The organism is Dactylosporangium sp. NPDC051484, from assembly GCF_040689395.1.
Taxonomy (GTDB): Bacteria; Actinomycetota; Actinomycetes; order Mycobacteriales; family Micromonosporaceae; genus Dactylosporangium.
In genome coordinates this window covers 125,901-183,571 of the sequence record NZ_JBFAZX010000010.1, presented here as the reverse complement: position 1 = coordinate 183,571, position 57,671 = coordinate 125,901, and the positions used below count along the sequence as shown (strand labels likewise).

The following is a 57,671-nucleotide window of genomic DNA, read 5'->3' as shown; positions in this document are numbered from 1 at the left end:
GATCCGTCGGCAATTCCGTCGCGCCGCAATGCGCCGACGCTGGCGCCGCCGGCTGCACCTGCGGCCCGAGCCCGCATGCCGGACCACCGATGATTCACCCGGCTTGGTCATACCGCTGCTGATCATGTCGATCGCCGTCATCGCGACGCTGGTGAGCCTGTTCGCCGTGGCCTGGCCCGGGCGCGCCCCCAAGACCACGCCCCGCGTCGGCTCACGCTCCGCACCCGCGGTGGCCGCCTCCCTGACCGGCATCAGCCTGCAAGACCCCGACGGCACGCCGGTGGCGCTGAAGGACCTCACCCCGGCGGTGATCCTGCTCGTCGAGGGCTGCACGTGCGAGAAGCTCATCAGCAGCACCACGGATGCGGTCGCCGGGTCGGTGAGCACGGCGAAGGTCCTCGTCGTGGCGCTGCACGCCCCCACCCTGCCGAGCGGGCTCAACGACAAGGCGACCGTGCGCGCCCTCGCCGACCCCGACAACTCGGTGCGCACCGCGGTGCCCGCCCTGACGAACGACCACACCAGCTCCGTCGTGCTGGTCGCCGCCGACGGCCGGGTGATCAGGGCGACCCGCTCGGTGACCTCGCCGGACGAATTCCGAGCCGAACTGTCACAGCTGTAGCAGCACCCCGTAGAGGGTCAGGCCGGGACCGAACGCCAGCGCCACCGTCGTGCGCGGTGCGCCCGCGGCCCGCCGCCGCAGCGCATCGATGATCAGCAGTACCGTCGGCGATGAACAGTTGCCGTGCTCCGCCAGCGTGCCGCGCGACTCGGCCAGCGCCGACTCCGGCAGTGCGAGCTGATCGCGCACGACGTCGAGGATCCGCGGCCCACCCGGATGCACGGCCCACCCGTCCACGTCGGCCGGGGTGAGCCCGCGCGGCGCGAGCAGCCGCCCGACCAGGTCGGCGACATAGATCGACAACACGTCGGGCACCTTCGGCGACAGCCCCATGCGAAACCCGAGGTCGGTGACGTCCCAGGTCATGTGGTCTGCGGTCGCCGTGTCCGTGACGGCCGCGATGTCGGCGACGCCGGCGCCGGTCCCGTCCGGGACCAGCACGACCGCCGCCGCGGCGTCGGAGAACAGGGCGTGCGCCACGATCTGCTGCGGATCGTCGGTCGGCGGCTGGACGTGCAGGCTGGTCAGCTCCAGGCAGAGCAGCACGGCCGGCCGGCCCCGCGAGACCACGTAGTCCGATGCCGCGCCGAGCCCCGGCAGCGCGGCGTAGCAGCCCATGTGCCCGATGAACAGCCGCTGCGTGTCGGCCGCCATACCGAGGTCGCGGGCCAGCAGGACATCGAGGCCGGGCGTGGCGTATCCGGTGCACGAGCACACCACGAAGAGCCCGATCTCGGCCGGCCGCAGACCCGCGGCGTCCAGGGCACCGGCGACGGCGTCCTTGCCCAGAGGGAGGGCCTCGGTGAGATACCGGCTCATCCTCCTGGCGGTCGACCACGACGAGGCGTCCTCCACCATGGGGTTGACCGCCCCGTGCCGGGTGACCACGCCCGAATTGGCGAAGATCCGCTTCGCCAGCCCCCGGCGGGGCCCGTCGTAGTGCCGCTGGAAGAAACCGTCCCACACCTCGTCCTGGCGCATCAGCCCGGGAAACGTCACATGCATCCCCGCGATGGCGGCACCCGTCACTGGCTCCCCTTCCTGCCGCGCCCCTGGTAGAGGATCGCGGTCGAGAACGTCGGCACGATCGGCACGGCATCGCGGCGGGTCACCAGCCAGCGGGCCAGGGCGGGCAGGGTCGGGCGGATGCCCCGCACATCCAGCGGCACCCCGTGACGCGCGCACTCGGCCTGCAGACGCCGCGGATCGACGAACAGCGCGGGGTCGTGGATGCCGCGCACCGCGGGCATCACCGCCTCGGCGAGATGGACCGCGACGAGCCGGCACAGCGCCGTGTCGGCGAGGGTGTCAAGCACCAGCCAGCCACCCGGGCGCAGGATCCGGCACGCCTCGGCGACCACCCGCGGCAGGTCAGGCACGTGCTCGAGCAGCTCACCCGCGCTCACCACATCGGCGCTGCCGTCGGCGAACGGCAGATGCCGCACGTCGGCGAGCACCGGCGCGACGCCGTGCGCGGCCGACTGCTCCAGGCCGGACACGATCAGGTCGACGCCGACGTGGGTATACCCCTTGCCGGCCACGTGCGGTGCGAGCAGCCCACCGCCGCAGCCCAGGTCGACCAGCACCGCCCCGGCCCGCTCAGCCGGCGGGATCAGCCGCGCACGGGCGCCCGCCAGCCAATACAGCATCGACAGCGGGCTGCCGGGACGCCACCACTCGCCGGCCAGATCGTCGTACTGACCGGGATCGTTACGAGCGCGCCGCCGCGAAGGCATGAGACGAGCCTGACATGGAACCCCTCCGGCGGGCCACACTTGGCGAATGTCGGTTGCGATCTCGCTGATTCGGGCGAGTCACCCGGAGCCCGCGGCCGGTGTCACGGCGGTGGCCGCGCTGCTGTCGATCGGCCTCGGACGACCGGCGACCGGCGTGGTCGCCGCGGCCGCGACGGTCCTGGCCAGCCAGCTGTCCATCGGTTGGGTCAACGACGCCCTCGACGCGCCCCGCGACGCCGTCAACGGCCGGACGGACAAGCCGGTCGCGGCCGGGAAGGTGTCGCGCCGGCTGGTGTTCACCCTGGGCGCGCTCGCCGCGGCGGCATGCGTGCCGCTGGGCTTCCTGTCCGGACCGCGCGCCGGCCTGGTCGCCGCGCTCGCGCTCGTCTGCGCTCTGCTCTACGACTGGCCGCTCAAATCGACACCCGTCTCCGTGCTGCCCTACGCCGTGTCGTTCACCTGCTTGCCCGCGTTCGTGGTGCTCGGGGCGGGCCGGACGCCGCCGCTGTGGCTGCTGGCCGCCGGCGGCCTGCTCGGCGCGGGCGCCCACTTCGTCAACACGCTGCCCGACCTGGACGACGACGCACGGACCGGGGTTCGCGGCCTGCCACACCTGCTGGGCCGGCGGGGGTCGCTCGCGGCCGCTGCGGTGCTACTGCTCGCCGCCACCGCGGCGCTCGCGTTCGGGCCGCCGGGTCCGCCGCCGGTGCTGTTCTGGCCGGCCCTCGCGGCCGCGCTCATCGCCCTTTCCTGGGGTTGGTACCGCATGAGCCGCGATCCGTCCTCCCGCGCACCCTTCCTGTCCGTCATCGCGGTGGCGTTGATCGATGTGGTCTTTCTGCTGATCAGTGGACTCAACCTGGCTTAGGTCACCCAGCTCAAGGGTGGTCGTGATCGGCCGACCAACGGCATCTAGTCTGTAATGCGGCCACCCCTTGATTTGGAGGAACCAAGGTGACGCGTTCGAATCCGGCCTCTGCGCTGGCCCGCCGCACCCTGCTGCGCGCCGGGCTCTTGGCAACGGCCGCCCTCGGCGTCGGCCTGCTCTCCGCCTGCGGTGCGGGCCAGATCACGCAGACCGACACCCAGGTCCCCGCCGTGCCGGGCATCAACGTGAACAGCACCGACGGGAACATCGCGCTGCGCGACGGCGTCGTGGCCTACGCCGCCGAGTACAAGACCGGCTCCACCGTCCCGATCAACGTCCGGCTGTTCAACAACAGCACGCAGACCGTCAAGCTGACCGGCGTGACCAGCGACAGCGGCTCGGTCGTCCTCGTCGGCGGCGCCAAGCCGGCGGCCGCAGCAGCCGCCGCGGCCCCGTCCGCCTCCGGCTCGAAGAAGCCGTCCGGCCACGCTTCGTCGTCGTCCGAGGCCGAGGCCCCCGAGGCCCTGGCGCCGACCTCGGCCGGCTCGTCGAACATCGCCGTCACGATCCCGGTCAACGGCATCGCGGTGCTCACCCGGGAAAGCGGCACGTATCTCGCCGTCGACAAGCTCACCGGCCAGCCGCTGCGGTCCGGCGACTCGCTGAAGAACGTGGTGTTCACCTTCACCTACGCCGACGGCAAGACCACCACGATCACCGTGCCCAACCTGCCGATGACCACGCCACTCACCCCGCTGCCGAAGCCCAGCTCCGTCGTGCACCACGAGTGAGCGCGTTTCTATCGGCGCCTTCTGTCAGCGCTTTTTTGTCAGACCCATCCGCTAGTTTCGGGGTGTGACGAAGACCAAGGGCGCGATCTATCAGTGCGACGTCTGCGGGCACCGGCCGGCGAAGTGGATGGGCCGGTGTCCCGAGTGCGGTGAGTGGGGCGCGATCCTCGAGCTCGCCGGCACCGCCGTCACCGGCCCGGCGGCCCTGCGCGCCGTGCCGTCCCGCGCCCCACTCGAGCCGGCCCGCCCGATCGCCGAGATCAGCGCCGCGCCCGCCAAGGCCCGCCCGACCGGCGTCGGCGAGTTCGACCGGGTCCTCGGCGGCGGCATCGTCCCCGGCGGCGTGGTCCTGCTCGCCGGGGAGCCCGGCGTCGGCAAGTCGACCCTGCTGCTCGACGTGGCCCAGCAGTGGGCGATGCAGGGCGAAAGCCCATCCCTGATGATCAGCGGCGAGGAGTCGACGAGCCAGGTCCGGCTGCGCGCCGAGCGCATCGGCGCCCTGCACGAGCGGCTCTATCTCGCCTCCGAGACCGACCTCTCCGCGGTCCTGGGCCACCTCGACGCGGTCAAGCCCGGCCTGCTGATCCTCGACTCGGTGCAGACCGTCTCCGCGCCCGGCGTCGACGGCGTGGCCGGGGGTGTCACGCAGGTCCGCGCGGTCACCGCCGCCCTCGTCGCCATCGCCAAGGAGCGCGGCCTGGCCACCGTCCTCGTGGGCCACGTCACCAAAGACGGCAACGTCGCCGGCCCGCGCGTGCTGGAGCACCTCGTCGATGTGGTCCTCAACTTCGAGGGCGACAAGCACTCCTCGCTGCGGATGGTGCGCGGCCTGAAGAACCGCTTCGGCGCCGCCGATGAGGTCGGCTGCTTCGAGATGCACGAGGGCGGCATCACCAGCCTGCCCGATCCGAGCGGCCTGTTCCTCACCCGCTACGCCGACGCCGTCTCCGGCACATGCGTCTGCGTGGCCATGGAGGGCCGCCGGGCGCTCGTCACCGAGGTGCAGACCCTCATCGGCGCCCAGATGCCGGGCTCGCCGCGGCGCACGGTGAGCGGCCTCGACTCGGCGCGGCTCGCGATGGTGCTCGCGGTGCTGCAACGGCGGGCCGGGATCCAGCTGCACGACCGGGAGGTCTACGCGGCGACCGTCGGCGGGCTGCGGGTCACGGAGCCGGCCGCGGACCTCGCACTGGCCCTGGCGGCGGCCTCGGCCGCGCACGAACTGCCGATGCCGCCGGATCTCGTGGCGCTCGGGGAGGTAGGTCTGACCGGGGAGGTGCGGCGGGTGGGCGCCGTGCCGCGGCGACTGGCGGAGGCGGCCCGGCTGGGGTTCCGATTCGCGCTGGTGCCACCGGGCTGCGGACCGGCGGCCACCGGCGTCACTCCCCCGGGGATGCGAGTGCTGGAGGTCAACGACGTCCGGACCGCGTTGCACTATGCGGTGAAGGCGACTGCCGAGGAGGTCTGAAACCCGGGACCGGCGCGGGGTGAACCCCTTAGACGTAGCGCTCCAGGATTGAGGCCTCCGCCAGCCTCGACAGGCCCTCCCGCACGCCCCGTGCCCTCACGTCGCCCACGCCCTCCACGGCCAGCAGGTCCTCCACCGTGGCGCCCAGCAGGCGCTGCAGGCTGCCGAAATGCTCCACCAGGCGGTCGACCACCAAGGTCGGGAGCCTCGGGACCTTGGCCAGCAGGCGGAAGCCCCGCGGGGAGACGCCGGCGTCCAGGGCGTCGCTCGCGCCGGGGTAGCCCAACGACTTCGCCACGGCCACCAGGTCGATCAGTTCTGTGGCCGAGAGGGCGTCGAGCTCTTCCAGGGCGTCGTCCGACGAGCGGGTGCGGCGGCCCGTGGGCAGGTAGTCGCGGATGACCAGGGTGCGGTCGGCCTCGACGCCGGCCATCAGCTCCTCGAGCTGGAGGGCCAGCAGGCGGCCGTCCGTGCCGAGTTCTACCACGTAGCCGGCGATCTCGTCAGCGATGCGGCGGACCATCTCCAGGCGCTGGACCACGGCCACGGCGTCGCGGACCGTCACCAGGTCCTCGATCTCCAGCGCCGACAGGGTGCCGCTGACCTCGTCCAGGCGCAGCTTGTAGCGCTCCAGCGTGGCCAGGGCCTGATTGGCCTTGGACAGGATCGCGGCCGAGTCGTCCAGGACGTGGCGCTGGCCGTTGACGTAGAGGCCGATGATCCGCATCGACTGGCTGACCGAGATCACCGGATAGCCGGTCTGCTTCGCGACGCGCTCGGCGGTGCGGTGGCGGGTGCCGGATTCCTCGGACGGGATGGTCGAGTCGGGCATGAGGTGAACCGCCGCGCGGACGATTCTGGTGCCGTCGCTCGACAGGACGACCGCGCCGTCCATCTTGCACAGCTCGCGCAGGCGCGTCGCGGAGAACTCGACGTCGAGGGGGAAGCCGCCGGTGCAGATCTGCTCGACGACGCGGTCGTGGCCGAGCACGATCAGGGCGCCGGTCCGGCCACGCAGGATGCGCTCCAAGCCCTCGCGCAGCACGGTGCCCGGGGCCATCAGGGCAAGGGTGGCGCGCATGGGGTCGGCGCCGGGCAGGGCAGCGGCCCAGCCCCCGATGAGGCCGGTGTTGGCGCCGCCCCTGCCGGGCTCGCGGTCAATCGGCACCTGCACAGTCTACGGACGATCGGACATCCGGCGCTGGCGCGGTATCGGCCCGGCCCGCAGAGGGGCCGGACGCCGTCCACGATGGGCGGTGGTTGATTTCGAGGGTTTCCGCCGGTGGCCGGGCCGGAGCGGATCGAGTGGCGGCGAAATCCGGACGCTCGGCTCGCGTGCCGACGGCCAGCTCGCCGCACCGGCCGCGTTCGCGCCCGACCGGACCCTGGCCCCCGGCAACCCGGGGAAGCCCTCAGGTCAGCTGCACCTGGACCGGCTGGCTGAGCTTGGTGTCGAGGCGGCCCACGAGCTCGTACTTGCCGGCCGGCGGCGCCTCCCGGTTGGCGCAGCCGTTGTTCGTGGCCTTGCCGTTCCAGTTACTGGTGTACGACATCTCGATGTTCGGCTTCAGCACCGCCATCTGGCTGCCGTGCGGGGCGTCGCAGGCGTCGGAGGACCACACCTTGACGGTGCCGGCCTGCAGGTACAACTCCTGGGCATCGGCGCCGATGTCCCTGGCGCAGTCGTGCGACGTGATGTTCTTGATCTTGAGCGTGAACCTCAGGTAGGCGCCGCGGAACTGCACCGCCTGCTCGGGCGAGGCGACGAGCGACAGGTCGGCGTCAGTGCACGCGGGCACGGCGGGCTGCGGCGCGGACGAGGAGGCCGCGACCGCCGACGCTGAGGACGCCGGGGGCGCCGCCGAGGACGCCGGCGGCTCGCCGGTCGTCGGGACCTGGATGGTGATCGTCGGCTCCGCCGTGGAGGACGTCGCCGGTTCGCCCGACGCCGGCGCCGAGGTCTTCTTGTCGTTGGGATCGCCGCCGCCGCCGCAGGAGACCCACAGGACGAGCGAGGCGACGACGATCACCCCGCCGATGATCGCTCGGCGCCGCCAGTAGACGCCGGCAGGCAGCGGGCCAACGGTCAGCTTCATGATGCCGTCACCGTATCGGGTGAACGGCTCGTGATCGTGGCGGCACGCCGTGAGGAGCGCTCAAAGGTAGACCTTGCGGGCGTAGACGGCGTGCGCCCCGGCGACACGATCGAGGAACAACAACCCCGCGCAATGGTCGATCTCGTGCTGCAGGGCCCTGGCCTCGAACGCGTCGGTGACGATCTCGATCTCCTCGGTACCGCCCGGCTCGTATCCCGCCACCACGAGCCGGTTGGCCCGCTTCACGTCGCCGGTGAGGTCGGGCACCGACATACAGCCCTCCCGCCCCTTCTGCCACTGCGAGGCCTCCACGATCCGCGCGTTGCACAGCACGAACGCGCCGCGCACCGTGCGCGCCTTCGGGTGGCCGGTGACGTCCACGGCGAAGACCTGCGCGCTCACGCCGACCTGCGGCGCGGCCAGCCCGACGCAACCCGGCGACACCCGCATGGTCGCCAGCAGGTCCTCGGCGAGCTGAAGGATCTCCGGTGCGGTCGGGTCGACCGGCTCGCCCGGGTTGCCCAGGACCGCGGCGGGCGCCCGTAACACCGGCAGGACGACCCCCGTCACAGCAGATCCGCGTCGGCCGGGCGCAGCGTCACCTCGACACCGAGGTGCTGCGCGGCCGCGCTCAGGGCGACCTCCAACGCGGCCGGGTCGGCGGCGTCGACCTCGGCGACAACCACATACAGCGCCCCAGACAGCCGCGTGGTCAGGTCGGTGATGTTGCCGCCGGCCTCGGCGACGGTGCGAGCGAGCGTGGCCACGATGCCGAGCTGGTCCGCGCCGTGCAGCGTGATGATGTGGTGGCTACCGGTCGGCTCGTGCACCGGCTCCTCCATGACCCCACGCACCGTCACGAGCAGCGTGCGGTCCGCGGTCAGCGGCTCCAGCGCCACCTCGATCTCCTCGGCGACCGGCGGGCCGGAGCACACCAGCGTCATCGCGAAGTGGCCGCGCAGCCTGGTCATGGTCGAGTCGGTGACGTTGAGGCCCAGCCGGGCGAGGATCTCGGCAACGTCGGCGATGATGCCGGGCCGGTCGTGGCCGATGACCGTGACAGCGTACTCGTTCACCGTCCTATCCTTGCGTATCGCCTCCAACCGGAACACACAGACCACCATCGCGTCCACGGTCACGCGGTGGTACGACGAACATGCCCGCGACCTGGCCTGGCGCCAGCAAGGCACCTCCCCGTGGGGCGTGCTCGTCTCCGAAGTCATGCTCCAGCAGACCCAGGTGTCGCGGGTCGAGCCGGCGTGGCAGCGGTGGATGGAGCGCTGGCCGACGCCGGCGCACCTGGCCGCCGACCCGCCCGGCGAGGCGATCCGCGCATGGGACCGGCTCGGCTACCCGCGCCGCGCCCTGCGCCTGCACGCGTGCGCCACCGCAATCGTCGAACGGCACGACGGCGAGGTCCCCCAGGACGTGGAGGCGCTGCTGGCGCTGCCCGGCATCGGCACATACACGGCCCGTGCCGTCGCTGCGTTCGCGTTTCGCCGCCGCCACCCCGTCGTGGACACCAACGTGCGCCGGGTCGTCGCGCGCGCCGTCGCCGGAACGGCCGACGGCGGCGCCGCCACGACCCCGGCCGACCTGCGCGCCGTCGAGGCGCTGTTGCCGGAGGACGATGAGGCGGCGGCCCGCGCCTCGGTAGCCTTCATGGAGCTCGGCGCCGTCGTCTGCACGGCCCGGGCGCCCCGGTGCGACGAGTGCCCCGTGACCGCGGTCTGCGCGTGGCGCCTGGCCGGGTCGCCGCCGCCGGACGGCCCCGCTCGGCGCTCGCAGCGGTACCACGGGACGGACCGATACGTTCGCGGCCTGCTCATGGCCGTGCTGCGGGCCAGCGACGACCCGGTCCCGGCGCCGCGCCTCGACGCCGTCTGGCCGGACGCGCAGCAGCGGCGCCGGGCGCTCGACGGCCTGCTCGCCGACGGCCTGGTCAGGCAGCGTGAGGAGACGTTCACCCTGCCCGGTTAGGTTGCCGCCCGGACGGGTGGCCTTATTCATCAGGACGCATACCCTGATCGGGTACTCAAATCCCGGCACGTTCTCGCTACGCTCACTTTCGTGCTTGTTTCCGCCAGAAATCGCCGGATCGTGGCGATGATCGGCGCGTGCGTCGCGCTGGCCGTCGCGGTCGCCGCCTGCGACGACAAGGTCTCCAGCCGCAGCCAGTCCAACGGCGCCGCCCCAGCGGTCTCGGCCCACGGCACGGCCACCCCGTCGACCGGCGGCGACGACCCCCGCGACCCAGGTGGCTCCGGCGATCCCGGCGGATCCCGGTCGCCGCAGCCGTCCCGCAGCGGCTCCCCGGCGGGCAAGCCCACACCGTCCGAGCCCGGCACCTCCACACCGCCGACCGGCAACGCCTACGCGGACCGCCTGCCCAAGTTCGGCCAGCCGCCGGTGCCGCAGCGCATCGACCTCCCCGAGGAGGCCAGCGCCGCGTACTACGCCCGCATCCCGACCGACCAGCCGGTGGCGTTCCTCACCATTGACGACGGCTGGGTCAAGCGCCCCGAGGCCCTCGAGCTGCTGCGGGAATCCGGCGTGAAGGTGACGCTGTTCCTCACCATCAACGCCATCAAGGACAACCCGGGCTATTTCCAGCAGCTGCGCGACGCCGGCGCCGACATCCAGGCCCACACCGTCACGCACCCCGAGCTCAAGGGCAAGTCGTATGCCTTCCAGAAGCGCGAGATCTGCGGCTCGGCCGACCAGCTCGCCACCCTGTACGGCAAGCGCCCGACCCTGTTCCGCCCGCCCTTCGGCGACAAGGACGCGACCACGCTGAAGGTCGCGCACGACTGCGGCCTGCGGGCGGGCTTCTTCTGGAAGGAGACCGTCGACAAAGGCACCGTGCGCTACCAGGAGGGTCACACCATCCAGAAGGGCGACATCATCCTGATGCACTTCCGCACCCGCTTCGTCGACGACTTCATCGCCGCGCTCCAGGCGATCTCCGCCGCCGGCCTGACCCCGGCGCTGCTGACCGACTACATGCCGGCCGCGTAGTCGGGTGCTACATGGCGGCTGTGTAGGCCGAGCGCAGCGCCGCGACCTCGGCCACCGGCAACGGCATCTCGCTCGCGATCGCGGCCCGCCACCCGTCCGGCACCGCGAACCACCCCGGCCTGCGCGCCAGCTCCTGCACGAACGGCGGCACCGCCCTGAGGTCCTCGGTGATGTCGAGCTGATCGGCGAGCCGCGCGTCCAGGGCGGGCAGCCGCGTGAGCCGCCGCACGACCTCCCGGTCGCCGCCGCCGAGCCCGGCGAGCACGGCCGGCACGAGGTACTCGGCGAGTCCCCGCTCGACCCGGGCCAGCGTCCGCAGCCACTGCTGCCGCTCCCCGTCCGGATGCTGCGCCAACCACGCCCCCGCCAGCGCGACGAGCCCCGGCCACCCATTGGTCAGCAGATGGAGATCGGGTGCGAGCGCATCGGCCGCCTCGGCATCCCCGAACGCCCCTGCCAGCACCTGGTACGTCTCGTCCTCGGCAAACGCCAGCTCCCGCGCCGAGATCCGCTCAACCCCATCGATCCCCGGATCCTCCTCGGCGGCAACGACGACCCCGCGCCGCCCGGCCAGCCACTCCAGCCCCGGTCCGTCCGCCGCGGTGACCCCGTCGATGGCGAGCACCCCGCCGGTTTCCCATTCGGCCGGGCTCTCCTCGCCGAACTCCCATTCGCCCTGATCGCCGCCGGCGAGGTCGACCATCGCCCCGCCCCGGGCGGCCACCCAGGCGTCCAGCAGAGTGCTCTTCCCGGCACCCACCCCGCCGACGAGGACGATCATGCCGTCCGCGGCGTCGAGCCGGCCCATCAGCGCGGGCCGCGGGATCGGCCGCGCACCGGACCGCCGCCCGAATCGTCCGGACCCGAACGAGGGGCGATCCTTACTCACCCGCGCAACATACCCGCCACTCACTCGGCAAACGCACCCCGCGTACCCTCGCCCCCTCCCTCGTCACACCGCACGGGCAATGCGGCGACCACGAAGACGACACGGAACACGACACGAAAAGGCCCCCGTCCCGATGTGGGACGAGGGCCTGTCGTGAGCCGTGCGGCGGGGAATGACCCGCCGCACGGCTCGTCAGTCGCTACGCGGCCGGCTCGTCGGCGGAGCCGCCGCCGGCCAGCTCGGCCGGGACCGCGTCGGGCACCGCGCCCGGGCGTTCGGCGCCGTTGAAGACCAGCTTGGCCTTCTCGAACTGGGCCGGGTCGCCCTCGCAGTCGATGACCACGATCTGGCCCGGACGCAGCTCGTTGAACAGGATGCGCTCGGACAGGGAGTCCTCGATCTCGCGCTGGATCGTGCGGCGCAGCGGCCGCGCGCCCAGCACCGGGTCGTAGCCCTTGTTGGCCAGGAACTTCTTGGCGTTGTCCGTCAGCTCCAGACCCATGTCCTTGTTGCGGAGCTGGGTCTCGATCCGGGCGATCATCAGGTCGACGATGCCGAGGATCTGGTCCTGGTTGAGCTGGTGGAAGACGATCGTGTCGTCGATACGGTTGAGGAACTCCGGGCGGAAGTGCTGCTTCAGCTCGTCGTTGACCTTCTGCTTCATCCGCTCGTAGTTGGACTCGGTGTCCTCCGACGCCTGGAAGCCCAGGGACACGGCCTTGGCCACGTCGCGGGTGCCCAGGTTGGTGGTCAGGATGATCACCGTGTTCTTGAAGTCCACGATGCGACCCTGACCGTCGGTGAGCCGACCGTCCTCGAGGATCTGCAGCAGGGTGTTGAACACGTCCGGGTGGGCCTTCTCGATCTCGTCGAAGAGGACCACCGAGAACGGCCGGCGGCGGACCTTCTCGGTCAGCTGGCCGCCCTCGTCGTAGCCGACGTAACCGGGAGGCGCGCCAACGAGGCGGGACACCGTGTACCGGTCGTGGAACTCGGACATGTCGAGCTGGATGAGCGCGTCCTCGGACCCGAAGAGGAACTCGGCGAGTGCCTTGGACAGCTCCGTCTTCCCGACGCCGGACGGGCCGGCGAAGATGAACGAGCCGGACGGGCGCTTCGGGTCCTTCAGGCCGGCCCGGGTGCGCCGGATCGCCTTCGAGACCGCCCTGACCGCGTCCTCCTGGCCGACGAGGCGCTTGTGCAGCTCGTCCTCCATGCGCAGGAGGCGGGCCGTCTCCTCCTCGGTCAGCTTGTACACCGGGATGCCGGTCCAGTTGGCCAGCACCTCGGCGATCTGCTCGTCGTCGACCTCGGAGACGACGTCGAGGTCGCCGGCCTTCCACTCCTTCTCGCGCTGCGCCTTCTGGCCGAGCAGCTGCTTCTCCTTGTCGCGCAGCTGTGCGGCGCGCTCGAAGTCCTGCGCGTCGATGGCGGACTCCTTGTCGCGGCGCACCTGAGCGATGCGCTCGTCGAAGTCACGCAGGTCTGGCGGAGCGGTCATGCGGCGGATGCGCATCCGCGCGCCGGCCTCGTCGATCAGGTCGATCGCCTTGTCCGGCAGGTAGCGGTCGGAGATGTAGCGGTCGGCAAGGGTCGCCGCGGCCACCAGGGCGGCGTCGGTGATCGTCACCCGGTGGTGTGCCTCGTAGCGGTCCCGCAGGCCCTTGAGGATCTCGATGGTGTGCGCCAGCGACGGCTCACCCACCTGGATCGGCTGGAAGCGCCGCTCCAGCGCCGCGTCCTTCTCGAGGTGCTTGCGGTATTCGTCCAGCGTGGTCGCGCCGATGGTCTGCAGCTCGCCACGGGCCAGCATCGGCTTGAGGATGCTCGCCGCGTCGATCGCGCCCTCTGCGGCACCCGCACCGACGAGCGTGTGGATCTCGTCGATGAACAGGATGATGTCGCCGCGGGTGCGGATCTCCTTGAGGACCTTCTTCAGCCGCTCCTCGAAGTCGCCGCGGTAGCGGGAGCCGGCGACCAGGGCGCCCAGGTCCAGCGTGTAGAGCTGCTTGTCCTTGAGCGTCTCAGGCACCTCGCCCTTGACGATCCGCTGGGACAGCCCCTCGACCACGGCGGTCTTACCCACGCCGGGCTCGCCGATGAGGACCGGGTTGTTCTTGGTGCGGCGGGACAGCACCTGCATGACCCGCTCGATCTCCTTCTCCCGGCCGATGACCGGGTCGAGCTTGCCCTCGCGCGCCGCCTGGGTGAGGTTTCGACCGAACTGGTCGAGCACCAGGCTCGTCGACGGGGCAGCCTCGCCGGGAGCACCGGTGCCGGCGGCGGCCGGCTCCTTGCCCTGGTAGCCGGAGAGCAGCTGGATGACCTGCTGGCGGACCCGGTTGAGGTCAGCGCCCAGCTTGACCAGCACCTGGGCGGCGACGCCCTCACCCTCCCGGATCAGGCCGAGCAGGATGTGTTCGGTGCCGATGTAGTTGTGCCCGAGCTGCAGCGCCTCCCGCAACGACAGCTCCAGCACCTTCTTGGCGCGTGGCGTGAACGGAATGTGTCCGCTCGGCGCCTGCTGGCCCTGGCCGATGATCTCCTCGACCTGCTGGCGGACACCCTCCAGCGAAATGCCGAGGCTCTCGAGCGCCTTGGCCGCCACGCCCTCACCCTCGTGGATGAGGCCGAGCAGGATGTGCTCGGTGCCGATGTAGTTGTGGTTGAGCATCCGGGCTTCTTCCTGCGCCAGGACGACAACCCTTCGTGCTCGGTCGGTGAACCGCTCGAACATCCCTGCTCCTCACGTGCCGTGTCCGTCGCCGCCGCTTCTACGCGGGACCCCCGTCGACCGGGGTCGCCACGCCGAAGCTCTGTCGGACGCCAACGTGACCGTGCCATCACTCTATCGCCGCGGGCCGACACATTGCGGGGTGTGCGACGTCGCCGCACCCCGCATTCGGGCGCCGGAACCCACGACCTCTGGTTGCCTACCCTCCGGGAACCGCGTGTACCCGGTGCTTCTGCCCAACGTTGGCATCTCCTGGGCTGTTCCAGCGCTGCGGCCGGTACGCCAAGAGCGAAATCGGGTGCCGAACGCCGGACACCCACCGTAACCGACTCGCTACGGTGGGTGTCTGAGATCTCTGAAATCGTACAGCTTAGCCTAAACGTCCACTTAGCAGACCGCTTCGGACGAAACGGTCAACGGGGGCTATCGGCCCGCTTCGGCGTTAAAACGGTCCACGATTTCCTGCTTGATGCGACCCCGGTCGGACACCTTGATGCCCTTGTTCTGAGCCCATTCCCGAATCGCCTTGTTCTGCTCGCGATCCGCGGCGGCACCACCCCGGCCGCGCGCGCTGGCCGCGCGCCCGCCGACAACGACGCCACCCCGCCCCACCTTGGTCCCAGCGGTCAGGAACGGTCCGAACGCATCGCGCAGCTTCGTTGCGTTCTTCTTGGACAGGTCGATCTCGTACTGCACGCCGTCGAGCGCGAACTTCACCGTCTCGTCGGCTTCTCCGCCGTCGAGGTCGTCGACCAGCACGTGGATGGTCCGCTTGGCCACTGTCGTATTCCTTTCGAGGAAGCCCGCCCCCCGCGATGTGCGAAAGCAAAGATAACGCAGTATGGCCGCGCTCCGTCAACGGTACGCCGAAACTACCCCGCCCGCACCAGAAGAAAACGGACCGTTTCCGGCGCGCGAAGGCGATCGCGATCGATTCCGTGCCATGCCGCCGCCGACCACCGCCACGGATGCACGGAATGCCACCCGGCAGGTCAGCGCGTCGGAAATAGCCCGCAAGCAATGCGCTCGTACAGATCCGTGTCTGCCACATTGCTATGTGTGACGAAGTGCAGTGTCATCTAGCAACCGCAACACGGGACGAGCAAAATTCGGCTCGCACGTACGGTTGGGCCGTGGACTTCGCAAAACACGCGTCCTCGTTCGGCGCGGCCGCCGCCCTGTACGACCGAATCCGCCCGCGCTATCCGGAGGCGGCGCTGCGCTGGGCGCTCGGCGACGAGCCGCGCGCCATTGTCGACCTGGGCGCCGGCACCGGCATTCTGACCCCCAGCTGGCCGAACTGGGCCACCGCGTCATCGCGGTCGAGCCGGACGACGAAATGCGCCGGCAGATCGGCGGCGATGCCCGGGCCGGCAACGCCACCACAATTCCGGTCGGCGATGTGACGCAGAACGCCATCACCGCCGGGCAGGCATATCACTGGTTCGCCGGCGAACCCGCCCACACCGAGATCGCCCGCGTGCTGCGCCCCGGCGGCTTCTTCGTGCCGATCTGGAACGTGCGCGACGAGTCGGTGCCGTGGGTGGCCGAGCTGTCCGAGGTGTTCGACGGCCACCGGGCCCGCTCGGTCATCGACGAGCGCCATCTGACCCCGGACCAGTTCGGACCCCTATTCGCCGCCGCGGACCTGCGCCTTTTCCACTGGAGCACGACGCACACGGCCGATTCCCTCGTCGAGCTGATCCGGTCCCGCTCCTTTTACCTCGTCTCCGACGCCGGCACCCGCGCCGCGCTTGAGCGGCGGGTCCGCGAGCTGGCCTCGCGCACATTCGGCGAACAGGAGCGCTTCGACCTGCCCTATGTCACATATACGTACCGCGCCGCGAAGGTCTAGGTGTTGCGCTCGAATATCAGGCGCAGACCGATCAGCGTGAGCATCGGCTCGTGATGCGTCACACTCTGGCACTCCCCGATCACGATCGACGCCAGCCCGCCGGTGGCGACGACCGCCTTGACGTTGCCGCCGAGCTCCGCGGTCACCCCGCGCACCACCCCGTCGACCTGGCCCGCGAAGCCGTACACCACGCCGGACTGCAGGCACTCGACCGTGTTCTTGCCGATCACCCGCGGCGGCTTGACCAGCTCGACCTTGCGCAGCTGCGCGGCGCGTCCGGCCAGCGCGTCCACGGAGATCTCGATGCCCGGGGCGAGGACCCCGCCCAGGAACTCGCCCCGCGCGGAAACCACGTCGAAGTTGGTCGAGGTGCCGAAGTCCACGACGATCGAGGGGCCACCGTAGAGGGTGTACGCCGCCAGGGTGTTCGCCACCCGGTCGGTGCCGACCTCTTTCGGGTTGTCGATGGCGAGCTGGACCCCGGTGCGCACGCCGGGTTCCACGATCACGGTTGGCACGTTCCCGTAGTACCGCTGCAGCATCGAGCGCAACGAGCGCAGCGCGGCGGGGACCGTGGAGCACGCCGCGATGCCGGTCAGGGACACGGCGTCGGTGGCCAGCAACCCCCGGTAGAGCAGGCCGAGCTCGTCCGCGGTCGCGCGGGCGTCGGTCTTGATCCGCCACGAGTGGACGATCTTCTCACCCTCGAAGGTGGCGAGCACCGTGTTGGTGTTTCCGATGTCGATGCACAGCAGCACCCTGGAAGCCTAACCAACGACCGTTCAATCGCGATCACGTGCCGATGATCATGTGTCAATGATCCTGAACACCCGAACGCCGCTCGTCCTGCTGCCGGAGGCCACGTTCGTCACGACGGTCGATGCGGTCATCCACCCCAGCGGCTGTGCCGGCGCATCGTGCCGCAGGATCGGCGGTACAACCGCATCGACCGGTTCGTGACGACGGCCCTTCCGGCCCGTCAAAGCACCGTCACTCAGTGCAACCGCAGGTCCATCGCGATGTCCAGGATCGGCGAGGAGTGGGTGAGACCGCCGACCGACAGGTAGTCGACGCCGGTCGCCGCGTACTCCGCGGCCGTGGCCAGGGACAGGTTGCCCGTCGCCTCCAGCTCCGCCCGCCCGCCGACCGCGCTGACCACCTCGCGCAGCAGCTCCGGCCGCATGTTGTCCAGCAGCAGGAACGTCGCGCCGGCCGTCACCGCCTCGACGGCCTCGCCGACCGTGGTGACCTCCACCTGCACCGGCACGTCCGGGAACACCTCACGAACGCGCTCGTACGCGGCCGTGATCCCGCCCGCCGCCAGCTTGTGGTTGTCCTTGATCATGGCGACGTCGTAGAGCCCCATGCGCTTGTTGGTGCCGCCACCCGCCCGCACCGCGTACTTCTCCAGGACCCGCAGGCCCGGCGTGGTCTTGCGGGTGTCGAGGACCAGCGCCTTGGTGCCATCCAGCAGGTCCGCCCAGCGGCGGGTGTGGGTGGCGACGCCGGACAGGCGGCACAGCAGGTTGAGGGCGGAGCGCTCGGCGGTGAGCAGCGCCCGGGTGGGCCCACTCACCGTGGCCAGCACATCACCACGGGCCACCCGCTCCCCGTCCCGCTTCTTCACTTCCGCGGTCGTAGCGCCGGACACCGTCTCGAACACCGCCACCGCCACCCACAGGCCGGCCACCACGCCGTCGGCCCGGGCCACGATGTCGGCCTCGTCGGTCTGGTCTTCCGCAATGGTCGCCACGCTGGTCACGTCCAGGCCCTCGGGCCCGAGATCCTCGGCCAGGGTCCGCCGAACGATCTCATCCACGGCTGCGGGGTCGAGCCCCACCTTGCGAAGCTCGGCCTCGGTCTGGATCCTCACTGCGTCTTCACGCATCCTCCCAGGTCTCGGTCAGCGCGCCGGCGTCGTCAAGGGCGGCGAGGAAGTGGCCCCGGTAGACGTCGCTGGCGTCGGGAAAGTCCTCCCGCCAGTGGCAGCCCCGGGTCTCCTGCCGCTGCGTTGCGGCGGCGACCAAGGCACTGGCGACAGTGAGCAGGTTGGTGGCCTCCCAGGCGGCCACGTTTGGGGTCGCCCGGTCCAGCGACAGCTTCGTGAGCGCCTGCCCGGCCTGGTCGAGCGACTCGGCGCTGCGCAGCACCGACGCGTGCGCCGACATCGCGGCCTGCAGGTGCGCCCGGATCGACGGGTCCGCGGACCAGGCGGAGCGCTCCGGGGTGGCCGGGTCCGTCTGCCGGGGCAGATCGCGGGCGATGTCCTCGGCGATGCGCCGGGCGAAGACCAGCCCCTCCAGCAGCGAGTTGGACGCCAGCCGGTTCGCGCCGTGGACGCCGGTGCAGGCGACCTCTCCGCAGGCGTACAGCCCCGGGATCGACGTCCGCCCGCGCAGGTCGGTCCGCACGCCGCCCGACGCGTAGTGCGCGGCCGGCGACACCGGGATCAGGTCGGCGGCCGGGTCGACGCCCGCGGCACGGCAGGACGCCACGATCGTCGGGAAGCGCGCCTCGAGAAACTCGCGGCCCAGGTGCCGCGCGTCCAGCCATACGTTGTCCGCACCCTCGGCACGCATGACCCGGTAGATGCCCTTGGCCACGACGTCACGCGGCGCCAGCTCGGCGAGCTCGTGCCGGCCGACCATGAAGCGGTTGCCGTCGCCGTCGCGCAGATACGCGCCCTCGCCCCGCAGCGCCTCGCTCACCAGCGGCTGCTGGGAGTCGCGGTTGCCCAGGGCCAGCGCGGTCGGGTGGAACTGCACGAACTCGATGTCGGTGACCCTCGCCCCGGCTCGCAGCGCGAGCGCGACGCCGTCACCGGTCGACACGATCGGGTTGGTGGTGGCGGCGAAGATCTGCCCCATGCCCCCGGTGGCGAGCACGACCGCCCGCGCCATGACCGCGCCGACGCCGTCCTCGGCCCCCTCGCCCAGCACGTGCAGGGTCACCCCGCAGGCCCGCCCGTCGGCGTCGGTCAGCAGGTCCAGCACGAGCGCGTGTTCGATGAGGCGGATCCATGGGTCGCGGTGCACGGCGGCGTGCAGCGCGCGCTGCACCTCGGCCCCGGTGGCGTCGCCGCCCGCGTGGATGATGCGGCTGGCGTGGTGCCCGCCCTCGCGCGTCAGCATGAGCGAGCCGTCGGTGTTACGGTCGAACTCGGCGCCCCAGCGGATCAGCTCACGCACCCGCGTCGGCCCCTCGCGCACGAGCACGTCCACGGCCGCCGGGTCGCAGAGCCCGACCCCGGCGACGAGCGTGTCCTGCGCGTGCGCCTCGGGCGTATCGACCGGATCGAGCACGGCGGCGATCCCACCCTGCGCCCATCGCGTCGACCCGTCATCGATGTTGACCTTGGTCACGACGGTGACGTGCAGCCCGGCCTCACGGAGGTGGAGCGCGGCGGTCAGCCCCGCCACCCCGGATCCGATGACGACGACGTCGGTCGGCTCGGCCCACCCAGGCTGTGGCCCAGCAAGCCGGCGCGGCACGATCGGCCCGTTCAAGCCTAGAGTCATCCCTACAGTCAACATCACGCATACGGATGTCGGGTGGTGATGCTCGTCGCCATCCCGTATGCGTCACTCACGCTCGGTAACGCCACCAGTGCCACAGGCCCCGCGTAGGTTACGGACCGTCAGGCCGATGGGAGCGGGGCCGAGCCGATGCCACGCACCGTGGCCTTCAGTGGCTTGGGGCTCATCAGGTAGCAGGCGAACGCCTGGTCGCCGCCCAGCCAGTCCGGCGCCGTCTTCGGGCCGACCGAGCCCGGCGCCAGGTCCTCCCGCGAGCCGTTCTCCGGCAGGCCCAGGTACTTGAGGCCGATCGTCGTGCAACCCTTCGCCGTCGCCGACTTCACGGCCGCCTCGTCGAACGGGGCCTCCGGCGGGGCGATCGTGTACACGCTCGAGTACTCACCATCGTGGGTTTCGGAGCACCCGACGTAGAGCAGCGCCTGGGTGATCCTGACATCGTCGCCCTTCGCGCCGTCGAGGCGGCGCAGCAGGTCCTTGCCGACCTGGCCGATGTGGAACAGCTCAACGGTGTGCGCACCGGCGCAGTCGACCGGGTCGCCGGCCCACGGCCGCGCCGCCTTGGCCCCGCTGGCGTCGACCTGGTAGCAGGTCCCGGCCTTCGGCGCACCGGCCCGGCGGGACGCTCGGGATGTGCCGGCCCTGTCCGCGCTCGTACATCCAGTACACGCCGCCGCCGAGCAGGGCCACGACCACGACGATGAAGGCCACCCGCTTCATGAGCAGCAGTCTGCGTTACCCGTCGGTAACTGTCCAGTCGCACTCAGGCACGCGAGGCGGCACTAGATCGTGCCGCTGCCGACGTCCTTGATGGAGCGCGACACCATCTTCTTGTCGAACAGCATCGCGAAGCAGCGCGCCGAGCGGTTGCCCCGGTTCCAGTTCTCCTCGTCGACCATCCAGAAGCCGATGCCGACCTGCTGGTGGTTGGTGAGCTGCGAGGCGGTCATCCCCAGATACTTCGCGCCCAGCGCCTCACAGCCCGGGCGGATCGCGGTCTTGCGCTCATCGGCGTTGCCCGGGAACGGGCGGTCCGTCGAGGTGTACGTCCCGACGTACTCGATGTTGTGCGAGCTCGTGCACGCCGCCGGCGTGTAGTCCAGCCACGTCTTGCCGTCGGTGTCGTAGACCTCCATCGCGCAGGTCAGCGCGAGCGGCTTGTCTCCCGTCAGCGCGCCCTTGAGGCTGCCGGTGCGGTTGACCGGCTTATCGGCGTCGCTGACCACCTCGGCCAGGTCACATCGCAGATAGCGGGCGCCACTGGCCCACTGCGTCGAGGACGGGACCAGGACCAGCAGCTCCAGCCGGCCGTCGCGGTAGTCGCCGCCGAGGAACTGCTCGGCCTCGGTCGCGCACTTGGTCCAGCCGTCCTTGAGCGCCTGGCCCTTCGGCGGGGTGGTGCCGCTGGCCGCGCTGCCGGTGAGGTCGCCGACGTAGAAGGTCTCGCTCGCGTGCGAGACCGAGCACGAGTCGACCGGCTTGAAGGAGAACAGCGTGGTGGTGTCGGTCGTGAAGTACTCGACGGAGGTGGTGTAGCAGGCGTTGACCGGCGGGGAGGGCACCTTCGGCGCGGCGAGCATCTGCCAGTCGTCGATGAGGTCCTTGTCCGTGCCGGCAGGCGCGCCACAACCGGCCAGCAGGGCCAGGGCCATCGCCGGCACCAGCGCCGAGATCAGCTTGCGCGCCATCCTCGTCTGTCCTCCCCGGGCTGGGCGGTGCCATCCGTTGTCCAGGCGCCGGTCGGGCAAGAGCCGGACCGGGCGCAGGCAGTCTGCCCAACCATAGACGGGATTGGCAACACCACGGAAAAGGCTACGAAGGCGACAAAAGGCGGCTACCCCCGAACGAGGTCTCCTCGGACGGGAGAACCCACCATGCCGGGCACCGCGCCGGCCGCGTCGTGGTCGAGCGAGATCACGCGGTTGTCGGCGTCGACGTGCACGATCCGGGGTTGGTAAGCGCGGGCGGCGGCGTCGTCGAGCTGGGCGTACGAGATCAGGATGACCAGGTCGCCCGGGTGCACCAGGTGAGCGGCGGCGCCGTTGATGCCGATGACGCCGCTGCCGCGCGGCCCGGCGATCACATACGTCTCCAGCCGCGCCCCGTTGGTGATGTCGACGATCGCGACCTGCTCTCCGGCGAGCAGGTCGGCGGCGTCCATGAGGTCCTCGTCGACGGTCACGGACCCGACGTAGTGCAGGTCGGCCTGGGTCACCGTGGCCCGGTGGATCTTCGACTTGAGCATCGTGCGGATCACGGCAGGTCCACTCCAAGGTTGTCGATCAGTCGCGTGCCGCCCGCCCAGGCGGCGGTCAGGAGCCGGGCCGGGCCGTGCTGCGGCGCGGGCCCGAGCATCGGGTCGGTGAGCACCAGGTAGTCGAGCTTGACCTCGGGGACCTTGGCGAACTCGGCCAGGCCCGCCTCGACGTCCCCCGCTGCCGCGGCCGCCCGCAGCGCGCGGTGCAGGACCAGTGCCGCCTCCCGCTCGGCCGGGGCCAGGTAGCGGTTTCGGCTGCTCAGGGCCAGGCCGTCGGGTTCGCGCACGGTCGGCACGCCGCGCACGTCGATCGGCAGGTCGAAGTCGCGGACCATCGCCCGGATCAGGCCGAGCTGCTGATAGTCCTTTTCGCCGAAGTACGCCTGGTCGGGCCGCGTCAGCTGGAACAGCTTGTTGACCACGGTGAGCACCCCGTGGAAGAAGCCGGGCCGGCTGGCGCCCTCCAGCACGACGCCGAGCGGGCCGGGGTCGACGCGCACAGCGGGCTCGCCGGACGGGTACACGACCTCGCGCGACGGGGCGAAGACCAGATCCACGCCGCAGTCGCGGGCCATCTGGAGGTCGGCCTCCAGCGTGCGCGGATAGCGCTCGAAGTCCTCGGTGGGGCCGAACTGCAACGGGTTGACGAAGATGGTGAGCAGGACCGAGCCGGCCGCCGCGCGGGCCTGGCGCAGCAGGGCCTCGTGCCCGGAGTGCAGCGCGCCCATGGTCATCACCACGGCGACGTCCCCGGTCAGCGCGGCGCGCCCCTCCCGCAGCTGCGGACGGGTGGAGACGACCTTCACGCGGCACGCTCCTTGGCCGCGTCGCGCAGGATGTCCAGCATCGGCTCGGCGTCGATCGGGCGCAGCCGGCCGGCGGCGATGACCCGGTCGGCGGTACGCCGGGCCAGCGCCAGATACGGCGGCACGGACCCGGGCGCGACGGCGTCGAGGGCTCGCAGGTGCTTGGCCACGGTGCCGGCGTCGCCGCGGGAGACCGGGCCGGTGATCGCGGCGTCGCCGAGGCGCAGCGTGTTGTCGAGCGCGGCACCCAGCAGCGGCGCCAGGACCCGCTCGGGCTCCTGCACGCCGGCGTCGCGCAGCCGGTCCATCGCCTCGCTGACGAGGGTGGCCAGGTGGTTGGCGCCGTGAGCGAGCGCGGCGTGATACAACGGCCGCCGCTCCTCAGCGATCCACTCGACGACGCCGTGCAGGTCGGCGACCAGCGACTCGGCCATGCCCCGCAGATCGTCGGGGGCGGTCACGCCGAAGGAGACGCCGGCTGCGAGCCGGTCGAGGTCGGCCTCGGTGCCGGTGAACGTCATGGCCGGGTGCAGCGCCAGCGGCCGGGCGCCGGCTGCGGCGACCGGGGCGAGCACCGCCAGGCCGTGCGCGCCGGAGGTGTGCGCGACGACCTGGCCGGATCCCCTCTGGCGCAGCGCGCCGGTCTCGGCCAGGCCCTTGACCAGGCCGGCGAGGACATCGTCGGGGACCGCCAGCAGCACGAGGTCCGCGGCGGCGGCGACCTCGTCGGCGGGCAGGAGGCGGGCGTGCGGCAGCAGGCGCTCGGCGCGGGACTTGGAGGCGGCGGAGACGCCCGTCGCGGCGACCACGGTGTGCCCGGCTCGCTCGAGCGCGGCGCCGAGCACCGCGCCTACTCGACCGGCACCGATGATGCCGATGTTTTGCCTGTTCACAGCACTGTTCATCCGAAGGATCCAGTCCTCTTCAGCGGGGTACCGGTCGATCAGAAGTATGCGCCGCAGCGGGCAAAGCGGACAGCCGTTGTGGGATTGTCAACAGCGCGTTACGTCCGCCTCGCCCCACGCATCGGCAGCTCAGAGCCGGTGGTGCAGGTACTCCCTGATCAGCGCCTTGGCCTCGCCGAGCACGACGGGGTCCCCGTCCTGCGAGCGCCGGAACGCGAGCTTGATCAGCGCGTCGGCGGCCTCGACCGCGATCGCCAGCACGAATTGCAGGCGCTGCCCGTCGAGGATGCCGAACCGCTCGATCAGCAGCCCGGCGAGGTGCGAGACGATGACATCGTTGTTGTCCCGCTCGTCGTCGAGCAGGTGGATGTCGACCACATCGCCGAAGTGCAGGGTGCGGAACCCGGGCACCGTGCGGTGCATGTCGATGTACTCGTCGATCGCCGCGTCGACGGCGTCCCACCAGTGCGCGATGGCCTGGTCGGCGAGCCGGGCGCCGAGGCGCTGCAGGTAGCCCTCTAGGCTGCGCAGCGTGAGCGCCTGGACGATGGCCCGCTTGTCCGGGAAGAACTGATAGACGGAGCCGATCGCCACCCCCGCCCGCTCCGCCAGCAGCGTCGTGGTGAGCCCGTCGTAGCCCACCTCGTCGACAAGCTCGGCGCAGGCGTCGAGCATCCTCCCGACCCGCGCCACGCTGCGCCCCTGCACCGGCACCCGGCGCAGAGGCTTCGTGCCGGCGCCGGCCACAGTCTGCGTCGCCACCCGGTCTTCCCCTCTCGATCTCGTCGGATCTGACGGTAACTGCCGCTCAGGCCCGCCTCCTGAAACCTACTCACGTCAACGGCCCGGCACGATCGGCGGATAGCCCATTTCACCCTGGTGATTGCTCTGCGTCCGCACCCACGGGAGCATTGACTGAGGGCATATGTGAAGGGTACTCAGGTTTCGTGACATCTCCGTGGTCCAACTGGGCCGGCAACCAGAGCGCGACCGCCGCCCGCGTCGCGCATCCGTCCAGCGCCGCTGAGCTGGGCGAACTCCTCCGCGCCGCGGCCGGCGACGGCCTGCGGGTCAAGGCCGTCGGCAGCGGCCACTCCTTCACGCCGGCCGCCGCGACCGACGGGGTGCGGGTCGAGCTCGACCGGATGGCGTCGCTCGTGCGGGTCGACGGCAACCTCGTCACGGTGCAGGCCGGCATGCCCCTTTCGGTGCTCAACGCGACACTCGCCGCGCACGGCCTGGCCATGCCCAACCTCGGCGACATCGACGTGCAGACGATCTCGGGCGCACTGTCGACCGGCACGCACGGTACCGGTGCCGGATATGGCTGCCTGGCCACGTTCATCGAGGCGCTCACGCTGGTCACGGCCGACGGCGCCGAGCTGTCCTGCTCAGCCACCGACAACCCGGACCTCTTCGCCGCGGCACGGGTCAACATCGGTGCACTGGGGGTGCTGAGCACGGTCACGCTGCGCTGCGTGCCGGCGTTCACACTGCGCGCCGACGAGCGCCCGGCCACGCTCGGCGACGTGTGGTCCGGCCTGCCGGAGCACGTCGGGACCAACGACCACTTCGAGTTCTACTGGTTCCCGTACACCGACCGGGTCCAGATGAAGCGCAACAACCGGGTGCCGGCGGTGGACTCGCCGCTGCCGGGCTGGCGGCGCTGGCTCGACGACGACTTCCTGTCCAACACGGTCTTCGGCACCGCCTGCCGTCTCGGCCGCGCATTTCCGGCGACGGTACCGCCGATCAGCCGTATTTCGGCGCGCGCGCTGTCGGCACGCACCTACACCGCGCCCTCGCACGAGGTGTTCTGCACGCCCCGGCGGGTCCGGTTCGTGGAGATGGAGTACGGCCTGCCCCGCGAGGCGCTGCGCGAGGCGTTCGACGGGCTGCGGACGGTGATCGCCGGCCTGCCGTACAAGATCCAGTTTCCGGTGGAGGTCCGCTTCACCGCCGCCGACGACATCTGGCTGTCGCACGGCTACGGGCGCGACAACGCGTACATCGCGATCCACCAGTACGTCGGCGCGCCCTTCGAGGAGTACTTCCGCCGGTTCGAGGCGGTGACCACGTCCCTGGGCGGACGGCCGCACTGGGGCAAGATGAACTTCCGCACCGCCGAGTCGCTCGCCGGCGCATACCCCCGCTTCGCCGACTTCACCGCCCTGCGCGACAAGCTGGACCCGCACCGCCTGTTCGCAAACGCGTACACGGAGCGGGTCCTCGGCGCCTGAGCGCTTGAAGCTACTCGGCAGCTACTCCTCGGAGGGTGCCGCCTTCTTGCCGGAGGCGGCCTTCTTCGGCGCGGCCTTCTTCGCCGGCGTCGCCTTCTTGGCCGCCGTCGTGGTCTTCTTCGCGGCGGTCGTCTTCCGCGCGGCCGTGGCCTTCTTCTCGGGCGCCGCCTTCTTCTCCGGCGCTGCCTTCTTCGCCGTCGAGCGGGCCTTCTTCGGCGCCGGGCCCTTCGCGCGCTTCTCGGCCAGCATCCCGCTGGCCTCCTCGAGCGTGAGGGCCTCGACGGTCTGGCCGCGGCGCAGCGAGGCGTTGAACTCGCCGTCCGTCACGTAGGGCCCGAACCGGCCGTCCTTGATGACCAGCGGCTTCTCGGTCGCCGGGTCGTTGCCCATCTCGCGCAGCGGAGGCTTGGCCGCCTGCCGTCCGCGGGTCTTCGGCGCGGCGAGCAGAACCAGGGCCTCGTCCAGCGTGAGCGTGAACAGCTGTTCGTTGTGCTCCAGGGACCGGGTGTCGGCGCCGCGCTTGATATACGGCCCGTAGCGCCCGGGCGAGGCGACGATCTCCTGGCCCTCCGCGTCGTGGCCGACGATCCGCGGCAGCGACAGCAGCCGCAGCGCTTCATCCAGGGTCAGCTGCTCCGGGCTCTGCGTCGCGAACAGCGATGTGGTCTTGTCGCCGCTGGACACATAGGGGCCATACCGCCCGGACTTCACCACGATCGGCTCGCCGGTCTCGGGGTGTTCGCCCAGTTTGCGCTCGCCGCCGGTGCCGCCGACGAACAGCTCGCCGACCTTCTCCGGGGTGAGCTCGTCGGGGGCGATGCCCTCGGGCACCGGGGCGCGGTCGCCCTCCTCGCCCTCGGGCGCGCCGGGGACGAAACGCTGCAGATACGGGCCGTAGCGCCCGACGCGCACCACGACGTCGCGGCCGGCGTCGTCGCGGAAGAGCGGGATCGAGTTGATGCCGCGCGCGTCGATCTCGCCGAGGCGCTCGGTCACCATCCGCTTGAGGCCGCCCTGACGCGCCACCGAGCCCTCGTCGCCGGTGTCGCCGCCGAAGTAGAACGGGCGCAGGAAGTCCACCGTGCTCTCGTCGCCGTTGGCGATCTCGTCGAGCACGTTCTCCATCGAGGCGGTGAAGTCGTAGTCGACCAGCCGCGGGAAGTGCTGCTCCAGCAGCCCGATCACGGCGAACGCGAGGAAGGACGGGATCAGCGCCTGGCCGCGCTTGAACACGTAGCCGCGGTTGTTGATCGTCTCCATGATCGACGCGTAGGTCGACGGCCGGCCGATGCCGAGCTCCTCCATCGCCTTGACCAGCGACGCCTCGGTGTAGCGGGACGGGGGCTGGGTGGTGTGGCCGGTCGGGGTCAGCGCCTGCTCCGTGACCGGCTGGCCCTTGACCAGCACCGGCAGCCGCCGCTCGGTGTCGTCGGTCTCGGCGGACTCGTCGTCGGTGGACTCCACGTAGGCGCGCAGGAAGCCGGGGTCGGTGATCGTCTTGCCGGTGGCGCCGAAGTCGACCGACTCCCGCTGCGGGGTGACCGCGTTGATCCGCACCGAGGTCGAGTTGCCGACCGCGTCGTTCATCTGCGAGGCGATGGTCCGCTGCCAGATGAGCTCGTAGAGGCGCAGCTCCTCGGCGTTGAGCTCCTTGGCGACGTCGCCGGGCGTGCGGAACGAGTCGCCGGCCGGGCGGATCGCCTCGTGCGCTTCCTGGGCGTTCTTGACCTTGCCCGTGTACCGCCGGGGCTGCGACGGCACTGCGGCGGCCCCGTAGAGGTCGTGGATCTGCTGGCGCGCCGCCGCGATCGCCGCCTCGGAAAGGTTCACCGAGTCTGTACGCATATAGGTGATGTAGCCGTTCTCATACAGCCGCTGCGCGACACGCATCGTGTTCGCCGAGGACAGCCGCAGCTTGCGGGCGGCCTCCTGCTGCAGCGTCGAGGTGATGAACGGCGGATACGGCTTGCGACGGTAGGGCTTCTCCTCGACCCGGGTGACCGTGAACGGCCGGCCCTCCAGGCGCGCGGCCAGGCCGCGGGCGCCGGCCTCGTCGAGGTGGATGACCCCGGCTCCGGGCCGGACCTGGCCGGTCTCTGGGTCGAAGTCGCGGCCGGTGGCGACCCGGTCGCCGTCGATCGCGATCAGCGTCGCGTTGAACGTGCGCGGGTCGTTCTCAGCCAGCAGCTTGGCGACGATGTCCCAGTATTCGGCGGAGCGGAACTTCATCCGCTGCCGCTCCCGCTCGACCACGATGCGGGTCGCCACGGACTGCACCCGCCCGGCTGAGAGACCGGGCTGCACCTTCTTCCACAGCACCGAGGACACGTCGTAGCCGTAGAGGCGGTCCAGGATGCGCCGCGCCTCCTGGGCATCGACCAGCGCGCGGTTGATGTCGCGCGGGTTGGCGACCGCGGCCTGGATCGCCGGCCGGGTGATCTCGTGGAAGACCATCCGCTTGACCGGCACCTTCGGCTTGAGCGTCTCCAGCAGGTGCCAGGCGATCGCCTCGCCCTCGCGGTCCTCATCCGTGGCGAGGTAGACCTCGCTCGCCTGCTTCAGGAAGTCCTTGAGGCGGGTGATCTGCCGGCGCCGGTCGGCCGAGATGATATAGACCGGGGTGAAATCATTGTCGATATCCACGCCGAGGTATGCCCACGGCTTGCCCTTGAGCGCATCGGGCATGTCCTTCTTGCCCACAGGCAGATCGCGGACATGGCCGAAACTCGCCTCGACGACATAATTCGGGCCGAGATAGCCCGAAATCGTCTTGGCCTTCGCCGGCGACTCCACGATCACCAGCCGCTTCGTGTTGGCGGAGTTCGGCACAGTTCTCCCCGGTGCGGACGGACAAATGTCAAACGTAACGCGCGCCCTTGCGCCGAGTTGCACGAAGGGGCGCCCCCGGCGTTCGGCTCGCGACACGCCGATCGGCGCCACGGTACACCCATGCACAACCGCGACCTGCCCGGTCTTGCGAACGTGTCGCACCGCCTGCCGTATTTATGGTGATTTTTCCCCAGCACGACGGGCCGGTTTTCTACAAATCACATCACCGGTAAGGCAGCGCCACCCTACGTGGAGTAGCCCGAATGCCGCCTGGCGCTATGCCGGCCAGCATCCCTCCGGCGCGTCCGCCGGAGGCTCACCCACCAGCTCCGCGAGACGGGTGATGCGCCGTGCCCCCACGATGCGGTACGCAGAGCCGCCCGAGTCCGCACCGACGAGCACGGCCGGCAGCCCGACCGCCGCGAGCGCGTCGCCGACCGCGATCCAGTTGTCCGCCACCTGCCGGTCGATCCCCGCCGAATCCTCCGCCGAATCCTCCGCCAGGTCCTCCCTCATGCCCTCCGCTACGTCGTCCGCGACGGGTTCGGGCGCCCGCTCCGACACCGGGTCGAGCGCGACGGTGGGCAGGTCATCGACCCCGGAATCGGGCCACTCGTCCCCGGCGTCGTCACCGAAGAACTCCTCGGCGTCGGCGAACTCGTCCGGCCCAGGATCGAAGGCTGTGATTTTGCTCTCGCCCTTGCGCTGGCGGACGTTCGGCCGATCGGCGCGCTGCGGACGGGCCGGATGCGACACGGCCGGGACGGGCACCGGCAACGGTGCCGGATCCGGCTCCGCCGTCTCGATCGCGACGGCCTCCCCGGGCCCGTCCGAGTGGTTCGGACCTTCCGGATCATCCTGATCATTCGGGTCTTCCGGATCGTCCGGAGGTCGCAGCGGCCGTGGCGCGAGGCGCAGCAGGTAGGCGCGCTGCCCGTCGTAGCTGCCGGCCGCCGCCACCCACAACCGCAGGCTCCGGCCGTCGAGCGCGAGCCGGCGCGGCGACACCTTGGTCCCCTCGTCGTCGAGCCACCGCGCGGCGAGCGGGGCCAGGGCGGCCGAATAGGCGGTACGGAGCCGCCAGCGGTCCTCCTCGCCGGTCGGCTCGCAGCTCACCACCAGGCCGCGCGCCTCAAGCTCGGCACGCACCACCGCGCACCGCCACGCGTCGTCGACCACGATCGACACCCGGCCGGTGCCGCCCATCCGGCCGACCTGGCCGGCGCCGGCGAGCAGACCCTCCAGGTCGATCGGCGCGGGCGGGCGCGCCTCGACCCCGAACAGCGACAGTTGCCGGCCGCGGGCCGGCGTCACCGACACTCGGCCGCCTCGTCGAACGCCTGCTGCAGATCGGCCGGGCCGACTCGTGCCGGGTCGATCGCGCTGTGCTCGTACTCGTCCTTCAGCGTCGCGAACGCCGAGCCGACGGCCGCGTAGAAGGTCTTCGCGTCCGCCGTGGGCAGGCCGGACACGGTGCGCTTGGCGTTGCCGTACGCGTCGCGGGCTTTGGACAGCGACGCCGTGAACTGCTCGGCGACCTTCTTGCCGTCGGCGACCCGGGGCACGCCGGCGCCGTCGACGCCGGCTCGGGCCTTCTCGCTCGCCGACTCGGCCCCGGCCAGCAGGTCCACGATGTTGGTCTTGGTCTGCGCCGGCGTCTTGGCCGCCTGCAGCTGCTGCTGCGCCTTCACGGTCAGGTCGGCGATCTCGGCGCGCCAGGGGGCCAGCGCGGTGCAGACCGACTTCGCCCACTGCTTCGGCTCGACCCCGCCGGCGCCGCACCCGGCCACCACGCACAGCAGGACGGCGGCGGCGAGGAGGCGGGCGGCACGCATGATTGCAGCGTAGGACCGATCGTCTGCCCGGGAAAACACGACGCTCCGGCCGAGATCGGCCGGAGCGTCGCGGTGTCGCGGACCGATGGGGTCAGGCGGTGACCTTCTCGGGGGCCGTCTCCTGCGAGGCCGTGCCGTTGCCGGCGTCGACGGCGACCGGCTTGCGCTTGCTCAGCAGTACCGCACCGGCGATGACCAGCACCGCGGCGATCGCGATGGTGTAGCGCAACGCCTGGTTGCCGTTGCCGACAGTGAGCGTGACCACGCCGGGCGCGATGAGCAGAGCGACCAGGTTCATGACCTTGATCAGCGGGTTGATGGCCGGACCGGCGGTGTCCTTGAACGGGTCGCCGACGGTGTCGCCGATGACCGTCGCGGCGTGCGCGGGCGAGCCCTTGCCACCGTGGACGCCGTCCTCGACCAGCTTCTTCGCGTTGTCCCACGCCCCACCGGAGTTGGACAGGAACACCGCCATGAGCGTGCCCGTGCCGATCGCGCCGGCCAGGTAGGCGGCCAGCGGGCCGACGCCGAGACCGAAGCCGACGGCGATGGGCGCCAGGACCGCCAACAGACCCGGCGTGACCAGCTCGCGCTGGGCGTCACGGGTGCAGATGTCGACGACCTTGCCGTACTCCGGGCGCTGCGAGCCGTCCATGATGCCCGGGAACTCGCGGAACTGCCGCCGGACCTCGAACACCACCGCGCCCGCCGAGCGGGCCACCGCGTTGATCGCCAGGCCGGAGAACAGGAAAACGACCGCCGCGCCGATGAGCAGGCCGACCAGGTTGCCCGGGTTGGCCACGTTGAGCAGCACGGCGGTGGCCGCGTCGTCGGCGGCCTTGCCGGCGTTGCCCAGCGCCGTCTTCATCGTGTCGGTGTAGGAGCCGAACAGCGCCGTCGCGGCGAGCACGGCGGTGGCGATCGCGATGCCCTTGGTGATCGCCTTGGTGGTGTTGCCGACCGCGTCGAGCTCGGTCAGCGTGCGGGCGCCCCGCTCGTCGATGTCGCCGGACATCTCCGCGATGCCCTGCGCGTTGTCGCTGATCGGGCCGAAGGTGTCCATGGCGACGATGACGCCCACCGTGGTGAGCAGGCCGGTGCCGGCCATGGCGACGGCGAACAGCGACAGGGTGATCGAGCCGCCACCGAGCAGGAAGGCGCCGAAGACGCCCGCTCCGATGACGATGGCCGAGTAGACGGCCGACTCGAAGCCGACGCTGACGCCGGCGAGCACGACCGTGGCGGGGCCGGTGAGCGCGCTCTTGCCGATGTCCTTGACCGGGCGGCGCTCGGTCTCGGTGAAGTACCCGGTCAGGGCCTGGATGATCGCGGCGAGCGCGATGCCGATGACGACGGCGATGATGGCGGTGACGTGCGGGCCGAACGGCGGGGCGTCGCCGCCCTTGAGCTCGATAATCTTCTTGAGCCCGCCGGTCTCGCCCGACAGGCCCGTCCACGTGCTCGGCAGGTAGAACAGCGCGGCGGCGCTGACCAGGATCGCCGAGGCGGCGGCGGAGATGTAGAACGCCCGGTTGATCGCGACGAGGCCGTTGCGGTCGGACTTGCGCAGGCGGGTGAGCGCCACGCCGAGAATCGCGATGATCACACCGATGGTCGACACGATCAGCGGGAACACCAGGCCCTGCTCGCCGAAGGCGGCGCGGCCCAGGATCAGCGCCGCTACCAGCGTGACGGCGTAGGACTCGAACAGGTCCGCCGCCATGCCGGCGCAGTCGCCGACGTTGTCGCCCACGTTGTCGGCGATGGTCGCCGCGTTGCGCGGGTCGTCCTCGGGGATGCCCTGCTCGACCTTGCCGACCAGGTCGGCACCGACGTCCGCGGCCTTGGTGAAGATGCCGCCGCCGACCCGCATGAACATCGCGAGCAGCGCCGCGCCGAAGCCGAAGCCCTCGAGCACGACCGGCGCCTGGTCCTTGAAGATGACCACCACCAGGGACGCACCGAACAGGCCCAGGCCCACGGTGAGGAAGCCGACCACGCCACCGGTGCGGAACGCGATCTGCATCGCCTTCTCCCGGCCGCCCTCTTCTCGGGCCGCCGCCGCGACGCGCAGGTTGGCGCGGGTGGCAAGTGCCATGCCGGCGCCACCGATGAAGGCCGAGAAGACCGCGCCGACGACGAAGAACGCCGACCGGCCGATCTTGATCAAGACCTCGTGGTCTCCGGCTTCGTTCACCGGGAGCAGGAACAGCAGCACCACCGCGATCACGACGAAGATGCCCAGGGTCTTGAACTGGCGCACGAGGTACGCGCTCGCGCCCTCCTGCACCGCCCCGGCGATCTCCTGCATCTTGGGTGTGCCCCGGCCGGTCGCGAGCACCGCCCTGACCAGAGCCGCGGCGAAGCCCAACGCCACGAAGGCGATGACGAGCGCGACGATGACGTAGGTCAGGTTGCTCCCGGAAAGGGAAATCTCGCCGCTGGCGACGAGTGATCCGGACATTCGTTGTCCTCCTGTACCGACACATGACAGCGCCGCGAGCGGTCAGGCCGGCGGCGGTTCTCCACGCGGGAGCCGTGCTGACCGTCCGAGGTACCCAATGACCAGGGGCGTCATACACGATCGCCGTACTCTAGCGCCCAGCGTGTTCGTGGTCACACCGACTTGCGCGTTTCAATAAATCGCGTTCTGTCGATTAGCTCACGTCGCTAGTCGCTGGAGCGCTCCAGAGGCCACGACATACGGACCTCGGTCCCGACACCGTCGGATAATTCGGACACACTCAGGTCGTCGACGAGGCCGGCGAGCAGGGCCAGTCCCATCCGCGCGGCGACCGCCTCCTCCGCCAGCAGGTCGGGCGGGGCGGTCAGCGGCAGGGCCGGGTCGGTCAGCAGGACAACGGCCTCGTCGTGGGGGGCGCGGGTGACCATCGCGCCGTTGGCCGCGCGGTCGACCACACGGACGGTGAACCGGTCGCCGTCGGCCATGGCGACGTCGACCAGGTCGTCGAGGCCGTGTGAGCGGTGCAGCGCGACGGCCCGCGAGCAGGCCTCACCGATCGCGAGCCGAACCTCCTCCAGCAACTCCTCGGCCACGCCGGCCCGCCGCGCGACGGCGACACCGACGAGGCGCGCCGTGCGGACGTGGGCCGGCGCAGGCGAGAAGGAGAGGCGTACCGTCGGCATGGACCTAGGCCGGGGGTTCGGCGCCCGCGCCGGTCGCGGCGGCCACGGTGTCGTACAGCTGGAACACGCGGTCCAGCGCCGTGATCCGGAAGATCTTGAGCAGCCGCTCGTGCGCGCACACCAGGCCGAACGTGCCGTTGACCGCGCGGAGCCGCTTGAGCGCGCCGACCAGCACGCCGAGCCCGGTCGAGTCGAGGAACTCCACCCGGCTGAGGTCGACGACGACGTGCCGGGCGCCCTGCTCGACAAGCTCGACCAGCTTCTCGCGCAGCCGTGGCGCGGTGTAGACGTCCACCTCGCCGCCGACCTCGAGCACCGTGTGGTCGCCGGAGTCGTACGCCGACAACGACAGCTCCATGCGGACCTCCTCCTCTGCCGGCCAGAATGTGCGAGCCCTCCACGGGCATCTAACCATCGAAGCCCGAGCCAGGCGACGCTCCACCCCCTTTCCAAAATCCGCTTGGCGTGTATCACAATCGAGCCTTCGAACAGGTGTTTTAGAGTGCTGTGCGTGCTGCTCCACACCGAAACGCTCCCCCGCCGCGAGGGCGTCGTCGTCCCCTGGCCGGAGTGGGTGCCCGAGCCGGTCCGCGCGGCCTTCGGCTTCCAGCCCTGGCGGCACCAGGCTCTCGCCGCCACGGCCGCCTGGGAGGGCAACCACACCGTGGTCGCGACCGGCACCGGCTCGGGCAAGTCGCTGGCCTACCAGGTGCCCGCGCTCGCCCGGCTCCTCACCGACGAGCGGGCGACGGTCCTGTACATCTCGCCGACCAAGGCCCTCGCCGCCGACCAGCTACGCGCCCTGACCGACCTCGGCCTGCCCGGCCTCTACCCGGCGACCTTCGACGGCGACACCTCCCGCGAGGAGCGCGACTGGGTACGCCGCCACGCCCGGGTCGTGCTCACCAACCCCGACATGCTGCACCACGGCATCCTGCCCGGGCACGCCTCCTGGGCCCGGTTCCTGCGCGGGCTCGCCTTCGTCGTGGTGGACGAGTGCCACGCGTACCGCGGCGTCTTCGGCTCGCACGTCGCCCACGTGCTGCGCCGCCTGCGCCGCATCGCCGCCCGCTACCGCGCCGCCCCCTGCTTCGTCCTGGCTTCGGCGACCTCCGGCGACCCGGCCGCCTCCGCCGAGCGGCTCACCGGCCTGCCGGCCACCGCCTTCACGGAGGACTCCTCCCCGCGCGGCCCGATCACGTTCAAGCTCTGGGAGCCGCCCCTGGTCACCCCCGACGGCCCACGCCGCTCCGCGCTCACCGATACGGCGACCCTGCTCGCCGACGCCGTCTCCCGGGACGTGCGCACCCTGGCCTTCGTCCGCTCGCGCAAGGGCGCCGAACTGGTCGCCACGATGGCCCGGCACAACCTCGACGTGGCCTCGCCCGGCCTCGGCTCACGCGTGGCCGCGTACCGGGCCGGCTACCTGCGCGAGGACCGCCGCGCCCTGGAACGCGACCTCATGGACGGCACGCTGCTCGGCCTCGCCTCCACCAACGCCCTCGAACTCGGCGTCGACCTCACCGGCCTCGACGCCGTGATCATGTCCGGCTACCCCGGCACCCTCGCCTCCCTCTGGCAGCAGGCCGGCCGCGCGGGCCGGGCCGGCCGCGCCGCGACCTGCGTCCTCGTGGCCCGCGACGACCCGCTCGACACCTACCTCGTGCACCACCCCGAGGCCCTCTTCGGCCGCCCGGTCGAGACCACCGTCTTCGACCCGGCCAACCCTCACGTGCTCGCCCCGCAGCTGTGCTGCGCCGCCGCCGACCTCCCCCTCGCCCCCGCCGACCTCGCCCTCTTCCCCAACGGCACCCCGGCCGTGCTCGACGCGCTGGTCGCCGCGGGCCTGCTGCGCAAGCGCCCGTCCGGCTGGTACTGGACCGAGCGCGACCGCCCGGACGTCGACCTGCGCGGCGCCGGCGGCGGCCCGATCGCCGTCGTGGAGTCGGCCACCGGCCGCCTCCTCGGCACGGTCGACACCGGCTCGGCGCACCACCAGGTGCACACCGGCGCCGTGTACCTCCACCGCGGCGCCACCTACGTCGTCGACAAGCTCGACCTCGCCGACTCCACCGCGCTCGTGCACGCCGAGGACCCCGACTGGAGCACCCACCCGCGCGACGTCACCTCGATGACCATCCTGGCCGTGCGCGAGTCCCGCACCACCGGCCCGGTCACCCTGTCCCTCGGCGAGGTCGAGGTCACCAACCAGGTGGTCAGCTACCAGCGTCGCCGGCTGATCTCCGGCGAGGTCATCGAGACCTGCCCCCTCGACCTGCCCGAGCGCATCCTGCGCACCGTCGCCGTCTGGTGGACCGTCGACCCCGACGCCCTCGACGACGCCGGCATCCCCGACGTCGAGTGGCCGGGCGCCCTGCACGCCGCCGAGCACGCCGCCATCGGCCTCCTGCCCCTCGTGGCCACCTGCGACCGTTGGGACATCGGCGGCCTGTCCACCGCGGCCCACGCCGACACGGGGCTGCCGACCGTCTTCGTGTACGACGGCCACCCCGGCGGCGCGGGCTTCGCCGAACGCGCCTACGCCACGGCCGTCACCTGGCTGACCGCCACGCACGACGCCATCCGCGGCTGCCGCTGCGAGCACGGCTGCCCGTCGTGCGTGCAGTCCCCGAAGTGCGGCAATGGCAACAACCCCCTGAACAAGCCCGAGGCCGCCCGCGTGCTCTCCTTGGTCCTCAGCCACCTCCGATCGTCGTGACCTCCGGCCACCGTGAGGGGCCCGGTCATCGCCCGAACCGAACCCCTCTCGGCGTGCCAGACTCACCGCCTCATCCACACCTCCGTTCCCCGGTCGCGGTCCCGCAACGCTCTGCTCCCTAACCCCGAACGCTCCCTCAGCCCCGCGGGCCGAGGTCTGTCACGTGCCGCCACACGCGCCCCGCGCTGGCCGACCTCACCCGGTCAGCGCAGGCTGACCTCACCCGGGTCGGACAGGCCGGCTCACGCGGTCGGGACGGGGCCAGCTCGTGCCTCGGCCCTCGCGACGAGGCCCGTGAGCGTGGGGACCTCGACGGTCACCGTGACGACCGGCCCGGCGACGGCGCAGGAGGCGAGCCGCCCGCCGTTCTCGCCGGCCAGCCGCCCCGCCGCCGCGCAGGCCGCCGCCCCGCCCTCGCCCCCGACCGCCGCCATCGCCCCGGCGAGCGCCCCCGCGTCGGCCGCGTTCCGGGCGCGGTGCCGGGCCACGACCACCCCGCCGCCGGTCACGAACCCGAGCGCGAGCAGCACCAGCGCGAGACCGACGCCGAGCATCAGGAGCGAGGCCGAGCCCTGATCGCCGCGGCTTGACCCACTCACAGCCCGCTCACGGCCCGGCGGCGGCCCGCGGCTCGGCCATCGCCACCGCCCGCTCCTCGACGGTGAACCCGGACATCATCGGCGCGGGCACCCGCATGCGTACGGTGACCCGCACCAGGTCCCCGTCGTGCTCCACCGCCACCTCGGTGCCCTCCCCGAGGTCGGGCACCGGCTCGCCCCGCGCCATCGCCCGGGCCGCGACCCCGGCCGCGTTGAGGCAGTTCAGCTTCGCGAACAGGGCCGTGAACGTAACCACGCCGGTCACGAGGAGCACCACGACCACCGGCATCGCGATCGCGACCTCGAGCGCCGCCGAACCACGCTCCCGGCTGCGCCGGTGCCGGGCGGTCGCGCGATGGCCGCGCACGTGCCGCTCGGCCCGCCGCCGATCGGCACCGCGACGCCGCGCCGACGCCGGGCCGGGCCCGAGGTTCGGGTTGACCTTCGGGCCCGGGTTGAGGCCCGGACCGGGGTGTGTCTTAAGGCTCGGCCTCGGGCCGGGGTCAAAGGTGGGCGTCGGCCCGGCGGCGTGCAGAGCGGCGTGCACGGCGGCACGGCCTCGGGCGATCACGCGAGGCTCCGCATGACGATGCCGGTCAGGTGCGCCCGAACCTCCGCGGACGAAACGATGGCCAGCAGGATGCCGGCGAGGGCCACACAGATGATCATCACCATCGCGTATTCGACGGTCATCGACCCCTCCTCCCCGCGGCGAACGGCGAGCAGGCGGGCCTTGATGGCGTGCATGGTCAGATCTCTCCTTTTGGATCGGAACCTGGATTGAGAACGCTGGATCGGAAGCATTTCTTCGAGTCCGCATTGCCGCGTCTCACAGCGCGGCGAACACGTCGTGGAGGACGGAAACGACCACCGGGACCACCCCGGCGAGCACGAACGCGGGCAGAAAGCACAGACCCACCGGCAGCACGGCCAGGACGCCCACCCGGCGCACCGCAGCCTCGGCGGCAGCCGCCTTGGCCACGCGCAGGTCCGCCGCCTGGCGATCGAGGGTCCGGGTCAGCGCGATCCCGTGCTCGGCGCTGCGCGTCGCCGCCCGGGCAAACCGCGCCCCGCCCGGCAGGTCGGACAGGTGCGCCCAGGCCGCGCCGGGGGCGGCCCCCAGCCGCAGCGCCCGGCCGGTGCGCGCCAGGCGCAGCCCCACCGGCCCGCCGAGCGCCTCACCGACCTCGAGCGCGGCCCGGTCGGGCGGCGCACCGGCCCGTAGCGCAGCGGCCAGCAGATCGGCCGCGAACGGCAGATCGGACCGCGCGGTCGCGCGCTCCCGCCGGGCCGAGGCCGGCTCGATCCGCCGCAGCAGCAGCCCGAGCCCGGCGGCGACCGCCACGCCGGCCACGAACCCGCCCGGGCCGCCGATGCCCAGCGCCATGCTCAGCCCGGCCACCACCGCCGCCGGCCACCGCAGCCAGGGGCTCATCAGCGCACCTCCGTGGTCGCCGCATGGACCATCCGGACGGTCCACAGGAACCCGCCGCACTGCAGCGCGACCGCGACGACGGCGCAGGCCGCCCCGAGCGGGGTGTGCAGCAACTGCCGTACCGGATGGGTGTTCAGCGCCGCGCCCACCCACAGGCCGGCCAGCGGCAGCGCCAGCAGCACCGCGGACGTGGCCTGCGCGGCCGACAGCTGGGCCGCGACCCCGCCGCGCAGCGCCTGCCCGGAGCGCAGGTCGGCGTCGACCCGGTCGAGCAGGTCGGCGAGCGGGACGCCGAGGGCCTCGCTCAGCCGGTACGCCGCCTCCAGCCGCGCCTGCGCCACCTCGGCCGCCGCCTCCGCCCAGCGTCCCTGGCGGCCGCCGGCGGCCCTTCCACCGGCGGCCCTCGGGAGCATGGGGTTGGTCTTCGGCGTCTGGGCGCTCGTCGAGGTCTGCGCGGCGATGCCGTCCTGGATGGTGCCCGCGCGCAGTCCCTCGGCGGTCGCGTCGATGGCGTCGAGCAGCGCGGCGACCCGCCGTTCGCCCTCCTGCCGGACCAGCCGGCGGCGGACGGTGACGAGGACCATCAGCGCGTAGAGCGCGGCGACGACGGCCGCCACCGGCCCGGCGAGCAGCAGCGCCGCCCCGGTCAGCAGGGCGATGACCGCCCCGCCGGCCGCGACCGGACGCCGCAGCAGCGCCGCCTCGGCCCGCCGGCCGAGATCGCCGCGACGGGTCCCCCGCGACCCTCGCCCGCGGGGGACGGCCGCGCCCGGCGCGGCGGAGGCGGCGTCGCTCCCGGCGGAGGTGCGGGTCACGGCGGAGGTTCGGGTCAGGCGGGCCAACCGGGTCGCCGCCCGCCGCCGGCGCAGCCCGTACGCCAGCCAGCCGGCGGTGAGCGCCACGCCGGCCGCGATGGCCAGGTCGAAGGCGCTCATGACCAGCCTCCGCCCGGCGTGTATCGCCAGCGCCCCTCGGGCCGGGGCGGCTCCACGCCACGGCGCGACAGCAGCTCGTCGAGGTCCGCGGCGGCGGGCCCGGGACCACTGCCCCGCCGCCATGCCGTCACCACCCCTGCCGTGTGCCGCTCCGGGTGCGGCGAGATCACGCAGATCTCGGTGAGCTCGCGCCGGCCCGACGGGTCGCGGTGCAGATGGATGACGACCCGCAGGGCGGACACCACCATGGCGTGCAGCGCGGGCCGTGGCACCCCGCCGAGCAGCCCGAGGGCCTCCAGCCGCGCGGGCACGTCGGCCGGGGAGTTGGCGTGCAGCGTGGCCGCCCCGCCCTCGTGGCCGGTGTTCAGGGCGCCGAGCAGGTCGACGATCTCCGCGCCGCGGCACTCGCCGACGACCAGGCGGTCGGGGCGCATCCGCAGGGCCTGCCGGACCAGGTCGCGAAGCGACACGGCGCCGGCGCCCTCCACGTTGGCCATCCGGGTCTGCAGCGACACCACGTGCGGATGCATCGGCCGCAGCTCGGCGGCGTCCTCCACGACGATCAGCCGCTCGCCGGGCGGCACCATCGACAGCAGCGTGGACAGCACCGTGGTCTTGCCGCTGCCCGTGCCGCCGGTCACCAGATACGGCAGCCGCGCCGCCACCGCGGCCCGCAGCAGCCGGGCCGCGCCAGGGTCGACGGTGCCGCACGAGACCAGCTCGTCGATGGAGAACGCCCGCTGCCGGAACGTGCGCAGCGACAGATACGGCCCGCCGAGCCCGACCGGCGGCAGGACGGCGTGCATCCGGGTGCCGTCAGGCAGGCGTACGTCCACGAACGGGCTCGCGTCGTCGAGGCGGCGGCCCGCGGTGGACGCGAGCCGCTGCGCGAGTTTGCGCACGTCCGCCGGGTCGCCCAGGGTGCCCATCACCCGGCGCAGCCCGCCGCCGCCTCGGTCGACCCAGACGTGGACGCCGTTGACGAGCACGTCGGTCACGGCCGGGTCGGCCAGCAGCGGGCCGAGCGGCCCGGCGCCGATCATCTCGCCGGCGAGCCGCCCGGTGACCTGGCGCAGCGTCTTCTCGCCGAGCAGTGCCGCGCCCGGCTCGGCCCGCACCGCGGCGGCCACGGCGCCGGGCGTCGCGTCGGCGCCCTCGACGGCCATCCGGGCGCGCACGCGCTCGGCCAGGGCGGGGACGGCGCCCGTGGGCAGCCCGGGAACGGCGCCGGCCGGGAGGATCGCGTCCGGTACGAGCGCCTGGGCCGGATCCGGTGCCGGGCCCGCCGCGGGGTCGGGTGCGCCACCGATGGGGCGGGCGGGCAGAGCGGGCGGGGTCGCCAGGCGCGGGCCGACTCTCCCCCGTGAGCGCGGGCCGGTCCTCATGCCGCCGCTCCCCGGCCGGTGCCGAGCTCGCCGCTCTTGCCGAGCCCGACGTCCTCGAGGATCCGGCGGCACAGGCCGGCGAGCGGGCCGCGCCCGCCCGCGGCCGGGGGCTCGCCGTGCTCGAGGCGGCGGGGCAGTCCGGGCTCGGCGCGCAGCGTGCCGGCCAGCGGCAGGCCCAGCGAGCGGGCGATGTGCCTGGTGCGCAGCCGGCCCGGCGCGGGGCCCCGCACGACGAGGTGCAGCGCGTCGGTGTGCGGGGTGAGCGTCGCGGCGACCCGGGCGGCGGCCACGCAGGCCCGCAGTTCGGCGGGCACCACGAGCAGCACCCGGTCGGCGGCCCGCAGCGCGAGGACCGCGGCGTCGTCGAGGCGGCGCGGCAGGTCGGCCACGACCAGGTCGCGGCCGCGGCTGCCGGCGTCCAGCGCGGTGGCCATCGCCTCGTGGGGCAGACCGGAGGGGGCGTCGCGGTCGCAGGACAGCACGGCCACGTCGCCCCGGCTCGGCAGGGCGCCGACCAGTGCGGGCGGGTGGACGGCGCCGCTGGTGGCCGACAGGGCGGGCCAGCGCAGGCCGGCCACGTCCTCCCAGCCGAGGACCAGGTCGGCGCCGCCGCCGAGGGGGTCGGCGTCGACGAGCAGCGAGCGCAGGCCGACGTTGCCCGCGGTGACCGCCAGGCCCGCGGCGAGCACGGTCGCGCCGGCTCCGCCCCGGCCGCCGACGACGGCGAGGACACGGCCGCGGGCCGCGGTGGCGACGGCGGCGTCGGACGACAGCCGCATTAGGCGGCGGACGAGGTATCCGACACCGTCGGGGAACTGCACGATGTGGCCGGCGCCGACGGCCTCGGCGAGGGCGGCGAGCCGATCCGTCCCATGGCTGCGGCTGACCAGCATTACGCCGGAGCGCTCCGGCAGCCGGGCGCGGGCGCATGCCGGTGCCGCCTCGTCGCCGATCAGGACGAGCGGTGCGGACGGATATCGGTGGCGGGCCTCATCCGGGCCGCAAGCCACATCGAGGTCGAGATCGAACTCGGCGGCGAGGTCGACGACGTCTTCCAGCAGCGCGGAATCGTCGGAGACGAGCAATGGTCGGTGCACAGGAGGCTCCACGGTCGTGAGCGGTTCGACAAACTGCGCTCACCCTGGCGCCATCTGCCTTCGGCTGCCGGCCGCCGAGGCTGAATCTGTGGATAACCCACCGCTTGTGGATAACCCACGCCGACGAAGTTGATCTGCTATAGAAATCCCTACAAATCACCCCAGGACGGGCGTGGACTTCTGGCGGTACCGAATGAAAAAAGCATGGGCGTGCACGCAGAACCGTGAAGGCTCAACAAAGCACCAGGCGTCAATGCTGAGCACTACCGCCGATCATGGCGAAAGTCGACAGCCAACGGCCAATAGGCCATCTGGCTGACTCCGGCAACCTGCACGGACGCGCCCCACATAGGGGACGACCCCCGCCGGGGGGTGACGGGGGTCGCCGGGGGTTCGGCTCCGGGGGGGTCGAGCCGAACCCGCTCAGCGGTCACGGGGGGTGCAACCGCCGAGGTTCAATAACGGGCCTCTGTCTCACGGACATGAAAGCTCGTCGCAAACATAAGCATGCCTGAGTCGACCGCCATACGTCGAGTAGGACCGGCCCGCAACACGCCCAGGACACCAATCAATATTTCACTGTGGAGTAACTCCGACGTGACAGCCGGCGAGCCGACCGTGATCCAGTCGGGCTTCGGACGGTCTTGGGACAAGTCCGGACTCCACGGGTTGCCCAGCGACGCTACACTTGCCCGCCGTGGGGCGTAGCGCGGCGTTTTTCGACCTTGACAAAACGGTGCTCGCCAAGTCGAGCGCCTTGGCTTTCGGACGACCGTTCTATCGCGACGGGCTGATCAGTCGCCGCGATGTCATCAAGGGCGCCTACGCGCAGCTGATTTTCCGGGTCGGCGGCGGCTCCGACGAGCAGACCATGGCCCGCACCAGGGACTACCTGGCCGCGCTGGTCAAGGGATGGCGCGCCGAGCAGGTGCGCCAGATCGTGCGGGAAACGCTCGACGAGCTGATCAGCCCGTATATCTACGCGGAGGCCGCCGCGTTGATCGCGGAACACCGCGCCGCCGGCCGCGACGTGGTCCTCGTGTCGACCTCCGGCGACGAGATGGTCCGGCCCATCGGCGAGCGGCTCGGCATCACCGACGTGATCGCCACGCGCATGAACGTGGGCGAGGACGGCTGCTACACCGGCGAGATCGACTTCTACGCGGCCGGCCCTAACAAGGTGGTCGCGGTCAAGGAACTCGCGACCGAGCGGGCTTACGACCTTTCGGAGTGCTACGCATACTCCGACTCGGTCACCGACGCGGGCCTGCTCAGCCTGGTCGGGCACCCGACCGCGGTCAACCCCGACCGCGGGCTGCGGCGCATCGCCGTCGAGCGCGGCTGGCCGATGCTCGAGTTCCGCCACCCGATCCCGCTGAGCCGGCGGCTGCGCGAGCGGCCGGCCGTCCCGGTGGCCGCGGCCGCGATCGGGCTCGGCGCGGTGCTGGCGATCGGATTCGCGCTGTATGGAAGGTATCGCCGGGCCCGCGCCGCTCAGCTCGCCGCCGCGGCCTGAGCACGCTCGCCGCCACGCAGAGCCCATCCGTCACATTCTGCGGGGCGGGGCTTCCGATCGCGGCGACGGCGGCGTAGAAAAGAAGTACGAGGTCAGACGGGTCGCATCGCCGGATCTCGTGCACGGCCGCCGGGCACCCACGAGCGACCAGCCGCGGTAGGCGCGTTACAGCGGATCCGCGAGGACCGCTGCTAACGGACTTGAGGTGCACGCCTGGTAACCCGGCCGGACGTGCGTGACGGCGCCTCCTCCCATCGAGGCGCCGTCCGCTGTGTTCTCTTCGTCACCCTTCGCCGATGGTCTTCTCACAGACCTCGGTCAGCTCCTCAGCGGCCCGCTCGGCCGCCACCGCATAGTGGCGCAGCCACGATCGGACCCCGTCGGGTGTACCCGTGGCGAAGGCGTTGGCGGAGCCGACATACTCAGGCTCGCGGCTTCGGTGCCCGACATCCATCGCGAGCAGTCCCCGCGGGTCGAGCCCGCCGGCGATCAGGGTCAGCCGGGCCGCGGCCCGCGCCACGACCCCGTTGGGCCCGGCGAAGGCCTTCAGGGCCAGCAGCTCCCCGTGCACCACGGCAGCCTGCAACAGCACCGGGGCGCCGGTGCCACCGGCCACCAGCGCGGCCAGCGCGTCCAGCCGGGACACCACCTCGGGGTTGCCCGGCCGGCCCAGCTCGCCGGGGCTCACGACATCCCGCGCGACCAGCGTGTGCAGCTTGGCGAGCACCTGCCGGGGCGCCCGCGTCCACGTGCCCGTCAGGCCGTCCAGGGCCGCCGTGGCGCGCAGAGCGCCGTGCACGACGGGGTCGGTGACCACACCCGCGCGCACGCCCTCCAGATCGAAGCCGTGCGTGTCGAGCGCGGCGCTGGCGACCGAGGTGCGCAGCGCGATCTCCGCGGCGACCGGGCCGCCCGAGCGGCGCAGGGCGCGGTGGCGCATGGCGGCGTCGACGGCGGCGCGGGCCCGTTCCAGGGCGGGCGCGACGTCGGCGAGATCGAGCAGCGGTGTGAGCGGGTCGGATGGCACCCTCAGACGGTATCGTGTCACTACTGTGAAGAAAGTTTAGAGAAAAAGTCTGGAGAAGAGGCCCGCTTCTTTTTCGTCGTACCCCCGAACTAGCCTGCTTGAGAAACTGGACCACATCGAGGAGCCGTCACCGATGAGCGAGACCTTGGAAAACCTTCTCAACGAGACACGGCAGTTCCCCCCGCCTGCCGAGTTCGCTGCCGCCGCCAATCTCACCGAGGAGGCCTATGCCGAGGCCCAGGCGGATCGCCTCGCGTTCTGGGAGCAGCAGGCGCACCGGCTGACCTGGGCCAAGGAGTGGGACCAGGTGCTCGACTGGTCCAACCCGCCGTTCGCGAAGTGGTTCCTGGGCGGGCAGCTCAATGTGGCCTACAACTGCCTCGACCGCCACATCGAGGCCGGCCGCGGCGACAAGGTCGCGATCCACTTCGAAGGTGAGCCGGGCGACACTCGCACGATCACCTACGCCGACCTGCACCGGTCGGTCTGCCAGGCCGCCAACGCGCTGACCGACCTCGGCGTCGTCGCGGGCGACCGGGTGGCGATCTACCTGCCGATGATCCCGGAGGCGGCGATCTCGATGCTGGCGTGCGCCCGCATCGGCGCGACGCACTCGGTGGTCTTCGGCGGCTTCTCGGCCGACGCGCTCAGTGGTCGCATCGACGACGCGAGCGCCAAGATCGTCATCACCGCCGACGGCGGCTTCCGCCGGGGCAAGCCCAGCGGGCTCAAGTCGATCGTCGACGAGGCCGTGCCCCGCACGCCGAGCATCGAGAAGGTGCTGGTGGTGCGGCGCACCGGCCAGGACGTCGAGTGGAACGCCGAGCGCGACCTGTGGTGGCACGAGGTCGTGGAGACCGCGTCCGCAGAGCACGCCGCGCAGCCGTTCGACGCGGAGCACCCGCTGTTCATCCTCTACACGTCCGGCACCACGGCGAAGCCCAAGGGCATCCTGCACACCACGGGCGGCTACCTGACCCAGGCCAGCTTCACCCACCACTCCGTGTTCGACCTCAAGCCCGACAGCGACGTGTATTGGTGCACCGCCGACATCGGCTGGGTCACCGGCCACAGCTACATCGTCTACGGGCCGCTGTCCAACGGCGCCACCCAGGTCATGTATGAGGGCACGCCCGACACCCCGCACCGCGGGCGGTTCTGGGAGATCGTTCAGAAGTACAAGGTCACGCTCCTCTACACGGCGCCCACCGCGATCCGCACCTTCATGAAGTGGGGCGACGACATCCCGGCGGGCTTCGACCTGTCCTCGCTGCGCCTGCTGGGCTCGGTCGGTGAGCCGATCAACCCCGAGGCCTGGATGTGGTATCGCGAGCACATCGGCGGCGACCGCTGCCCCATCGTCGACACCTGGTGGCAGACCGAGACCGGCGCGATCATGATCTCCCCGCTGCCCGGCGTGACCGCGACCAAGCCCGGCAGCGCCATGCGCCCGCTGCCCGGCATCACCGCCGACGTGGTCGACGACCAGGGCAACTCGGTGCCCAACGGCGGCGGCGGTTACCTGGTCCTCCGCGAGCCCTGGCCGTCGATGCTGCGCACCATCTGGGGCGACGATGAGCGGTTCAAGGAGACCTACTGGTCGCGCTTCGACGCCATGTATTTCGCCGGCGACGGCGCCAAGAAGGACGCCGACGGCGACCTGTGGCTGCTCGGCCGGGTCGACGACGTCATGCTCGTCTCGGGCCACAACATCTCCACCACGGAGGTCGAGTCGGCCCTGGTCAGCCACCCGAAGGTGGCCGAGGCCGCGGTCGTGGGCGCCACCGACCCGACCACGGGCCAGGCGATCGTCGCCTTCACCATCCCGCGCGGCGGCGTCGACACCGACGGCGAGGCCGGCGAGGCCCTGATCCAGGAGCTGCGCAACCACGTCGCGAAGACCCTGGGCCCGATCGCCAAGCCTCGCCAGATCATGCTGGTCGCGGAGCTGCCGAAGACCCGCTCCGGCAAGATCATGCGCCGCCTGCTCCGCGACGTCGCCGAGAACCGCAGCCTGGGCGACGTCACCACCCTGCAGGACTCGACGGTCATGGACCTGATCGCCTCTGGCCTGCAGTCCGGCAAGTCCGAGGACTGACCCCGGCGGCGCGGGACCCGGCCGCGGCTCGGGTCCCGCACCCCGCCGTCCTGCCCACACAAAGGCACACAAAAGGCGCCGAAAAGGTGTGAAAGGAGGCGGCCCCCGGGACCGGGGCCGCCTCCCTCAATACGCGCAGGTGGAGCTACGCGTAGATCTTGACCGGCGTATACGTCTGGCGCGGGAAGAGCTGGCCTACCTCGGCGTCCGTCAGGCCGAAGCGGCCCTGGGCCACGGAGCCGAACACCGAGAACATGTTGTTCATCTCCGGCAGGTCGCCGTTGACCAGGGTGTCCAGGCCGTTCCAGGTGCCTAGGAGCTTGCCGGCCAGCTTCTTACCGGACATGACGATCACGCCGCCACCGTGGCCGTGGTCGGTGCCCCCGCCGTTCTCGGCGACGCGGCGGCCGAACTCGCTGGAGATCATGATCGTCACGTTGGAGGCCAGCTCGGGACCGAGGTCGTCGAAGAGCGCGACCATACCCGAGGCCAGCTCGCCGAAGCGCCGGGCGACGTAGCCACCGCGGGTGCCCTGGTTCTCGTGGGTGTCCCAGCCGCCCATGCCGACGGTGGCGATGCGCACGTTCGCGCCGCCCTTGATCAGCTGGGCCAGCTCGCGGAACGCGTTGCCGACGCCGGTGTACTTGACGTCGTTGGCGGGGGTGTAGCCCTTCTGCGCCAGGCTGGTGGCGAGCGTGAGCGCGTCGATGCCGGCCCGGACCGGCGCCTCGATCGGGTGATTGGTCCCGGTGAAAAGGGTCTTGATGGCGTCCACGGTCGGCTGCCGGTACTTGCCGTCGCCGTTGACGTTCAAGGAGGCCACGCTGTTGAGCGCGAGGGCGCCCCCACCGCCGACCAGGGAGCGCGGCAGGGTCGAGCCGATGCCGATCGCCCGGAAGGCGGTGCCCGGGCCGAGCTTGTCGGCCAGGTTGGTCAGCCAGCCCATGCCGCCGGTCTCGGCCGGCAGGCCACCGAGCTGGCAGATGTCCTGCGCCGCGAAGTGGCTGCGGTCGAGCCTCCGGTCGCTGACCGCGGGGATGAAGGCCAGCTGCCCCGCGTCCAGGTACTTCTGGAGCGGCGCGAACGACTCGTTGAGCCCGAACCCGCGCTCGAGCGGGATGGAGGTGCTGGCCGGCAGCGTGAAGCTGGGCCGCACGCGGTCGAGCACGGGATCGTTCATGGGGGCGAAGAGGGAGAGAGCGTCGGCCCCGCCGTAGAGGAACACGTGGATGAGAGTGCCGGTCGGGGTCGCCGCGAAGGACGCCTGCGTGGTCAGGAACTGACTGGTCGCCAGCGCCGTCGTGGTGGCCGCCGCCCCGACGAAGAACCGGCGCCGGGTCACGCCCCGGCCGTCCTCCTGCTCGTCCTCCTGGCGCGCGAGGTCGAGGTACGAGTCCCGGACGCTCTTCTGCTCTTCCCGCACCGCGGCCGCCTCGGCCCGCAGCGCGGCCTCGAACCTGTTCGGACCGAGCCGCAGCAGGTCCGGGCACTCCGGGTGGAGCGACGTCTGCTTCCGCACTGGCTTCTCCATGGTGTGCCGCCTACCGCAGGTGGTGGTGGGGAGTGGCGAAGATCGCGCGCACGACCGCGGCGATCGCGCCGTTGAACGTGGCGTCCACCGGGGTGGTGGCGGTCGTCGCCGGGCTGACGATGCGCAGGATCGCGGTCCTGCGGTCGTTGTCGAGGGTGACGTTGATGAGCTTCCCGGTGAGCGCGTCGAGGTAGGCGCCCGCGGTGCCCGGCGGGTTGGCGATGAGCGCCTCGGGCTTGCTCCACGTGAACTGGCGCCGGCCGCCGGTGATCGCGGTGTACGCGTCGTTCCACTGGTTGACCATGGTCCCGGCCGAGGTCCACGCGACGTACACGTCGGGGTAGCCGTTGGGCGTCGGCAGCTCCATCGGCGCGTGCCCGAACTCCTCGAGCTTGCGCATGATCTCGCCGAGGCCCTGGACCATCGGGCTCACGTTCGTGTTGTTCGACGTGAAACCGGCCGGGGCGTCGGCGCCGATCTCCAGCGCGCGGTACGTGGCGGTGAGGTATTCGCCGGGGCGGCGCACCTTCTGGCCGACGGACTCCCAGAACTCGGTCCGGGAGAGCATCGTCATCAGTACCGCGGGAATGTTGCTCTTCTTGTCGATGTACGTCTTGGCCATGGCGTCGACGAGAGTCTTCGGCGGGACGTCGGATACGAACCTGGTCGCCAGGTTCTGCGCCATGTAGCGGGCGGTGTTCGGGTGCAGCGCGAGGTATCGGAAGTACGCCTCCTGCACCGCCTCGCCCGCGGCGGCGTCGCCGTTCGGGTGCGCGAAGCCCATGATCTTCACGGGGCCGACGTAGTGCTGCTCGGGCCGGTAGACGTACTGGTTGTCGCGGATGCTGCGGCCGGTCTGCAGCATCGCGGCCTGGCGCACGTCGGTCTCGTTGTACCCGTTGAACGCCCCGACCGTGTAGAGCTCGAGGTTCTCCCGGGCCAGGTTCTCGTTGATCCGGTCCTTGGTCGAGTCCTGCTGGTCGAGGTAGCGCAGCAGCGCCGGGTGCCGGTTCGCGGCCACGAACATGTCGACGTAGTCGCCCAGCGCGTACTTGCGGATCACGTCGCGCTCGAACGCGGCGCGGATCAGCTCGTTGCCGTCGTGGAATGCGGCCACGTGCAGGTAGTCGCCGAAGAAATCGGCCATCATCTCGAAGATCTGGCGGTCGGAGAACAGCTGTTTGGCGATCGCGTACCGGACGTTCTGGTCGTCGGCCCGGATGCCCTTCTTGTCCAGGTCGTCGCGCTGCGCCTTGAGCTGCTCGTACGTCATGCTCCACGTGACGAGCTCGGCGTCGGCCTTCTGCTCGCCGCGAGTCAGCGGGATCGTCTCCGGCTTGAGTTGCCTGTCGATCCAGCCGTTGATGCCCAGCCTGTTGATGTCGCTCATGACCTTGCCGTTCGGCCCGAACGTGAGCCGGCTGGCCAGGTGCCGGGCCGCGTCCTTCTTCGGCAGCACCGTGTTGGCCTTGACGACCGCACTCTTGGCGGCGTCGGCGGGGGTGCCGAACGAGGAGCCCGTCGTCGGGGTGTTCTTGCGGATGCCCAGGCCGGCGTTGCCGTTCATGAGGCTCTGGTTCTGATCGACGTACGCCGGGATGGTGGTGTCCGCGGCTGTGCCCGCTGCCGCGTCGGAGCCGCCGGGATGTGCGCCCTCGCCGGGATGCGCGCCCTTGTCGAAGAACTGGGTGACGGCATATGCGCCACCGCCGATCAGCGCGGCCGCGCCGCCGCCGAGGGCGACCATCGCGGCGCGGCGGGGCCAGCTCGACGGCTTGTCGTCGAAGTCGTCGTCCTCGTCGAGGTCGGGCAGGCCGCCGCGGCCACGGGGCATCGCGTTCGGCTCGTAGAAGTGCGGACCGGAGCCGCCGCGGTCGGCCCGCACCGAGCCCCGGCCAAGCCCGCCGCGAGAGACGCCATAGCCCTGGCGGTCGTATCGACCGATCTGATCCTCGTGCCCGGACTCGTAATACAGGTCGGCGTACGGTTCGTGGCGCTCATTCATCTACAGGTCCCGATCAGGCGATGTGGGGCGCGCGTGTTGCTAGCGGAAGGTAGTGGCTGCTCAGGAGCCGCTCAACCCCCGCCTGAAGCACGCTGATCGGGACTTAAGACTCGGCCGGTGACCCAAGGTCACGTCCGTGGGGAAACACTCTCACGTATCGCATCCGAGCTGCCGAAACGGGTGTGACAAAAGGTCATTCCGGCAGGCGTCAGCACAGGCACATTTAAGACTTTTTTGCAACTCTCACAGCGCCCGATTCAGGCGGTTTTGCCCACCCATAGGTCGTGGTACCCGTCTGCCGTGCACGGCGGCCCAGCGGCGATCGACATGCGCCGTTCGTCCAGATCCATCACGAGCGAATAGAGCGACTCGGTCCGATCTTCCTCGGCGACGTCGGGCTCGTCGTGACGGCAGATCGACTGCGGATGCCCGCCGTGGTCGCACAGCACCGAACGCAGCGACGGCTCGTCGATCGGCCCAGCACCGAGGAGGCGTCGCGCACGGGCGGAACGGAAGAACGACGAACTGCCGAAGCCCTTGAGCGTGTCGAGGGCCGACAGCGCGGTCTCGAAGTGGTTCGCGTGCGTGAGCACGCCGTCGGCCGGATGCAGGAAGCCGACGTCGCCAGGAGCGATCTCGAGATCGATCACTTCGCCCGGGGTACCGCCGGGAAAGGCCTGACCCACGAGCAGGTTGATGCTCGCGCCGCGCGGCGGGGCGCAGACGGCCTTGATCGCGGCACCGAGGTGCCGCGCCTCCAGCGCCGCGCGCAGCAGCACGTGGTACGGCACCCCGCCGTCGCGGCGGTCACGGACCGTGCCGAGCATGTTCACGCAGACGCCCAGCCCCGCGTCGTTGAGCCCGGCCTTGGCGAGCATGCCGGCCTCGGTCAGGGCCAGGACCTCGCCGCCGCGCTCGTCGCGGGTGGCGAGCAGCAGTGCGTACGGCCGCTGGTCAGGGTGCCAGTCCCAGTTCTGCGCGAGCAGGGTGTGACCGCTCGCGGTGCGCTCGCCGAGCACGCCGATCGCGGTGCACTCGTGCGGCTCGGCGCTGTAGATCAGCTCGGTGCGGCCGTTCAGCGCGTAGACCTCGTCGACCGCCACGCCCGAACCCTCGGCCACCCCGTCGAGCATCTCGGCGACCCTGGGCACATGGCGGCGCGTCGCCTCGCGAAACAGCGCACCGTAACCGCGCGCCCGCTCGGCGTCGATGCCGGCGACAGTGGCGAACCGCGCCATGTAGCTCGCCGTGTTGGCCGCGATGAGCTCGGCGGCGGCCTCACCGTAAGCGATTCCGCACTCACGCGGCGTGCCGGACACATCGATCAAGGGTAGCGGCGGCTGCATGCGAGAACGCTAACCGCTCGCCTCGCGGGTTTTCGACCGGATTAGCCCTACGCTGAGCAGCATGAAGCCCACGATTGACGACACGTGCGTCATGATCGACGGGCCGTGGTCGCATCGCTTCGTCAGCGCCAACGGCACGCGCTTCCACGTGGTGGAGGCCGGCACCGGGCCGCTGGTGCTGTTCCTGCACGGCTTTCCCGAGTTCTGGTATGCCTGGCACAACCAGCTACCGGCAGTGACCGACGCCGGCTTCCGCGCGGTCGCCGTGGACCTGCGCGGCTACGGCGCGAGCGACAAGCCACCGCGCGGTTACGACGGGTACACGATGGCCGGCGACGTCGCCGGGCTGATCCGCGCCCTCGGCGAGCGCAGCGCGATCCTGGTCGGGGCGGGCTACGGCGGCATGATCGCCTGGGCGACCGCCGCGTTCCACCCGAAGATGGTCCGGCGGCTGGTCGTGCTGGGCGCCGCGCACCCGCTGCGGCTGCGCGCCGGCCTGGCCACCGACCCGCGGGGCCAACTGGCGGCGGCCAAGCCGGTCCTGCGCTTCCAGGTGCCACGCTTCGAGCACATCCTGACCAGGCACGACGCGGCACTGGTCGGCGAGTACCTGCGCCGCTGGGGCGCCCCCGACTGGGTCACGCGCGAGGGATTCCGCGACTACGAAGCGTGCTGCCGCGAGGCGATGCAGATCCCGCAGGCGGCGTTCTCCGCGCTCGAGACCTACCGGTGGGGGGTGCGGTCGGCGCTGCGGCTGCAGGGGTACCGCTTCGTGAAGCTCCTGCAACAGCCAGTGACCGCGCCGACGCTGCAGTTGCACGGTGCACTGGATCCGGCGGTGCTGCCGCGCACGGCGCAGGGCTCCGGGCGATACGTGCTGGCCGAATACGAGTGGCGACTGGTGCCGAACGCGGCCCACTTCCCGCACCTCGAGCAGCCGGAGCTGATCAACGGCGAGATCATCCGGTGGGCCAAGGCCGGTTGAGCCTCATGGACAGGCCCGCTGGGGCCAAGAGCTGTTACACGCGGTACTCGCGCAGCTCGCTGACCTCGGCGCGCGGGGCCCAGCCCTGATACACGCCGTAGTCGAACTCCTCGAGCCCCAGCTCGGCGGCGACCGGCGCGCGGCCGCCCGTGTACTCGACCCGAAGCCAGCCATCATGCTCGCCGAGCACGATGAACGGCTGGGCGCGCCAGAAGCAGGTGGTACGCACGTACACGAGGTCGTCCACCTCGTTGCGGGGCACGACGCGGCGGTACCGGCCGGGGCGCACCTCCTCAAAGCCGTCGCTCGCATCCGGGCGGTAGAGCCGGACGTCGTCGCCGTCGGGGCTGGCCTCGTACTCGGCGCCACGCCAGCGCGCCGCGTAACCGTCGCGGATCACGACCGGCCGGCCTTCCGCCACGCCGGGCCGTCGGCGTCGAGCCGGGCGATGAGCTCCTCCCGCCCGTCCCGGCGCAGGCGCCACAGCTCGGCGTCGTGCGGTAGCCGCGCGCTGTCGACCTTGAACTCCGCGATCACGTCACCGGTCTCGCCCGGGGCGAAGCCGTTGCCGCGGAACGGTGGCCGCTCGATGACCCAGCCCTCCATCGCGCGCATCGCGTCGTGCGACGACCCGCCGTAGGGAATGCGGTACAGGTCGCCGCGGTAGGCGATCCAGCGCAGCACGTAGGCCTCGTCGGCGTCGGGCTTGAACGAGGACCCCGCGTATCCGAGCCCGAGCGCGTTGTACAACTGCTCGGGCGTCCGCAGGTGCGCGACCTCGCCGGCACGGTGCACGAACCCGGAGACCCGGTCGTAGTTGCGCTCAAGGTAGTGCGAGAGCTGCTCGGGCGAGATCGGCTTCTGCATGACCTGCTCGCGCCCGGAGCCCGGCGGCTCGTACGCGGGCCGTGGGGCGGCCCGCGGCGCCGGCTTGGACGACTCCGGGGCGGGCTGCTCGTCGGGGTCGTCGACGCCGAGCCCGAGCTCGGTCGCCCACGTCGCGAGCTGCACGACCTCGGTGCCGGGCAGCACGGCTCCGGCCGGCGACTCCGGGTTGATCGCGAACGCCAGCTGGTCACCGGGCGGCCAGTGCCGGATGAGCCGGGTGAACTTGATCCAGCTGCCCTGCGCATCGGCGCCGAGCCGCTCCGTCATGCGCTCCTGCGACGTGAAGACGACGAGGTGTGGCAGGCCGTTCATGTGTTCGGTGCGCCAGTTCGCCGGGTCGACGGGCCCATCGCCGGTCCAGAACGGGATCAGGACCTTGGCCAGCAGCAGTGTCGAGAGGAACCGGTCGGTGCTGTTGGCCTGCACCGCCTCGAACAGGTCCCGCTCCACCGTGTTCGCCGGGCGGAAGTCCGAGTCGGCCGGCTTCGGCCGCGGCCGCGGCGGCGCCACGACCTCGGCGTCGACGATGTCCTCGTGCAGCCGGACCGGCACGTCCTCAACGATCTCGGGCTCGTACACCGGCTCATGCGTCGGCTCGCGGACCGGATCGACGTGATAGGTGGTCGGCTCGGCCCGCTCCGCCTCGTATGTCCACGAGAACTCGGCCTCACCGCCGCTGGCGCCCGGCCCGGGGTCCACGCTCGCGACCGGACGGTCGGCGAAGTCCTGCACCGCGTCCTGCTGGAAGTCGGGCCGCTCGGCGGCGCCCTCCTCGAAGAACGACCGCAGCTCGGGCGACGGCTCAGCCCCCGCCTGCACCGCCTCGCGAGCCGCCTTGGGCAGGAAGAACGACCCGCTGTCCTCCTTGTCCGCCTCGCTCGCCCACGACTCACCGGCTCCGGTCTCGGTAGTGGACCCCTCACTCGCCCAAGACTCACCGGCAAACGCCTCGCCGGAGGATGCCTCACCGGCGCGCGCCTCGATCGCCCACGGCTCAGCGGCTTGCGCCTCACCGGCCCACGGCTCGGGCGACCGCGCCTCGGCGGCCCACGGCTCGGGCGACCGCGCCTCGGCGGCCCACGGCTCGGGCGCCTGCGGCTCGGTGGGACGCGCCTCGCTCGCCGGCGGTTCGGTGGGCCGTGACGCGTCCGGCCGCAGCTCGCCCAGCCTGCTCTCCGCCAGCGACTCAAGGCCCGACGCGAACGACGGCTGGGCCAGGTGGTCCGGATCAGCGTCGGAGCGCAGGTCGGCCAGCGCGGCATACGGGTCCCGGATCGGCGGGTCGCTCGGCCGCGAGTCGGCGAACGCGTTGAACGGCCGCGCCTCCGGCTCGTCATCGAAGAAGGGCCGCTGCTCGTCCCCCCACTGCGCCTCGCCCCGGTCCCCGACGAACGATCGCGGCGCGTCGGCCTCGCCCCCGAAGAACGACCGCGACGGCTCGGCCCGATCTTGGAAGAACGACGACTGTACCTCGGCCCGCCCGCTGAACAGCGACGACGACGCCTCGGTCGAGGGTACGGCGCTCTGCCCCTGCCACGACTCGGCGTCCGGGCGCGCCTCGGCTCCCGCATCCGGCCAGGACTCCCCGCCGGGCTCCTGATGCGCCTCACTCGCCGTGCCGGTCCAGGACTGCGACGCCGACTCTGGCCTCGACTCCTGACGCGGCTCGCTCGGCACGGCCGTCCAAGACTGCGACGAGGGCTCCTGGCGCGGCTCGCTCGGCACGGCCGTCCAAGAGTCCGACGCCGACTCCTCGCGCGGCCCGCTCATGGCCGTCCACGACGCTGACGCCTGCTCCTCACGCGGCTCGCTCGGCACGGCCGTCCAGGACTGCGACGAAGGCTCCTGGTGCGGCTCGAACGCGGCGGGCTGGGACGTCCCCACATCGGGCTCGTCGGCGAAGAACGGATGGTCGTCGAGGTCCGCCCGCCCGAATCCGGCGCTGCGCGCCCTGGTGGCGACTTCACCGAACGCCGCCGGACCGGGCTCGGCCGCGGCGACGGGCGCCGCGTCGGCCCCGGAGTGCTCAATGTCGAACGGCGGCGGGCCCGCCGGGCTCACGGGCGCGGACGTAGCCGGAGCCGGTGCCGTGGGACCCGACGCGGCTGGAGCGGGCGGGGCCTGCGGGATCTCGGCCGCGCGCCAGGGCTGCGGCCCGCTGTCCGCGCCGCCGAACGCCTCGCCACCGCTGGGGGTGGCCGGGCCGGGCTGCACGGGTGGCACGTCGGCGGGGCTCGCCCACGCGGACCAGGCCGACTGCGTGCTCTCACCGGGCGCGGGCCGCTCGTCGACGGCCGGCCGCGACTCACCCGGCCGGAAAGCACCGGGATCGACCAGATCGGGCCGCGACGCCAGTGTGCCGCTAGGGCGGTAGGGGTCGTCGGCATCGGGGTGATACGAAACCGGCTCACCCGACACGGGCCGCGACGGCAGCCATTCCCCGGACCGGTAGATCGCCGGCTGGCCGGAGACGGGTCGCGACTCGCCGGCACGATACGGGTCCTCGAAACCGGGCCGCTGTGGCAACGACTCGCCAGGGCGGTACGAAGCCGGCTCACCCGGCAGGGGCCGCGACGGCAACGGCCCCCCGGACTGGAACGCGGTCGGCGGCTCCGGCTCGGTGCGGCCGGGCTGCGGCTGTCGGGTCGGCAGCGGCGGCCCCGACGGCCGCGGCAGGTCCGGCGGCGGCTGCCAGGCGGCCGGAATGACCGGCTCGGCGTGTTCGGTGAAGACCTCGCCCAGGCTGCGCGCGGGCTCGCGGCGCGGCCAGTACCGGCTCGGGTCGCCCCCGGCTTCCCCGCCCGCCTCGCCCCCGACCGGCCGCGATGGCAGGCCGGACTCGCCTCCGCCGACGGGCCGCGACGGAAGACCCGGCTCACCGCCACCGACGGGGCGCCTCGGCAGCCCGGACTCGCCTCCCATCGGTCGCGCCGGAAGTCCCGCATCGCCACCGCCGACCGGACGGGCCGGCAGGCCCGGCTCGCCTCCAGTCGGTCCCGCCGGAGGTCTCGGATCGCCGCCGGCCGGGCGGGCCGGCAGGCCGGACGAGGAGGCGCCGTTCTGCGGCCGGGTGGGCAGGTCGGTGCGCGCCGACTGGCCGCGATCGAGGCCGGTGAACAGGTCGCGCTCGCCCGGTGCGTCCAGCCGGTCGGACTCGTCAAACGGCCCGCGGGAGGCGGCGCCAGGGAATGAGGCCCGGCCCCGCGCGGCGCCCGCGCCCGAGGTCGGCGCCGGGGACGTGGGCGCGCCGTTCTCGGCCGGCGGCGGAACCGCGGGCGCGCCGCCGGTGAACGACCCCGGCGGCGGCGCGAACGCGGAGTGACCCGCGGAGCGCTCGAAGTAAATGGGGCGATCCGCCCGAGTCGGGAGAAATGCCCCGGGAGGCGCCACGTCAGGCGGCGGCACCTCGCGCCTGGGCGGAGCGGAGGGAGGCGGAACAGCAGAAGGGGTGGCAAAGGGCGACGGCGGCGCGACGGGTGGGCCCGAGGCCGGTCCACCTTGTCCCGCCAGCCCGGTATGCCCAATCTGCCCGGCTTGGTCGGCCTTCATCCGCTGGCGCTCGATCGACGAGGGAGCGGGCTGGTTCGGCATGGATCGCAGCGGCACCTGCGCGACCGCCCGAGTGCGCGAACCGGCCTGCTCCATGCGGGCGCGCGCGCCCAGCGTGCGGCCCGGAAGGCGCACGTCGCCACGGCTGATCTGGGTCACGAACCACGACGGCAGGTAGCCCTCGATCGGCAGCCCGGGATTGACCGCCAGCCACCAGTCGACGTTGGGCCAGATGACGGCGAGGTCACGAAACGGCACCCGGCGGTGCGTGCCGGGGTGGCCCGCCAGGCACTCGCGCAGCGCGACCGGCGAGGTGAAGGCGAGCACGTGCGTGCGACCCTCGGTGCTCCACGTGCCCCAGCCGCTCTCGCCGGAGGCCGAGTTGTCAGGCGCGATCGGCAGCAGCACGTCCGTCCGTGCCAGGATGCGGAAGTATTGCTCCTGGTCGTTTGCGCGCAGCGCGTCACGCATGGCGACCTCGGCCTCGGTGGCCGGCTCCCACTCGCTCAACGGCCACCCCCTCTTCGGGCTCGGAAACCGCCGCGTCGCCGAAACCTAACCTATACAGCCACGGCAATTCGAGGGGTGCGACGCGGGCAAGCGCTCCGGCCAGCATAGCGATCGAAGCGGCGCCGTTCACAGCGCTGTCTCATTCGCGCCACCCGTACGGGTTCGGTTTCCGGCGGGGCACCCCATCGATGCCCGAGTGCCTAGCATGGTGCGCATGCCGCGGAGGTGCGCAATGTCCGGTTTGGCGGTTTTGCTAAGCCTTGCGGGTTGTCTTGCCGCGGATCCCGCTGGCGCCCGGGCGCCGGCCGCCTGCCCAGGCCAGGTCCGCCGGCCCGCCCCGGCGCCGTCCGGGACGCCATGGACCCAGCAGCGGTACGACCAGGGACGCCTCAACGCCCTCGCCGACGGCCACGGCAT

The 57,671-nt window shown here is 71.8% G+C and carries 52 protein-coding genes and 1 pseudogene (1 of these 53 only partly in view); 15 read left to right on the top strand and 38 right to left on the bottom strand.

Annotated features, from left to right (window positions below; all coding sequences use genetic code 11):
- Positions 1-103: 103 nt before the first annotated feature.
- On the top strand, positions 104-622 hold the full coding sequence (locus AB0367_RS19465; protein ID WP_366227719.1) for a hypothetical protein: 519 nt from the start codon (positions 104-106) through the stop codon (positions 620-622).
- Here the strand turns inward: AB0367_RS19465 and AB0367_RS19460 are convergent.
- A complete protein-coding gene (locus tag AB0367_RS19460) occupies positions 611-1,627 on the bottom strand; it encodes a type III polyketide synthase (protein ID WP_366227764.1) in 1,017 nt (338 codons plus the stop codon). The two genes, AB0367_RS19465 and AB0367_RS19460, sit on opposite strands and share 12 nt — an antisense overlap.
- Before the next feature lie 20 nt (positions 1,628-1,647).
- A complete protein-coding gene (locus tag AB0367_RS19455; protein ID WP_366227718.1) occupies positions 1,648-2,358 on the bottom strand; it encodes a methyltransferase domain-containing protein in 711 nt (236 codons plus the stop codon).
- Between the two features lie 46 nt (positions 2,359-2,404).
- Between AB0367_RS19455 and AB0367_RS19450 the strand changes: the two genes are divergently transcribed.
- From AB0367_RS19450 to radA, 3 genes are all read left to right on the top strand, one after another.
- Positions 2,405-3,226 (top strand): UbiA family prenyltransferase, encoded by an 822-nt coding sequence (locus tag AB0367_RS19450; RefSeq protein ID WP_366227717.1) that lies wholly within the window; start codon positions 2,405-2,407, stop codon positions 3,224-3,226.
- A gap of 86 nt (positions 3,227-3,312) precedes the next feature.
- Positions 3,313-4,017 carry a hypothetical protein gene (locus AB0367_RS19445; protein ID WP_366227716.1) on the top strand — a complete coding sequence of 235 codons (705 nt, stop codon included), beginning with the start codon at positions 3,313-3,315 and terminating at the stop codon, positions 4,015-4,017.
- 64 nt (positions 4,018-4,081) lie between these two features.
- Complete coding sequence (gene radA, locus AB0367_RS19440) at positions 4,082-5,485, top strand: DNA repair protein RadA (RefSeq protein ID WP_366227715.1); 1,404 nt, start codon at positions 4,082-4,084, stop codon at positions 5,483-5,485.
- A gap of 28 nt (positions 5,486-5,513) precedes the next feature.
- On the opposite strand, the gene disA is transcribed toward radA, so the two are convergent.
- The 4 genes from disA to AB0367_RS19420 all read right to left on the bottom strand — a co-directional run bounded on the left by disA (position 5,514) and on the right by AB0367_RS19420 (position 8,657).
- Positions 5,514-6,566: a DNA integrity scanning diadenylate cyclase DisA gene (disA, locus tag AB0367_RS19435; protein WP_366227762.1), complete on the bottom strand. Its 1,053-nt coding sequence runs from the start codon at positions 6,564-6,566 to the stop codon at positions 5,514-5,516.
- 331 nt (positions 6,567-6,897) lie between these two features.
- The gene (locus AB0367_RS19430) at positions 6,898-7,581 is read right to left on the bottom strand and encodes a hypothetical protein (RefSeq protein ID WP_366227714.1); all 684 of its coding nucleotides are present in this window, start codon (positions 7,579-7,581) and stop codon (positions 6,898-6,900) included.
- A gap of 60 nt (positions 7,582-7,641) precedes the next feature.
- The gene (locus tag AB0367_RS19425; RefSeq protein WP_366227713.1) at positions 7,642-8,151 is read right to left on the bottom strand and encodes a peptide deformylase; all 510 of its coding nucleotides are present in this window, start codon (positions 8,149-8,151) and stop codon (positions 7,642-7,644) included.
- Complete coding sequence (locus AB0367_RS19420; RefSeq protein ID WP_366227711.1) at positions 8,148-8,657, bottom strand: ACT domain-containing protein; 510 nt, start codon at positions 8,655-8,657, stop codon at positions 8,148-8,150. The genes AB0367_RS19425 and AB0367_RS19420 overlap by 4 nt, the downstream gene beginning before the upstream one ends.
- Before the next feature lie 16 nt (positions 8,658-8,673).
- Between AB0367_RS19420 and AB0367_RS19415 the strand changes: the two genes are divergently transcribed.
- Together AB0367_RS19415 and AB0367_RS19410 are read left to right on the top strand one after the other, a co-directional pair.
- A complete protein-coding gene (locus AB0367_RS19415) occupies positions 8,674-9,561 on the top strand; it encodes an A/G-specific adenine glycosylase (protein ID WP_366227761.1) in 888 nt (295 codons plus the stop codon).
- A 90-nt stretch (positions 9,562-9,651) separates the two neighbouring features.
- Complete coding sequence (locus AB0367_RS19410) at positions 9,652-10,599, top strand: polysaccharide deacetylase family protein (protein ID WP_366227710.1); 948 nt, start codon at positions 9,652-9,654, stop codon at positions 10,597-10,599.
- A gap of 7 nt (positions 10,600-10,606) precedes the next feature.
- Here AB0367_RS19410 and AB0367_RS19405 read toward each other — a convergent pair whose 3' ends face one another.
- The 3 genes from AB0367_RS19405 to AB0367_RS19395 all read right to left on the bottom strand — a co-directional run bounded on the left by AB0367_RS19405 (position 10,607) and on the right by AB0367_RS19395 (position 15,002).
- Positions 10,607-11,488 carry a hypothetical protein gene (locus AB0367_RS19405; protein WP_366227708.1) on the bottom strand — a complete coding sequence of 294 codons (882 nt, stop codon included), beginning with the start codon at positions 11,486-11,488 and terminating at the stop codon, positions 10,607-10,609.
- Between the two features lie 199 nt (positions 11,489-11,687).
- Positions 11,688-14,225: an ATP-dependent Clp protease ATP-binding subunit gene (locus AB0367_RS19400; protein WP_366227707.1), complete on the bottom strand. Its 2,538-nt coding sequence runs from the start codon at positions 14,223-14,225 to the stop codon at positions 11,688-11,690.
- 420 nt (positions 14,226-14,645) lie between these two features.
- Positions 14,646-15,002: an Lsr2 family protein gene (locus tag AB0367_RS19395; protein ID WP_350546334.1), complete on the bottom strand. Its 357-nt coding sequence runs from the start codon at positions 15,000-15,002 to the stop codon at positions 14,646-14,648.
- Positions 15,003-15,355: 353 nt separating this feature from the next.
- Between AB0367_RS19395 and AB0367_RS19390 the strand changes: the two genes are divergently transcribed.
- Together AB0367_RS19390 and AB0367_RS19385 are read left to right on the top strand one after the other, a co-directional pair.
- Positions 15,356-15,628 carry a hypothetical protein gene (locus tag AB0367_RS19390; RefSeq protein ID WP_366227706.1) on the top strand — a complete coding sequence of 91 codons (273 nt, stop codon included), beginning with the start codon at positions 15,356-15,358 and terminating at the stop codon, positions 15,626-15,628.
- The gene (locus AB0367_RS19385; protein ID WP_366227705.1) at positions 15,562-16,077 is read left to right on the top strand and encodes a methyltransferase domain-containing protein; all 516 of its coding nucleotides are present in this window, start codon (positions 15,562-15,564) and stop codon (positions 16,075-16,077) included. The genes AB0367_RS19390 and AB0367_RS19385 overlap by 67 nt, the downstream gene beginning before the upstream one ends.
- On the opposite strand, the gene AB0367_RS19380 is transcribed toward AB0367_RS19385, so the two are convergent.
- Complete coding sequence (locus AB0367_RS19380) at positions 16,074-16,835, bottom strand: type III pantothenate kinase (RefSeq protein WP_366227704.1); 762 nt, start codon at positions 16,833-16,835, stop codon at positions 16,074-16,076. The two genes, AB0367_RS19385 and AB0367_RS19380, sit on opposite strands and share 4 nt — an antisense overlap.
- A 58-nt stretch (positions 16,836-16,893) precedes the next feature.
- Between AB0367_RS19380 and AB0367_RS19375 the strand changes: the two genes are divergently transcribed.
- A complete protein-coding gene (locus AB0367_RS19375) occupies positions 16,894-17,037 on the top strand; it encodes a hypothetical protein (RefSeq protein ID WP_366227703.1) in 144 nt (47 codons plus the stop codon).
- Between the two features lie 34 nt (positions 17,038-17,071).
- Here the strand turns inward: AB0367_RS19375 and nadC are convergent, their stop codons facing one another.
- The 9 genes from nadC to AB0367_RS19330 form a co-directional block, all read right to left on the bottom strand.
- Positions 17,072-17,950, bottom strand: a complete 879-nt coding sequence (gene nadC, locus AB0367_RS19370) for a carboxylating nicotinate-nucleotide diphosphorylase (protein WP_366227702.1) — start codon at positions 17,948-17,950, stop codon at positions 17,072-17,074.
- A gap of 7 nt (positions 17,951-17,957) precedes the next feature.
- Positions 17,958-19,595, bottom strand: coding sequence for an L-aspartate oxidase (locus AB0367_RS19365; RefSeq protein WP_366227701.1), 1,638 nt, complete (start codon positions 19,593-19,595; stop codon positions 17,958-17,960).
- A 119-nt stretch (positions 19,596-19,714) separates the two neighbouring features.
- On the bottom strand, positions 19,715-19,981 hold the full coding sequence (locus AB0367_RS19360) for a hypothetical protein (protein WP_366227700.1): 267 nt from the start codon (positions 19,979-19,981) through the stop codon (positions 19,715-19,717).
- 133 nt (positions 19,982-20,114) lie between these two features.
- Entirely contained in the window at positions 20,115-20,330 is a 216-nt protein-coding gene (locus tag AB0367_RS19355; RefSeq protein WP_366227699.1) for a hypothetical protein, read from the bottom strand.
- 62 nt (positions 20,331-20,392) lie between these two features.
- Positions 20,393-21,298 carry a septum formation family protein gene (locus tag AB0367_RS19350; protein ID WP_366227698.1) on the bottom strand — a complete coding sequence of 302 codons (906 nt, stop codon included), beginning with the start codon at positions 21,296-21,298 and terminating at the stop codon, positions 20,393-20,395.
- Positions 21,299-21,444: 146 nt separating this feature from the next.
- Positions 21,445-21,867: an aspartate 1-decarboxylase gene (gene panD / locus AB0367_RS19345; protein WP_366227697.1), complete on the bottom strand. Its 423-nt coding sequence runs from the start codon at positions 21,865-21,867 to the stop codon at positions 21,445-21,447.
- Positions 21,864-22,673: a pantoate--beta-alanine ligase gene (gene panC / locus AB0367_RS19340; protein ID WP_366227696.1), complete on the bottom strand. Its 810-nt coding sequence runs from the start codon at positions 22,671-22,673 to the stop codon at positions 21,864-21,866. Before panC ends, panD begins: the two co-directional genes overlap by 4 nt.
- Positions 22,670-23,578 carry a Rossmann-like and DUF2520 domain-containing protein gene (locus AB0367_RS19335; RefSeq protein WP_366227695.1) on the bottom strand — a complete coding sequence of 303 codons (909 nt, stop codon included), beginning with the start codon at positions 23,576-23,578 and terminating at the stop codon, positions 22,670-22,672. Before AB0367_RS19335 ends, panC begins: the two co-directional genes overlap by 4 nt.
- Before the next feature lie 129 nt (positions 23,579-23,707).
- Entirely contained in the window at positions 23,708-24,253 is a 546-nt protein-coding gene (locus AB0367_RS19330) for a TetR/AcrR family transcriptional regulator (RefSeq protein WP_366227760.1), read from the bottom strand.
- Positions 24,254-24,525: 272 nt separating this feature from the next.
- Between AB0367_RS19330 and AB0367_RS19325 the strand changes: the two genes are divergently transcribed.
- The gene (locus tag AB0367_RS19325; protein WP_366227694.1) at positions 24,526-25,818 is read left to right on the top strand and encodes a D-arabinono-1,4-lactone oxidase; all 1,293 of its coding nucleotides are present in this window, start codon (positions 24,526-24,528) and stop codon (positions 25,816-25,818) included.
- Positions 25,819-25,839: 21 nt separating this feature from the next.
- On the opposite strand, the gene topA is transcribed toward AB0367_RS19325, so the two are convergent.
- The 6 genes from topA to AB0367_RS19295 all read right to left on the bottom strand — a co-directional run bounded on the left by topA (position 25,840) and on the right by AB0367_RS19295 (position 33,987).
- The gene (gene topA / locus AB0367_RS19320) at positions 25,840-28,647 is read right to left on the bottom strand and encodes a type I DNA topoisomerase (protein ID WP_366227693.1); all 2,808 of its coding nucleotides are present in this window, start codon (positions 28,645-28,647) and stop codon (positions 25,840-25,842) included.
- Positions 28,648-28,923: 276 nt separating this feature from the next.
- Entirely contained in the window at positions 28,924-29,967 is a 1,044-nt protein-coding gene (locus AB0367_RS19315) for a hypothetical protein (RefSeq protein WP_366227769.1), read from the bottom strand.
- On the bottom strand, positions 29,958-30,482 hold the full coding sequence (locus AB0367_RS19310) for a hypothetical protein (protein WP_366227692.1): 525 nt from the start codon (positions 30,480-30,482) through the stop codon (positions 29,958-29,960). The genes AB0367_RS19315 and AB0367_RS19310 overlap by 10 nt, the downstream gene beginning before the upstream one ends.
- A gap of 91 nt (positions 30,483-30,573) precedes the next feature.
- Positions 30,574-32,946, bottom strand: a complete 2,373-nt coding sequence (locus AB0367_RS19305; RefSeq protein WP_366227691.1) for a sodium-translocating pyrophosphatase — start codon at positions 32,944-32,946, stop codon at positions 30,574-30,576.
- Between the two features lie 206 nt (positions 32,947-33,152).
- Positions 33,153-33,629 carry an ATP-binding protein gene (locus AB0367_RS19300; RefSeq protein ID WP_366227690.1) on the bottom strand — a complete coding sequence of 159 codons (477 nt, stop codon included), beginning with the start codon at positions 33,627-33,629 and terminating at the stop codon, positions 33,153-33,155.
- 4 nt (positions 33,630-33,633) lie between these two features.
- Positions 33,634-33,987 carry an STAS domain-containing protein gene (locus AB0367_RS19295; RefSeq protein WP_350546299.1) on the bottom strand — a complete coding sequence of 118 codons (354 nt, stop codon included), beginning with the start codon at positions 33,985-33,987 and terminating at the stop codon, positions 33,634-33,636.
- A 156-nt stretch (positions 33,988-34,143) separates the two neighbouring features.
- On the opposite strand from AB0367_RS19295, the pseudogene AB0367_RS19290 reads away from it, so the two are divergent.
- Positions 34,144-36,348 (top strand): annotated as a pseudogene (locus tag AB0367_RS19290) (DEAD/DEAH box helicase); the annotation flags it as partial.
- 242 nt (positions 36,349-36,590) lie between these two features.
- Here the strand turns inward: AB0367_RS19290 and AB0367_RS19285 are convergent.
- The 7 genes from AB0367_RS19285 to ssd form a co-directional block, all read right to left on the bottom strand.
- A complete protein-coding gene (locus AB0367_RS19285; protein WP_366227689.1) occupies positions 36,591-36,947 on the bottom strand; it encodes an Rv3654c family TadE-like protein in 357 nt (118 codons plus the stop codon).
- Positions 36,948-36,954: 7 nt separating this feature from the next.
- Positions 36,955-37,518 (bottom strand): TadE family type IV pilus minor pilin, encoded by a 564-nt coding sequence (locus tag AB0367_RS19280; protein ID WP_366227688.1) that lies wholly within the window; start codon positions 37,516-37,518, stop codon positions 36,955-36,957.
- A complete protein-coding gene (locus tag AB0367_RS19275; RefSeq protein WP_366227687.1) occupies positions 37,515-37,694 on the bottom strand; it encodes a DUF4244 domain-containing protein in 180 nt (59 codons plus the stop codon). The genes AB0367_RS19280 and AB0367_RS19275 overlap by 4 nt, the downstream gene beginning before the upstream one ends.
- A gap of 82 nt (positions 37,695-37,776) precedes the next feature.
- Positions 37,777-38,382 (bottom strand): type II secretion system F family protein, encoded by a 606-nt coding sequence (locus AB0367_RS19270; RefSeq protein ID WP_366227686.1) that lies wholly within the window; start codon positions 38,380-38,382, stop codon positions 37,777-37,779.
- Positions 38,382-39,317, bottom strand: a complete 936-nt coding sequence (locus tag AB0367_RS19265; protein ID WP_366227685.1) for a hypothetical protein — start codon at positions 39,315-39,317, stop codon at positions 38,382-38,384. Before AB0367_RS19265 ends, AB0367_RS19270 begins: the two co-directional genes overlap by 1 nt.
- Positions 39,314-40,702: a TadA family conjugal transfer-associated ATPase gene (locus AB0367_RS19260; protein WP_366227684.1), complete on the bottom strand. Its 1,389-nt coding sequence runs from the start codon at positions 40,700-40,702 to the stop codon at positions 39,314-39,316. The genes AB0367_RS19265 and AB0367_RS19260 overlap by 4 nt, the downstream gene beginning before the upstream one ends.
- Complete coding sequence (gene ssd / locus AB0367_RS19255) at positions 40,699-41,799, bottom strand: septum site-determining protein Ssd (protein WP_366227683.1); 1,101 nt, start codon at positions 41,797-41,799, stop codon at positions 40,699-40,701. Before ssd ends, AB0367_RS19260 begins: the two co-directional genes overlap by 4 nt.
- A gap of 697 nt (positions 41,800-42,496) precedes the next feature.
- Here ssd and AB0367_RS19250 point away from each other — a divergent pair.
- A complete protein-coding gene (locus tag AB0367_RS19250; protein ID WP_366227682.1) occupies positions 42,497-43,315 on the top strand; it encodes an HAD-IB family hydrolase in 819 nt (272 codons plus the stop codon).
- A 283-nt stretch (positions 43,316-43,598) separates the two neighbouring features.
- Here AB0367_RS19250 and AB0367_RS19245 read toward each other — a convergent pair whose 3' ends face one another.
- Positions 43,599-44,342, bottom strand: coding sequence for an oxidoreductase (locus tag AB0367_RS19245; RefSeq protein WP_366227681.1), 744 nt, complete (start codon positions 44,340-44,342; stop codon positions 43,599-43,601).
- A 133-nt stretch (positions 44,343-44,475) separates the two neighbouring features.
- Between AB0367_RS19245 and acs the strand changes: the two genes are divergently transcribed.
- Positions 44,476-46,440 carry an acetate--CoA ligase gene (gene acs, locus AB0367_RS19240; protein WP_366227680.1) on the top strand — a complete coding sequence of 655 codons (1,965 nt, stop codon included), beginning with the start codon at positions 44,476-44,478 and terminating at the stop codon, positions 46,438-46,440.
- A gap of 145 nt (positions 46,441-46,585) precedes the next feature.
- On the opposite strand, the gene AB0367_RS19235 is transcribed toward acs, so the two are convergent.
- The 3 genes from AB0367_RS19235 to AB0367_RS19225 all read right to left on the bottom strand — a co-directional run bounded on the left by AB0367_RS19235 (position 46,586) and on the right by AB0367_RS19225 (position 51,322).
- Positions 46,586-47,959, bottom strand: a complete 1,374-nt coding sequence (locus AB0367_RS19235) for a DUF1501 domain-containing protein (RefSeq protein WP_366227679.1) — start codon at positions 47,957-47,959, stop codon at positions 46,586-46,588.
- Positions 47,960-47,981: 22 nt separating this feature from the next.
- Positions 47,982-49,976 (bottom strand): DUF1800 domain-containing protein, encoded by a 1,995-nt coding sequence (locus AB0367_RS19230; RefSeq protein ID WP_366227678.1) that lies wholly within the window; start codon positions 49,974-49,976, stop codon positions 47,982-47,984.
- Positions 49,977-50,233: 257 nt separating this feature from the next.
- Positions 50,234-51,322, bottom strand: coding sequence for a C45 family peptidase (locus tag AB0367_RS19225; protein ID WP_366227677.1), 1,089 nt, complete (start codon positions 51,320-51,322; stop codon positions 50,234-50,236).
- A 61-nt stretch (positions 51,323-51,383) separates the two neighbouring features.
- On the opposite strand from AB0367_RS19225, the gene AB0367_RS19220 reads away from it, so the two are divergent.
- Entirely contained in the window at positions 51,384-52,307 is a 924-nt protein-coding gene (locus AB0367_RS19220; protein WP_366227676.1) for an alpha/beta hydrolase, read from the top strand.
- Positions 52,308-52,341: 34 nt separating this feature from the next.
- Here the strand turns inward: AB0367_RS19220 and AB0367_RS19215 are convergent, their stop codons facing one another.
- Positions 52,342-52,707 (bottom strand): hypothetical protein, encoded by a 366-nt coding sequence (locus AB0367_RS19215; RefSeq protein ID WP_366227675.1) that lies wholly within the window; start codon positions 52,705-52,707, stop codon positions 52,342-52,344.
- The gene (locus AB0367_RS19210; RefSeq protein ID WP_366227674.1) at positions 52,704-57,254 is read right to left on the bottom strand and encodes an SseB family protein; all 4,551 of its coding nucleotides are present in this window, start codon (positions 57,252-57,254) and stop codon (positions 52,704-52,706) included. The genes AB0367_RS19215 and AB0367_RS19210 overlap by 4 nt, the downstream gene beginning before the upstream one ends.
- A gap of 205 nt (positions 57,255-57,459) precedes the next feature.
- Between AB0367_RS19210 and mycP the strand changes: the two genes are divergently transcribed.
- Positions 57,460-57,671 carry the beginning of a type VII secretion-associated serine protease mycosin gene (mycP, locus tag AB0367_RS19205; protein WP_366227759.1) on the top strand. 1,039 nt of this gene lie beyond the right edge of the window, so 212 of the gene's 1,251 nt are visible here — the first part of the coding sequence; the start codon lies at positions 57,460-57,462; its stop codon lies beyond the right edge, outside the window.

Coding starts and splice junctions, on each gene's coding strand:
- AB0367_RS19460 (WP_366227764.1), bottom strand. CDS start 1,627: ATGCATGTGACGTTTCCCGGGCTGATGCGCCAGGACGAGGTGTGGGAC.
- AB0367_RS19455 (WP_366227718.1), bottom strand. CDS start 2,358: ATGCCTTCGCGGCGGCGCGCTCGTAACGATCCCGGTCAGTACGACGAT.
- AB0367_RS19450 (WP_366227717.1), top strand. CDS start 2,405: ATGTCGGTTGCGATCTCGCTGATTCGGGCGAGTCACCCGGAGCCCGCG.
- disA (WP_366227762.1), bottom strand. CDS start 6,566: ATGCGCGCCACCCTTGCCCTGATGGCCCCGGGCACCGTGCTGCGCGAG.
- AB0367_RS19430 (WP_366227714.1), bottom strand. CDS start 7,581: ATGAAGCTGACCGTTGGCCCGCTGCCTGCCGGCGTCTACTGGCGGCGC.
- AB0367_RS19400 (WP_366227707.1), bottom strand. CDS start 14,225: ATGTTCGAGCGGTTCACCGACCGAGCACGAAGGGTTGTCGTCCTGGCG.
- AB0367_RS19385 (WP_366227705.1), top strand. CDS start 15,562: ATGCGCCGGCAGATCGGCGGCGATGCCCGGGCCGGCAACGCCACCACA.
- AB0367_RS19375 (WP_366227703.1), top strand. CDS start 16,894: ATGATCCTGAACACCCGAACGCCGCTCGTCCTGCTGCCGGAGGCCACG.
- AB0367_RS19365 (WP_366227701.1), bottom strand. CDS start 19,595: ATGACTCTAGGCTTGAACGGGCCGATCGTGCCGCGCCGGCTTGCTGGG.
- AB0367_RS19355 (WP_366227699.1), bottom strand. CDS start 20,330: ATGAAGCGGGTGGCCTTCATCGTCGTGGTCGTGGCCCTGCTCGGCGGC.
- AB0367_RS19350 (WP_366227698.1), bottom strand. CDS start 21,298: ATGGCGCGCAAGCTGATCTCGGCGCTGGTGCCGGCGATGGCCCTGGCC.
- AB0367_RS19335 (WP_366227695.1), bottom strand. CDS start 23,578: ATGAACAGTGCTGTGAACAGGCAAAACATCGGCATCATCGGTGCCGGT.
- AB0367_RS19330 (WP_366227760.1), bottom strand. CDS start 24,253: ATGCTCGACGCCTGCGCCGAGCTTGTCGACGAGGTGGGCTACGACGGG.
- AB0367_RS19310 (WP_366227692.1), bottom strand. CDS start 30,482: ATGCGTGCCGCCCGCCTCCTCGCCGCCGCCGTCCTGCTGTGCGTGGTG.
- AB0367_RS19305 (WP_366227691.1), bottom strand. CDS start 32,946: ATGTCCGGATCACTCGTCGCCAGCGGCGAGATTTCCCTTTCCGGGAGC.
- AB0367_RS19300 (WP_366227690.1), bottom strand. CDS start 33,629: ATGCCGACGGTACGCCTCTCCTTCTCGCCTGCGCCGGCCCACGTCCGC.
- AB0367_RS19295 (WP_350546299.1), bottom strand. CDS start 33,987: ATGGAGCTGTCGTTGTCGGCGTACGACTCCGGCGACCACACGGTGCTC.
- AB0367_RS19275 (WP_366227687.1), bottom strand. CDS start 37,694: ATGCACGCCATCAAGGCCCGCCTGCTCGCCGTTCGCCGCGGGGAGGAG.
- AB0367_RS19270 (WP_366227686.1), bottom strand. CDS start 38,382: ATGAGCCCCTGGCTGCGGTGGCCGGCGGCGGTGGTGGCCGGGCTGAGC.
- AB0367_RS19265 (WP_366227685.1), bottom strand. CDS start 39,317: ATGAGCGCCTTCGACCTGGCCATCGCGGCCGGCGTGGCGCTCACCGCC.
- AB0367_RS19260 (WP_366227684.1), bottom strand. CDS start 40,702: ATGAGGACCGGCCCGCGCTCACGGGGGAGAGTCGGCCCGCGCCTGGCG.
- acs (WP_366227680.1), top strand. CDS start 44,476: ATGAGCGAGACCTTGGAAAACCTTCTCAACGAGACACGGCAGTTCCCC.
- AB0367_RS19230 (WP_366227678.1), bottom strand. CDS start 49,976: ATGAATGAGCGCCACGAACCGTACGCCGACCTGTATTACGAGTCCGGG.
- AB0367_RS19225 (WP_366227677.1), bottom strand. CDS start 51,322: ATGCAGCCGCCGCTACCCTTGATCGATGTGTCCGGCACGCCGCGTGAG.
- AB0367_RS19220 (WP_366227676.1), top strand. CDS start 51,384: ATGAAGCCCACGATTGACGACACGTGCGTCATGATCGACGGGCCGTGG.